This window comes from Lentzea sp. NPDC058450 (assembly GCF_042721395.1).
GTDB lineage: Bacteria > Actinomycetota > Actinomycetes > Mycobacteriales > Pseudonocardiaceae > Lentzea.
The window spans coordinates 1-55,493 of the sequence record NZ_JBHXLO010000035.1 but is presented as its reverse complement, the minus strand read 5'-3'; the positions used below and the strand labels follow the sequence as shown (position 1 = coordinate 55,493).

Annotated in this window: 57 protein-coding genes, 1 tRNA gene and 2 pseudogenes (1 of these 60 running past the window's edge); 21 read left to right on the top strand and 39 right to left on the bottom strand. The window is 69.7% G+C overall.

Annotation, left to right across the window (positions count from 1 at the left end; all coding sequences use genetic code 11):
* Positions 1-87 carry the 3' end of an acyl-CoA thioesterase gene (locus tag ACFWNN_RS37665; protein ID WP_382444735.1) on the top strand. Its footprint begins 339 nt before the window's first position, so 87 of the gene's 426 nt are visible here — the last part of the coding sequence; its start codon lies off the left edge, out of view; the stop codon is at positions 85-87.
* Here ACFWNN_RS37665 and ACFWNN_RS37660 read toward each other — a convergent pair.
* From ACFWNN_RS37660 to ACFWNN_RS37645, 4 genes are read right to left on the bottom strand one after another with little or no spacing between them, the layout of a single operon-like run.
* On the bottom strand, positions 71-1,024 hold the full coding sequence (locus ACFWNN_RS37660; protein ID WP_382444734.1) for a glycine betaine ABC transporter substrate-binding protein: 954 nt from the start codon (positions 1,022-1,024) through the stop codon (positions 71-73). The genes ACFWNN_RS37665 and ACFWNN_RS37660 overlap by 17 nt on opposite strands.
* Positions 1,021-1,755 (bottom strand): ABC transporter permease, encoded by a 735-nt coding sequence (locus ACFWNN_RS37655; protein ID WP_382444733.1) that lies wholly within the window; start codon positions 1,753-1,755, stop codon positions 1,021-1,023. The genes ACFWNN_RS37660 and ACFWNN_RS37655 overlap by 4 nt, the downstream gene beginning before the upstream one ends.
* A complete protein-coding gene (locus ACFWNN_RS37650) occupies positions 1,752-2,867 on the bottom strand; it encodes an ABC transporter ATP-binding protein (protein ID WP_382444732.1) in 1,116 nt (371 codons plus the stop codon). Before ACFWNN_RS37650 ends, ACFWNN_RS37655 begins: the two co-directional genes overlap by 4 nt.
* Complete coding sequence (locus ACFWNN_RS37645) at positions 2,860-3,507, bottom strand: ABC transporter permease (RefSeq protein ID WP_382444788.1); 648 nt, start codon at positions 3,505-3,507, stop codon at positions 2,860-2,862. The genes ACFWNN_RS37650 and ACFWNN_RS37645 overlap by 8 nt, the downstream gene beginning before the upstream one ends.
* Before the next feature lie 253 nt (positions 3,508-3,760).
* Here ACFWNN_RS37645 and ACFWNN_RS37640 point away from each other — a divergent pair, with 253 nt between their 5' ends.
* The 6 genes from ACFWNN_RS37640 to ACFWNN_RS37615 are packed head-to-tail and all read left to right on the top strand — an operon-like array spanning position 3,761 to position 11,030.
* On the top strand, positions 3,761-7,621 hold the full coding sequence (locus ACFWNN_RS37640; protein WP_382444731.1) for an amino acid adenylation domain-containing protein: 3,861 nt from the start codon (positions 3,761-3,763) through the stop codon (positions 7,619-7,621).
* Between the two features lie 10 nt (positions 7,622-7,631).
* Entirely contained in the window at positions 7,632-7,856 is a 225-nt protein-coding gene (gene pptA / locus ACFWNN_RS37635) for a tautomerase PptA (protein WP_382444730.1), read from the top strand.
* A 7-nt stretch (positions 7,857-7,863) separates the two neighbouring features.
* A complete protein-coding gene (locus tag ACFWNN_RS37630; RefSeq protein ID WP_382444729.1) occupies positions 7,864-8,784 on the top strand; it encodes a pseudouridine-5'-phosphate glycosidase in 921 nt (306 codons plus the stop codon).
* Positions 8,781-9,446, top strand: a complete 666-nt coding sequence (locus ACFWNN_RS37625; protein ID WP_382444728.1) for an HAD family hydrolase — start codon at positions 8,781-8,783, stop codon at positions 9,444-9,446. Before ACFWNN_RS37630 ends, ACFWNN_RS37625 begins: the two co-directional genes overlap by 4 nt.
* Positions 9,443-10,108 (top strand): uracil phosphoribosyltransferase, encoded by a 666-nt coding sequence (upp, locus tag ACFWNN_RS37620; protein WP_382444727.1) that lies wholly within the window; start codon positions 9,443-9,445, stop codon positions 10,106-10,108. The genes ACFWNN_RS37625 and upp overlap by 4 nt, the downstream gene beginning before the upstream one ends.
* A gap of 13 nt (positions 10,109-10,121) precedes the next feature.
* On the top strand, positions 10,122-11,030 hold the full coding sequence (locus ACFWNN_RS37615) for an EamA family transporter (RefSeq protein ID WP_382444726.1): 909 nt from the start codon (positions 10,122-10,124) through the stop codon (positions 11,028-11,030).
* Here the strand turns inward: ACFWNN_RS37615 and ACFWNN_RS37610 are convergent.
* From ACFWNN_RS37610 to ACFWNN_RS37600, 3 genes and pseudogenes are all read right to left on the bottom strand, one after another.
* Positions 11,012-11,584 (bottom strand): dihydrofolate reductase family protein, encoded by a 573-nt coding sequence (locus ACFWNN_RS37610; RefSeq protein WP_382444725.1) that lies wholly within the window; start codon positions 11,582-11,584, stop codon positions 11,012-11,014. The genes ACFWNN_RS37615 and ACFWNN_RS37610 overlap by 19 nt on opposite strands.
* A 184-nt stretch (positions 11,585-11,768) precedes the next feature.
* Complete coding sequence (locus tag ACFWNN_RS37605; protein WP_382444787.1) at positions 11,769-12,473, bottom strand: response regulator transcription factor; 705 nt, start codon at positions 12,471-12,473, stop codon at positions 11,769-11,771.
* A 1,539-nt stretch (positions 12,474-14,012) separates the two neighbouring features.
* A pseudogene (locus ACFWNN_RS37600) lies at positions 14,013-14,498 on the bottom strand (ATP-binding protein); the annotation flags it as partial.
* 91 nt (positions 14,499-14,589) lie between these two features.
* Between ACFWNN_RS37600 and ACFWNN_RS37595 the strand changes: the two are divergent.
* The gene (locus ACFWNN_RS37595) at positions 14,590-14,808 is read left to right on the top strand and encodes a hypothetical protein (RefSeq protein WP_382444724.1); all 219 of its coding nucleotides are present in this window, start codon (positions 14,590-14,592) and stop codon (positions 14,806-14,808) included.
* 29 nt (positions 14,809-14,837) lie between these two features.
* Here ACFWNN_RS37595 and ACFWNN_RS37590 read toward each other — a convergent pair whose 3' ends face one another.
* Entirely contained in the window at positions 14,838-15,578 is a 741-nt protein-coding gene (locus tag ACFWNN_RS37590) for a hypothetical protein (RefSeq protein ID WP_382444723.1), read from the bottom strand.
* A 54-nt stretch (positions 15,579-15,632) separates the two neighbouring features.
* On the opposite strand from ACFWNN_RS37590, the gene ACFWNN_RS37585 reads away from it, so the two are divergent.
* Positions 15,633-16,346 (top strand): leucine-rich repeat domain-containing protein, encoded by a 714-nt coding sequence (locus tag ACFWNN_RS37585; protein WP_382444722.1) that lies wholly within the window; start codon positions 15,633-15,635, stop codon positions 16,344-16,346.
* On the opposite strand, the gene ACFWNN_RS37580 is transcribed toward ACFWNN_RS37585, so the two are convergent.
* Positions 16,243-17,877: a BTAD domain-containing putative transcriptional regulator gene (locus ACFWNN_RS37580; protein WP_382444721.1), complete on the bottom strand. Its 1,635-nt coding sequence runs from the start codon at positions 17,875-17,877 to the stop codon at positions 16,243-16,245. The two genes, ACFWNN_RS37585 and ACFWNN_RS37580, sit on opposite strands and share 104 nt — an antisense overlap.
* Before the next feature lie 125 nt (positions 17,878-18,002).
* On the opposite strand from ACFWNN_RS37580, the gene ACFWNN_RS37575 reads away from it, so the two are divergent.
* Together ACFWNN_RS37575 and ACFWNN_RS37570 are read left to right on the top strand one after the other, a co-directional pair.
* Positions 18,003-18,524, top strand: coding sequence for an RICIN domain-containing protein (locus tag ACFWNN_RS37575; RefSeq protein WP_382444720.1), 522 nt, complete (start codon positions 18,003-18,005; stop codon positions 18,522-18,524).
* A 132-nt stretch (positions 18,525-18,656) separates the two neighbouring features.
* On the top strand, positions 18,657-19,295 hold the full coding sequence (locus ACFWNN_RS37570) for a DNA alkylation repair protein (protein ID WP_382444786.1): 639 nt from the start codon (positions 18,657-18,659) through the stop codon (positions 19,293-19,295).
* Here the strand turns inward: ACFWNN_RS37570 and ACFWNN_RS37565 are convergent.
* From ACFWNN_RS37565 to ACFWNN_RS37540, 6 genes are all read right to left on the bottom strand, one after another.
* Positions 19,292-19,894 carry a response regulator gene (locus ACFWNN_RS37565; protein WP_382444719.1) on the bottom strand — a complete coding sequence of 201 codons (603 nt, stop codon included), beginning with the start codon at positions 19,892-19,894 and terminating at the stop codon, positions 19,292-19,294. The two genes, ACFWNN_RS37570 and ACFWNN_RS37565, sit on opposite strands and share 4 nt — an antisense overlap.
* Entirely contained in the window at positions 19,891-20,955 is a 1,065-nt protein-coding gene (locus ACFWNN_RS37560; protein WP_382444718.1) for a sensor histidine kinase, read from the bottom strand. The genes ACFWNN_RS37565 and ACFWNN_RS37560 overlap by 4 nt, the downstream gene beginning before the upstream one ends.
* A complete protein-coding gene (locus tag ACFWNN_RS37555; RefSeq protein WP_382444717.1) occupies positions 20,952-21,689 on the bottom strand; it encodes an ABC transporter permease in 738 nt (245 codons plus the stop codon). The genes ACFWNN_RS37560 and ACFWNN_RS37555 overlap by 4 nt, the downstream gene beginning before the upstream one ends.
* The gene (locus ACFWNN_RS37550; protein ID WP_382444716.1) at positions 21,686-22,576 is read right to left on the bottom strand and encodes an ABC transporter ATP-binding protein; all 891 of its coding nucleotides are present in this window, start codon (positions 22,574-22,576) and stop codon (positions 21,686-21,688) included. Before ACFWNN_RS37550 ends, ACFWNN_RS37555 begins: the two co-directional genes overlap by 4 nt.
* Before the next feature lie 70 nt (positions 22,577-22,646).
* On the bottom strand, positions 22,647-23,489 hold the full coding sequence (locus tag ACFWNN_RS37545) for an NYN domain-containing protein (protein WP_382444715.1): 843 nt from the start codon (positions 23,487-23,489) through the stop codon (positions 22,647-22,649).
* Positions 23,490-23,501: 12 nt separating this feature from the next.
* Positions 23,502-23,798, bottom strand: a complete 297-nt coding sequence (locus tag ACFWNN_RS37540; RefSeq protein WP_382444714.1) for a hypothetical protein — start codon at positions 23,796-23,798, stop codon at positions 23,502-23,504.
* A gap of 185 nt (positions 23,799-23,983) precedes the next feature.
* Between ACFWNN_RS37540 and ACFWNN_RS37535 the strand changes: the two genes are divergently transcribed.
* Both ACFWNN_RS37535 and ACFWNN_RS37530 read left to right on the top strand, forming a co-directional pair.
* Positions 23,984-25,192: a PucR family transcriptional regulator gene (locus tag ACFWNN_RS37535; RefSeq protein ID WP_382444713.1), complete on the top strand. Its 1,209-nt coding sequence runs from the start codon at positions 23,984-23,986 to the stop codon at positions 25,190-25,192.
* A gap of 38 nt (positions 25,193-25,230) precedes the next feature.
* The gene (locus ACFWNN_RS37530) at positions 25,231-25,974 is read left to right on the top strand and encodes a class I SAM-dependent DNA methyltransferase (RefSeq protein WP_382444712.1); all 744 of its coding nucleotides are present in this window, start codon (positions 25,231-25,233) and stop codon (positions 25,972-25,974) included.
* Between the two features lie 67 nt (positions 25,975-26,041).
* Here ACFWNN_RS37530 and ACFWNN_RS37525 read toward each other — a convergent pair whose 3' ends face one another.
* From ACFWNN_RS37525 to ACFWNN_RS37470, 12 genes and pseudogenes are all read right to left on the bottom strand, one after another.
* Positions 26,042-26,905, bottom strand: a complete 864-nt coding sequence (locus tag ACFWNN_RS37525) for a peptidase inhibitor family I36 protein (protein ID WP_382444711.1) — start codon at positions 26,903-26,905, stop codon at positions 26,042-26,044.
* 67 nt (positions 26,906-26,972) lie between these two features.
* On the bottom strand, positions 26,973-27,668 hold the full coding sequence (locus ACFWNN_RS37520; protein ID WP_382444710.1) for an excalibur calcium-binding domain-containing protein: 696 nt from the start codon (positions 27,666-27,668) through the stop codon (positions 26,973-26,975).
* 32 nt (positions 27,669-27,700) lie between these two features.
* Entirely contained in the window at positions 27,701-28,321 is a 621-nt protein-coding gene (locus ACFWNN_RS37515; RefSeq protein ID WP_382444709.1) for a response regulator, read from the bottom strand.
* Positions 28,318-29,400 carry a sensor histidine kinase gene (locus tag ACFWNN_RS37510; RefSeq protein WP_382444708.1) on the bottom strand — a complete coding sequence of 361 codons (1,083 nt, stop codon included), beginning with the start codon at positions 29,398-29,400 and terminating at the stop codon, positions 28,318-28,320. The genes ACFWNN_RS37515 and ACFWNN_RS37510 overlap by 4 nt, the downstream gene beginning before the upstream one ends.
* Before the next feature lie 5 nt (positions 29,401-29,405).
* Positions 29,406-29,966 carry a hypothetical protein gene (locus ACFWNN_RS37505; protein WP_382444707.1) on the bottom strand — a complete coding sequence of 187 codons (561 nt, stop codon included), beginning with the start codon at positions 29,964-29,966 and terminating at the stop codon, positions 29,406-29,408.
* Positions 29,967-30,041: 75 nt separating this feature from the next.
* The gene (locus tag ACFWNN_RS37500; protein ID WP_382444785.1) at positions 30,042-30,272 is read right to left on the bottom strand and encodes an aminotransferase class I/II-fold pyridoxal phosphate-dependent enzyme; all 231 of its coding nucleotides are present in this window, start codon (positions 30,270-30,272) and stop codon (positions 30,042-30,044) included.
* A gap of 40 nt (positions 30,273-30,312) precedes the next feature.
* A pseudogene (locus tag ACFWNN_RS37495) lies at positions 30,313-31,149 on the bottom strand (pyridoxal phosphate-dependent aminotransferase); the annotation flags it as partial.
* Between the two features lie 44 nt (positions 31,150-31,193).
* Positions 31,194-32,402 (bottom strand): MDR family MFS transporter, encoded by a 1,209-nt coding sequence (locus ACFWNN_RS37490; protein ID WP_382444706.1) that lies wholly within the window; start codon positions 32,400-32,402, stop codon positions 31,194-31,196.
* A complete protein-coding gene (locus ACFWNN_RS37485) occupies positions 32,386-32,823 on the bottom strand; it encodes a DUF2000 family protein (protein WP_382444705.1) in 438 nt (145 codons plus the stop codon). Before ACFWNN_RS37485 ends, ACFWNN_RS37490 begins: the two co-directional genes overlap by 17 nt.
* Entirely contained in the window at positions 32,820-33,398 is a 579-nt protein-coding gene (locus tag ACFWNN_RS37480; protein ID WP_382444704.1) for a hypothetical protein, read from the bottom strand. The genes ACFWNN_RS37485 and ACFWNN_RS37480 overlap by 4 nt, the downstream gene beginning before the upstream one ends.
* 14 nt (positions 33,399-33,412) lie before the next feature.
* Positions 33,413-34,693, bottom strand: coding sequence for an ATP-grasp domain-containing protein (locus ACFWNN_RS37475; protein WP_382444703.1), 1,281 nt, complete (start codon positions 34,691-34,693; stop codon positions 33,413-33,415).
* A 173-nt stretch (positions 34,694-34,866) separates the two neighbouring features.
* A complete protein-coding gene (locus ACFWNN_RS37470) occupies positions 34,867-35,841 on the bottom strand; it encodes a helix-turn-helix transcriptional regulator (RefSeq protein ID WP_382444702.1) in 975 nt (324 codons plus the stop codon).
* A gap of 64 nt (positions 35,842-35,905) precedes the next feature.
* Here ACFWNN_RS37470 and ACFWNN_RS37465 point away from each other — a divergent pair, with 64 nt between their 5' ends.
* Both ACFWNN_RS37465 and ACFWNN_RS37460 read left to right on the top strand, forming a co-directional pair.
* The gene (locus ACFWNN_RS37465; protein WP_382444701.1) at positions 35,906-36,799 is read left to right on the top strand and encodes an alpha/beta fold hydrolase; all 894 of its coding nucleotides are present in this window, start codon (positions 35,906-35,908) and stop codon (positions 36,797-36,799) included.
* A 365-nt stretch (positions 36,800-37,164) separates the two neighbouring features.
* Positions 37,165-37,425 carry a hypothetical protein gene (locus ACFWNN_RS37460; RefSeq protein ID WP_382444700.1) on the top strand — a complete coding sequence of 87 codons (261 nt, stop codon included), beginning with the start codon at positions 37,165-37,167 and terminating at the stop codon, positions 37,423-37,425.
* A gap of 207 nt (positions 37,426-37,632) precedes the next feature.
* Here ACFWNN_RS37460 and ACFWNN_RS37455 read toward each other — a convergent pair.
* Positions 37,633-37,705: transfer RNA gene (locus ACFWNN_RS37455), tRNA-Ala, on the bottom strand.
* Positions 37,706-37,828: 123 nt separating this feature from the next.
* Here ACFWNN_RS37455 and ACFWNN_RS37450 point away from each other — a divergent pair.
* Entirely contained in the window at positions 37,829-39,067 is a 1,239-nt protein-coding gene (locus ACFWNN_RS37450; RefSeq protein ID WP_382444699.1) for a phenylacetate--CoA ligase family protein, read from the top strand.
* On the opposite strand, the gene ACFWNN_RS37445 is transcribed toward ACFWNN_RS37450, so the two are convergent.
* The 4 genes from ACFWNN_RS37445 to ACFWNN_RS37430 are packed head-to-tail and all read right to left on the bottom strand — an operon-like array spanning position 39,060 to position 43,083.
* Positions 39,060-39,848: a DsbA family protein gene (locus ACFWNN_RS37445; RefSeq protein ID WP_382444698.1), complete on the bottom strand. Its 789-nt coding sequence runs from the start codon at positions 39,846-39,848 to the stop codon at positions 39,060-39,062. The two genes, ACFWNN_RS37450 and ACFWNN_RS37445, sit on opposite strands and share 8 nt — an antisense overlap.
* Positions 39,849-39,894: 46 nt before the next feature.
* Entirely contained in the window at positions 39,895-41,181 is a 1,287-nt protein-coding gene (locus ACFWNN_RS37440) for an MFS transporter (protein WP_382444697.1), read from the bottom strand.
* A gap of 50 nt (positions 41,182-41,231) precedes the next feature.
* Complete coding sequence (locus ACFWNN_RS37435) at positions 41,232-42,041, bottom strand: GNAT family N-acetyltransferase (RefSeq protein ID WP_382444696.1); 810 nt, start codon at positions 42,039-42,041, stop codon at positions 41,232-41,234.
* Complete coding sequence (locus ACFWNN_RS37430; protein ID WP_382444695.1) at positions 42,034-43,083, bottom strand: glycosyltransferase; 1,050 nt, start codon at positions 43,081-43,083, stop codon at positions 42,034-42,036. The genes ACFWNN_RS37435 and ACFWNN_RS37430 overlap by 8 nt, the downstream gene beginning before the upstream one ends.
* Before the next feature lie 26 nt (positions 43,084-43,109).
* Between ACFWNN_RS37430 and hrpB the strand changes: the two genes are divergently transcribed.
* Genes hrpB through ACFWNN_RS37415 form a run of 3 tightly spaced genes read left to right on the top strand, consistent with a single transcriptional unit; the run spans position 43,110 to position 47,101 of the window.
* The gene (hrpB, locus tag ACFWNN_RS37425; RefSeq protein WP_382444694.1) at positions 43,110-45,386 is read left to right on the top strand and encodes an ATP-dependent helicase HrpB; all 2,277 of its coding nucleotides are present in this window, start codon (positions 43,110-43,112) and stop codon (positions 45,384-45,386) included.
* Between the two features lie 33 nt (positions 45,387-45,419).
* Positions 45,420-46,502 (top strand): nucleotide disphospho-sugar-binding domain-containing protein, encoded by a 1,083-nt coding sequence (locus ACFWNN_RS37420; RefSeq protein ID WP_382444693.1) that lies wholly within the window; start codon positions 45,420-45,422, stop codon positions 46,500-46,502.
* On the top strand, positions 46,499-47,101 hold the full coding sequence (locus ACFWNN_RS37415) for a hypothetical protein (RefSeq protein WP_382444692.1): 603 nt from the start codon (positions 46,499-46,501) through the stop codon (positions 47,099-47,101). Before ACFWNN_RS37420 ends, ACFWNN_RS37415 begins: the two co-directional genes overlap by 4 nt.
* Here the strand turns inward: ACFWNN_RS37415 and menC are convergent.
* From menC to ACFWNN_RS37395, 4 genes are read right to left on the bottom strand one after another with little or no spacing between them, the layout of a single operon-like run.
* On the bottom strand, positions 47,086-48,189 hold the full coding sequence (gene menC, locus ACFWNN_RS37410) for an o-succinylbenzoate synthase (RefSeq protein WP_382444691.1): 1,104 nt from the start codon (positions 48,187-48,189) through the stop codon (positions 47,086-47,088). The genes ACFWNN_RS37415 and menC overlap by 16 nt on opposite strands.
* Positions 48,186-48,893, bottom strand: a complete 708-nt coding sequence (locus ACFWNN_RS37405) for a hypothetical protein (protein WP_382444690.1) — start codon at positions 48,891-48,893, stop codon at positions 48,186-48,188. The genes menC and ACFWNN_RS37405 overlap by 4 nt, the downstream gene beginning before the upstream one ends.
* Complete coding sequence (locus ACFWNN_RS37400; RefSeq protein ID WP_382444689.1) at positions 48,883-50,295, bottom strand: amino acid permease; 1,413 nt, start codon at positions 50,293-50,295, stop codon at positions 48,883-48,885. Before ACFWNN_RS37400 ends, ACFWNN_RS37405 begins: the two co-directional genes overlap by 11 nt.
* Positions 50,296-50,323: 28 nt before the next feature.
* The gene (locus tag ACFWNN_RS37395; RefSeq protein WP_382444688.1) at positions 50,324-51,250 is read right to left on the bottom strand and encodes a GlxA family transcriptional regulator; all 927 of its coding nucleotides are present in this window, start codon (positions 51,248-51,250) and stop codon (positions 50,324-50,326) included.
* 71 nt (positions 51,251-51,321) lie between these two features.
* On the opposite strand from ACFWNN_RS37395, the gene ACFWNN_RS37390 reads away from it, so the two are divergent.
* A complete protein-coding gene (locus tag ACFWNN_RS37390) occupies positions 51,322-52,245 on the top strand; it encodes a saccharopine dehydrogenase (RefSeq protein ID WP_382444687.1) in 924 nt (307 codons plus the stop codon).
* On the opposite strand, the gene ACFWNN_RS37385 is transcribed toward ACFWNN_RS37390, so the two are convergent.
* The 3 genes from ACFWNN_RS37385 to ACFWNN_RS37375 form a co-directional block, all read right to left on the bottom strand.
* Positions 52,220-52,858: an HD domain-containing protein gene (locus ACFWNN_RS37385; protein WP_382444686.1), complete on the bottom strand. Its 639-nt coding sequence runs from the start codon at positions 52,856-52,858 to the stop codon at positions 52,220-52,222. The two genes, ACFWNN_RS37390 and ACFWNN_RS37385, sit on opposite strands and share 26 nt — an antisense overlap.
* A 72-nt stretch (positions 52,859-52,930) precedes the next feature.
* On the bottom strand, positions 52,931-53,890 hold the full coding sequence (locus tag ACFWNN_RS37380) for a GlxA family transcriptional regulator (RefSeq protein WP_382444685.1): 960 nt from the start codon (positions 53,888-53,890) through the stop codon (positions 52,931-52,933).
* A gap of 62 nt (positions 53,891-53,952) precedes the next feature.
* Positions 53,953-54,324, bottom strand: a complete 372-nt coding sequence (locus tag ACFWNN_RS37375) for a hypothetical protein (RefSeq protein ID WP_382444684.1) — start codon at positions 54,322-54,324, stop codon at positions 53,953-53,955.
* Between the two features lie 266 nt (positions 54,325-54,590).
* Between ACFWNN_RS37375 and ACFWNN_RS37370 the strand changes: the two genes are divergently transcribed.
* A complete protein-coding gene (locus ACFWNN_RS37370) occupies positions 54,591-55,373 on the top strand; it encodes a helix-turn-helix domain-containing protein (RefSeq protein WP_382444683.1) in 783 nt (260 codons plus the stop codon).
* Positions 55,374-55,493 lie beyond the last annotated feature (120 nt).

Here is a 55,493-nt window from a genome sequence, read left to right as displayed (position 1 = left end):
TCCGCGGACGGGCACGGCACCATCGCGCTTCCGGAGGAGCTGGTGGCGGCGCTCGGCGAGGTGCGGCCGATCAGGCCGTCGAGATGAACCCCTTCGACACCATCCAGTCGCGGGCCACCTCGCCCGCGTCCTTGCCGTCCACGTCCACCTGACGGCACAGCTCGATCATCTGCTCGTTCGTCAGCGCGGCGCTGACCTCCTCCAGCGGCCCGCGGATCTGCGGGTACCGCTTCAGGAACTCGGCCCGCACCGTCGGCGCCACGTTGTACTGGGGGAACGCCTTCTTGTCGTCCTCCAGCACGCGGAGCTTCTGCGCGGCGATGCGGCCGTCGGTTGTGAACACCTCGCCGATCGGGCACGTGCCGCCCGCGATGGCCGAGTAGATCGTGCCGATGCCGAAGTTCTTCACCTCGGTGGTCGGGAAGCCGTAGACCCGTTGGGCGGCGGGGAAGCCGTCCTGGCGGCTGGTGAACTCGGTCTCCAGGCAGAACACCGCCTGGTCCGGGTTCTGGGTGAGGAACGCGGCCATGTCCGACGTGGTCTTCAGGCCGTGCTGCTCGCCGTAGGCCTCGGTGACGGCGAACGCGTACTGGTCGTTGAGCGGCGAGTAGGCGAGCCACTCGACGCCGAACTGCTCCAGGTCCGCCTTCTTCGTGGCCTCGTACTGGGCCTGCTCGCCGCCGGTGACCGGCAGTTCGTTGCCCTGGTAGTTGATCCAGCCGGTGCCGGTGTACTCCCAGGTGACGTCGACCTCGGCGTTGAGCAGGGCCTGCCGCGCGGTCTGCGAGCCCTTGAGGTCGGTGAGGTCGATGACGTCGGCGCCCGCGGCGGACAACGCCATCTCGGCCATGTAGCCGAGCAGGATGTTCTCGGTGAAGTCCTTGGACCCCACGGTGATCTCGACGCCGTGCAACGCCTGATCCGGTTTGATCGAGCCGGGCAACACCTTGTACGGCAACGCGCTGTTGACGTCCAGGCCGCAGCCGGACAGGACCAGCAACGCGACCAGCAGCAGCCTCTTCACCTGACCCCCTTGGGGCCGAACCAGTGCTCCATGACCGCGCCCGCCCAGTCGACCAGCAGCGCGAGTCCCGCCGCCAGTGCCGAGCCGGTGACCAGGACCTTCATCAGGTTCAGCTTGTAGCCGGTATCGATCAGCAACCCGAAACCGCCGGCGTTCACGAACAGCCCGAACGTGGCCGTGCCGACCGCCAGCACCAGCGACGTGCGCAGGCCGGCGAGGATCAACGGCGTGGCGAGCGGGAACTCCACGCGCCACAGCACACCGGAGGCCGACATGCCGATGCCGCGCCCGGCGTCCACAAGGGACGGATCGACCTGCTGGATGCCGACGATCGTGTTGCGCAGCACGGGAAGCAGCGAGTAGAACGCGAGCGGCAACGCGGCCACCCACAGCCCGCCGGACGCGCCGGTGACCAGGAACCACAGCACCAGCACGCCGAGCGCGGGCGCGGCCTGCCCGACGTTCGCGATCGCCAGCAGCACCGGCGCCAGCCAGCGCGCCCACGTCCGCGTGGCGAGGATGCCCGCCGGCACCGCCACGGCCACCACGATCAGCGTCACCACGACCGTCATCATCAGGTGGTCGTACAGCGCCGTGAACAACGACTTGGCGTTCAGCGTGCTCTTCTCGGTCGCGGTCAGCTCGCCGCTGAACACCCACACCAGCACGCCGCCGACGATCAGCAGCACCGCCAGCGGTTGCGCCCAGAACCGGATCCGCTCGGCCGTCATGCGTTCGACCTCAGCTGCTGCACGACCTCGGTCACCGTCGACAGGTCGACCGTGCCGACGTACTCGCCACGACCACCCGTGACGATCGCCCGGCCGCCTTCGTTGACGATGGCCTCCAGCGCGTCCCGCAACGTCGACTGCAACGACACCATGTCCTGCACCGGCTGCCCGACGCGTTCCAGCGACGTGGCGCGCCGCAGGTCGTTCACCCGCACCCACCGCACCGGCCGGTCGCGCCGGTCGAGCACCAGCACGAACTTCGCGTCCCCGGCCTCCACAGTGGACGGATCGGCGTCCACCCGGACCGTGACCGCCTGCCCCAGCTCGACGTCACGCACTCGCATGAGCGTCAACGCCTTGAGCGACGCCCCGGCGCCCACGAACCCGGCCACCGTGTCGTCCGCGGGGTTGGCCAGGATCGCGTCGGGCGTGTCGTACTGCAGGATCGTGGACCGGTCGCCGAGCACGGCGATCTTGTCGCCGAGCTTCACGGCCTCGTCGAAGTCGTGCGTCACGAACACGATCGTCTTGCGCAGCTCGTTCTGCAGTCGGAGGAGCTCGTCCTGCAGGTGGCCGCGGGTGATCGGGTCGACCGCACCGAACGGCTCGTCCATCAGCAACACCGGCGGATCGGCGGCCAGCGCCCGCGCGACCCCGACCCGTTGCTGCTGCCCGCCGGACAGCTGCCGGGGGAACCTGGACCCGAACTCGCCGGGATCGAGCCCGACGAGATCCATCATCTCCTCGACCCGCGCGGCCGTCCTCTTCTTGTCCCACCCCAGCAACCCGGGCACGATCCCGATGTTCTGCGCGACCGTGAAGTGGGGGAACAACCCGGCCTGCTGAATCGCGTACCCGACCCGCCTGCGCAGGTCATCAGGGTCGATCTGCAGCGCGTCCTCGCCACCGATGGTGATCTTCCCGGAAGTCGGCTCGATCAACCGGTTGATCATCCGCATGGTCGTCGTCTTGCCACACCCCGACGGCCCCACGAACACCACGATCTGCCCGGCGGGCACGACCATGGAGAAGTCGTCGACCGCCGCCGCCTTCTGCCCCGCGTACCGCTTGGTCACGTGGTCGAGCTCGATCTCAATGCCTTTTTCAGCCACGGACGCCCCTCGACACGGTGAAACGGTTGACCAACACGTAAACGCCGTCCAGCAACAGCGCCAGGATCACCACACCGACCGTGCCGGTGAGCGCCTGGTTCATTGAATTCGCGCTCCCGGCGTTGGCCAGTCCGGAGAACACCTCGGACCCCAGCCCGGGACCCTTCGCATAGGCCGCGATGACCGCGATCCCCATGAGCATCTGCGTGGCAACGCGCATTCCGGCCAGAATCGCGGGCCACGCCAACCGCAACTCGACTCTGGTGAGCACACCGAATCTGCTCATTCCGATACCTCTGGCGGCATCACTCACCGCAGGGTCCACTCCGGCCAGTCCGACGATCGTGTTGCGCACGATCGGCAACAGCGCGTACAGCACCAACGCCACCACCGTCGTGTCCGCGCCGAGCCCGAACACCGGAATCAACAACGCCAGCAACGCGAACGACGGCACCGTCAAAATCGTGCTCGCCAACGCCGTGGCCAGCGCGGATCCGGCCGGACTGCGATACACCGCGACGCCGATCAGCACACCGAGCACAGCCGCCAGCACGGTGCACTGCACAACGGCACTGACGTGCAAAAACGCCTGCAAAGACAGCCGATCCCATCGATCGACCACGTACTCCAGCACATTCATCCTCGTGGCCCCGCCCTCGAAGTTGGCGTCCACCCAACACCACTGTGGACAGTGGGGCAACCATTCGCCACCAAAGCATGTACCCGAATGGACGAGTTTCAAACCTGCCTCGAGCGACTTCTGGTACACCTCGTCGTCCGTTCAGCGGCTGGGTCACTCCACCGGGTTTCGAGCCAAAGCTCATACGTTCTTCAACAAACGAGAAACGTCCCGCACCCACCCACGCCTGCTGACCGCTTGGGGGATTTCTGAGATGTCGCACGAAGCTGAAGTGGACGGCGGGTGCCTTCCCGACCTGCTGCGCAAGCAGGTCGAGGAACACCCCGATCGCACGGCCGTGGTCTTCGGCGCGGAGAGCATCACCTACGGCGAGCTCTTCGAGCAGAGCTCCGCCCTCGCCACCCACCTCCGCAGACTGGGCATCACCGAGGACGACTGCGTGGGCATGTTCGTCGAGCCGTCACTCGACCTCGTCGTGGGCGCCTGGGGCATCCTGTGCGCCGGCGGTGCCTACCTCCCGCTGAGCCCGGAGTACCCGGAAGAGCGCCTCCGCTACATGATCGAGGACTCGCGCACCAAGGTCGTCGTCACGCAACGCGAACTCAAGCAGCGCCTGCAGGAGCTCGCGCCGCCCACGACGAGGATCGTCACCCTGGACGACTGCGACGAGGCGTTCGACGACGGCTTCTCCCCGTCCCACACCAGCCTCGCCTACATCATCTACACCTCGGGCAGCACGGGCCGTCCCAAGGGCGTGATGATCGAGCACCGCAGCATCGTCAACCAGATGCTGTGGCTGCACGACGCGCACGCCATCGACGGCACCAAGCGGGTGGTCCAGAAGACGCCGATGAGCTTCGACGCGGCCCAGTGGGAGATCCTCGCCCCGGCCGTCGGCAGCACCGTCGTCATGGGTCGCCCCGGCATCTACCGCGACCCCGAGATGCTGATCGAGACCATGCGCGAGCAGGGCGTCACCACGCTGCAGTGCGTGCCCACACTGCTCCAGGCGCTGATCGACACCGAGGAGTTCCACACCGTCACGAGCCTCAAGCAGGTCTTCAGCGGCGGGGAAGCGCTTTCCCGAACCCTCGCGCAGGCGTTCGTGCAGGACATGCCGAACGTCCGGCTCATCAACCTCTACGGCCCCACGGAAACGACGATCAACTCGTCCAGCCACGTGGTCGACCCGGCGGAGCTCGCCGAGGCCCCGAAGTCCATCTCCATCGGGCTTCCCGTCGCGAACACCACCTACCTGGTGCTCGACGAGAACCGCGACCTCGTCACGCCGGGCGAGATCGGTGAGCTGTACATCGGCGGCGTCCAGGTCGCCCGCGGCTACCTGCACCAGCCGGAGCTGACCGAGGAACGGTTCGTGGACGGCATGTTCCGCACCGGCGACCTCGTCACGCAGAACCTCGACGGCACCGTGCAGTTCGCCGGACGCGCGGACAGCCAGGTGAAGCTGCGCGGGTACCGGGTGGAGCTGGACGAGATCCGGCTGGCGATAGAGACGCACGACTGGGTGCGCAACGCCGCGGTGATCGTCAAGGAGGACGAGCGCACCGGGTTCCAGAACCTCATCGCGTGCGTCGAGCTGAACCCCAAGGAAGCCGCCCTGATGGACCAGGGCAACGCGGGCGCGCACCACCAGTCGAAGTCGAGCCGCCTGCAGGTGCGGGCGCAGCTGTCGAACCCCGGCGTGCGCGACGACCTCGGCGGACGGCAGAGCTTCGAGCTGCCCGGCGAGGAAGCCAGCTGCCTGCAACGCAAAGTCGTGTTCAGCCGCAAGTCCTACCGCTTCTACGAGGGCGGTCAGGTCACGGACGCGGACCTCGTGCGGCTGCTCGAACGCAAGCCGATCGGCGCGGGGTCGAAGGACCCGAAGAGCATCCACTTCGCCGAGCTGGGCGAGATCCTGCGGTACTTCGGCGCGCACTTCAGCGACCAGCGGCTGCTGCCCAAGTACGGCTACGCGTCACCGGGGTCGCTCTACGCCACGCAGCTGCACCTCGAACTGCACCACATCGCGGGGCTGCCAGCCGGGCTGTACTACTACCACCCGCTGCGCCACCAGCTCGTGCTGATCCAGGAGCTGCCGGAGAGCTTCGAGGCCAAGGCCAAGCTGCACTTCATCGGGCGCAAGGCCGCCATCGAGGCCGTGTACCTCAACAACATCCAGGAAGTGCTGGAGATCGAGACCGGTCACATGATCGGGCTCTTCGAGGAGGTCCTGCCCGGCTACGGCCTCGACGTCCAGGCCTCCGCGCACACCCCGGAGACCAAGGACCGGCTGGACGTCTCCGACGAGGACTACTACCTCGGCACGTTCGAGCTGTGCGCCTACACCGGCCTCCGCGAGGACGACGTCGACGTCTACGTCCAGACGCACCCCGGCCGCGTCACGAACCTGCCCGGCGGCCAGTACCGGTACGCCGACGGCGAGTTCGAGCGGGTGTCCGACGAACTGGTGCTGCGCAAGCACGTCATCGCCATCAACCAGGCCGTGTACGAGCGGGCGAGCTTCGGCGTCACCGCGGTCAGCCGGTCCACCGAGGACTGGCGCCGCTACGTCGACCTCGGCCGGACCATGCACCGGTTGTCCGCCAACGACGTCGACCTCGGCTTCATGTCGTCGGGTTACAGCTCCAAGTCGGAGAACGACCTGCCGTCGGCCAAGCGCATCAACGGCATCCTGAACGACCTCGGTCAGGAGTCCGGACCGTCGTACTTCTTCCTGGGCGGCAAGGTCTCCTACGACCAGCGCCGCAGCCCGGGCATGAAGGAGGACGTCGTCCACATGAAGGGCCCGGCCGAGCTGATCCGGGACGACCTGGTGAACTTCCTGCCGGACTACATGATCCCGAACAAGGTCGTGGTCCTCGACGCCCTGCCGCTCTCCGCGAACGGCAAGATCGACGTCAAGGCCCTGGAGGCGTCCGACAAGACGAACGTCGACGACCAGGACCGGCCGTTCGTCGCGCCGCGCACCCTCACCGAGCGCCGCATCAGCGAGATGTGGAAGAAGCTGATGAAGCGCGAGACCGTCTCGACGCACGACGACTTCTTCGAGACCGGCGGCAACTCGCTGATCGCGGTCGGCCTGGTCAACCGCATCAACAAGGACTTCGGCACGAGCCTGCCGCTCCAGGTGCTCTTCGAGTCGCCGACGATCGAGCAGCTCTCCCGCCGCGTCGACGGCCTGCACGAGGGCCCGATCTCCCGGCTGGTCCCGTTGCAGCCCAACGGGGACGACGTGCCGGTGTTCTGCTGGCCCGGTCTCGGCGGCTACCCGATGAACCTGCGCACGCTCGCCAGTCGTTCGGAGCGCCCGTTCTACGGCGTGCAGGCGCACGGCATCAACGAGGGCGAGACGCCGTACGGCACCATCCGCGAGATGGCCGCCGCCGACATCGAGGCGATCAAGAAGGTCCAGCCGGAGGGCCCGTACACGCTGTGGGGCTACTCCTTCGGCGCGCGGGTCGCGTTCGAGACGGCCTACCAGCTCGAACAGGCCGGCGAGCAGGTCGAGAACCTCTACCTGATCGCGCCGGGATCACCGAAGGTGCGGTCGGAGCGGGACAGCGACGAGGCCTCGTACGCCAACAGCGCGTTCGTCACGATCCTCTTCTCGGTGTTCGCCGGCAGCATCACCGACCCGCGTCTCCAGCAATGCCTGGAGATCGCGAAGGACGAGGACAGCTTCGCCGCGTTCATCAGCGCGGAGATGCGCGACCTCGACAGCGAGCTGGTGCGGCGGATCATCAAGATCGTCACCGAGACGTTCTCCTTCAAGTACACCTTCAGCGAGCTGGCCGAACGCACCATCACGGCGCCGCTCACCATCTTCAAGGCGCAGGGCGACGACTACTCGTTCATCGAGGGCAGCGAGGGCTTCTCGATCACCGAGCCGACCGTCGTGGAGCTGGAGGCCGACCACTACAGCCTGCTGCGCGAGCCCGACATCGACGAGCTGCTGGCGTCGATGCGGCAGCAGGCGATCGTGGAGCAGGAGGTCGCTCAGGTGCCGGTGCTGCTGTCGGACGCGCAGATGGCCGAGCTGATCGCGGCCGTCACGAAGGCCGTCACGCTCGCCATCGCCGGCCGGTCGTGAGGAGGACCCGATGCCACACGTCAGCATCAAGCACTTCCCTGCCGTGCTCAACGAGGAGCAGGCGTCCGAACTGGTCTCGGCCATCACCGAGGCGGTGACGAAGGCGTTCGGCTGCAAGGAGGACGTCGTGTCCATCGCCCTCGAACCGGTCGAGCCGGCGGCGTGGCAGGACCAGGTCTACGCGCCGGAGATCGTGGAACGGAAACACCTCCTGCACAAGACCCCGAGCTACTGAGGTGCCGATGAACATTCCCCTGGTCTACAGCGAGGAAGTGGCCGAGGCGATCACGTCCGGGCAGCCCGTGGTGGCGTTGGAGTCCAACGTCATCACGCACGGCCTGGACTACCCGGACAACGCCGAGACCGCGCGCAGGGTCGAGGACGCGGTCCGGGCGAGCGGCTCGGTGCCCGCCACCATCGGCATCGACAACGGCCGGATCCTCATCGGTCTCACCGAGAACGACATCGAGAGGTTCGCGACCGTCAAGGGGATCCCGAAGGTCAGCAGCCGCGACCTGCCGATCGTGCTGGCGCGGGGCGGGATGGGCGCGACCACCGTCGCGTCCTCGGTGATCGCCGCGGAGCTCGCGGGGCTGAAGTTCTTCTCCTCGGCGGGGATCGGCGGGGTGCACCGGGGCGCGGAACGCACGATGGACGTCTCGTCGGACCTCGTGCAGTTCACCCGCTCCAAGGTCGCGGTGGTGTGCGCGGGCGCCAAGAACATCCTCGACCTCGGCCTGACCATGGAGTTCCTGGAGACGCACTGCGTTCCGGTCGTGGCCTACCGGTCGGACGACTTCCCCGCGTTCTACTGCGTGTCCAGCGGTCTGCGCGCACCGCACCGGATCGACGACCCGAGCGTGCTGGCGAAGGCGATCGAGAACCACTGGGCGCTCGGCAGCCCCGGGTCGTTCCTGGTCACCACACCGACCAAGCAGGCGGACGCGATCGACGGCGCCGAGGTCGAGTCGGTGATCGCCGAGGCCGTCGCCCGCGCCGAGACCGAAGGCGTGTCGGGACAGGCGATCACGAAGTACCTGATGCGTGCCGTGGACCGCGCGACGGAGGGCCGTTCGGCGAAGGCCAACATGGCGGTGCTGATCAACACCGCCGAGGTCGCCGGAGAGCTCGCCTCCGCCCACGCGAAGGAGTTCTCCTCATGACCCGCCGATGCGCCATTTTCGACCTGGACGGCACGCTCGTCGACACGCCTCGCGGCATCGTCACGACGTTCGCCGCCGTGTTCGCCCAGCTCGATCTGCCCACAGTGGACTCGGGAGCCATTCGCGGCACGATCGGGCTCCCGTTGCCCGCCGCGTTCGCGAAGGTGCTCGGGACCTCCGAGGACGAGCCGGTCGTCGCTCAGTGCGTCGAGCTGTACCAGTCGACGTTCCGCCGGATCGTGCTGCCGATGGCGACGCAGCTGGTGTTCGCCGGCGTGTACGACGGGCTGAGGTCGTTGCAGGAAGAGGGTTTTCTGCTCGCCGTGGCGACCAGCAAGTTCATCGTGAACGCCGAGGCGCTGCTCACCGCGGCCGGTCTGCGCGACGAGTTCTCCGTCGTCGTCGGCGCCGACCAGGTGGCGAAACCCAAGCCCGACCCCGAGTCGGGCTTCGTCGTGCTGCGCGAGCTCGGTGTCGCACCGGGCAACGCGGTCATGGTCGGCGACACCACGCACGACGTCCTGATGGCGCACGGGGCCGGCATGGCGTCGATCGCCGTGTCGTACGGCGTGCACAGCGTCGACCAGCTGCTCAGCGCCAACCCCACCTGGCTCGTCGACTCGTTCCCCGGAGTCGTGGCCGCCGTCAAGGAGTGCTCGTGACCTCCATCGAGGCGTACCTGGAGAAGAACGTCCACGTGCTGCCGCAGACGAACCAGCTGCGCGCGTTGCACACGATCGTCCGCGACCGGGACGTCTCACGCGAGGACTTCGTCTTCTACACCGAGCGGATCAACCGGCTGCTCATCGAGGCGGGCCTCGACCTGCTGCCGTTCGAGCCGCACGACGTCACCACGCCGGTCGGCCAGACCTATCACGGGCTGAGGGCGGCGGAGAGGCTCGTCGGCGTCCCGATCATCCGCGCCGGCGAGAGCATGGAGGCCGGGCTGCGGGCGGTCGTGCGGGGCGCGCGGATCGGCAAGATCCTGATCCAGCGCGACAAGGAGACCAAGCTCCCGAAGCTCTACTACGCGAACCTGCCGGACGACATCGCGTCCCGGCAGGTGCTGCTGCTCGACCCGATGCTCGCCACCGGCGGCACGGCGAACGCGGCGATTCAAGTGCTGCTCGACCGGGGCGTGTTAGAAGAGAACATCGTCTTCGTCACCTTCATCACGGTGCCGGAAGGCATCGAGGCGGTGTGCTCGCGCTTCCCGCGCGTGCGGATCGTGACGTCGGCGATCGAGGAACGGCTCGACGAGAACGCCTACATGGTGCCCGGAATCGGCGACTTCGGCGATCGGTTCTTCGGCACGGACGACTGACGGGGGCACGATCATGAAGGGCAACCGGCTGCTGGCCGACTCGGCGATCACCGCACTGGCGCCGATGATCTGGGGCAGCACCTACATCGTGACCACCCAGCTCCTCCCACCCGACCGGCCGTTGCTCGCCTCGGTCGTCCGGGCGCTGCCGGCGGGGTTGATCCTGCTGCTGTTCGGCCGGGTCCTGCCCAAGGGCATCTGGTGGTGGCGCGCCCTCGTGCTGGGCACGCTCAACATCGGCGCGTTCTTCTTCCTGCTGTTCGTCGCCGCCTACAAGCTTCCCGGCGGGGTGGCCGCCCTGGTCGGCTCGGTCCAGCCGGTGATCATGCTGGGGCTTGCGGCGCTGGTACTCGGGGACAAGATCCGGCTCCCGCACGTGCTCGCGTGCATCGCCGCCACGGCCGGTGTCGCGTTGCTGGTCCTGAAAGCCACGGCCGCGCTGGACGTCGTGGGCGTGATCGCCGCGCTCGGCGGAGCGGTCAGCATGGCGTCCGGGATCGTGCTCACGAAGCGGTGGCAACGCCCGGCCGAGGTCAACGTCCTGCTGTTCACCGGCTGGCAGCTCACCGCCGGCGGGCTCGTGCTGCTGCCCGCGTTGTTCCTGCTCGAAGGCCTGCCGAGCACGATCACCGGCACCAACGTCCTCGGCTTCGGCTATCTGATCGTGCTCGGGTCGCTCTTCGGGTACTCGGTCTGGTTCCGCGGCACCGACCGCGTGCCGGCGATCGCGTTGTCGTTCCTCGGGTTCTGCAGCCCGCTCATCGCGACGGTCCTCGGCCTCGTGTTCCTCGGTCAGACGCTGTCGTTCCTGCAGCTCGTGGGCGCGGCGATCCTCATCGGCGCGATCCTGCTGGTGCAGCTCACGCCGACGAAGAAGCCGCTGGTCGAACCGGTGCGCGAGCTTCAGCGCACGACGTCGTAGACGAACTTCTGGATGCCGTTGCCGTAGGTCTCGCTCTCGACGACCTTCAGCTGCTGCTTGTCCTTGTCGGTCTCGCTGAACAGGCGCTTGCCGGCGCCGAGCAGGACCGGGAACACCAGCAGGTGGTAGCGGTCGATCAGGCCCGCGTCGGACAGGTTGCGGTTGAGCGTCGCGCTGCCGTGGAGGGAGATCGGGCCGCCCTCGGTCTGCTTCAGCGCGGCCACGTCGTCGAGCGAGCGCAGGATCGTGATGTCGCCCCAGTTGTCGACCAGCTGGTCCTCCTTGAGGGTGCTGGAGACGACGAACTTCGGCATCACGTTGTACTTCGGGAAGTAGTCGAGCGTCGGCCACACCGGGGCGAAGCCCTCGTAGCTGACCCGGCCCATCATCATCGCGGTGGCCTCGTCCTGCTCACGGCCCTTGAGCTCGTAGGCGGCCTCGTCGAACTCGATGTCCTTGAACGTCCAGCCGGAGCTGCGGTGACCGGGCTCGCCACCGGGCGCCTCGACGACGCCGTCGAGGGACATGAAGGCGGTGGCGATCAGGGTGCGCATGGCGGTTCTCCTCGATGTTCGCGCTTGCTGTCATCAGTGCGTCGAACGGGAGACTACGTAAATCGACATGGCTCTCGAAGATTTTTTCCGGCCTGCGTGTCGGCGGCGCTGAACACCCCACCGAGTCCAGCGCCGCCGCCCGGTCGGAGAGTCTTCCCGCTGGTGGGCGCGCTGACATGGGGGCTCAGCCCCCAATTAACGGACGGGCGTGCGCGATCAGGTCGGCCCGGCTCTGGCAGCCGGTCCGCGCCTTCAGGCTTCCCACGTGCCGTTCGACCGTCCTCGGGGAGAGGAACAGCCGTTCGGCGATCTCGGCGTTCCCGAACCTCTCCACGACCAGGCGCAACACCTCGTACTCGCGGACGGTGACGCCTGCCTTGCGGAGTTCGGCGGGCACGGTCTCGTGGTCGCGGCGGCGGCGCTGCTGAGGTGCGCCGGCCTCGCGCAGGACGGCCCGGCAGGCGGCGGCGACGGCGGGCACCTGCTCGGCGTGGAAGTGCTCCTCGGCCTCGCGCAGCCACTCCAGCGGCGCGCCCCAGCCGTCCTTGAGCGCGCACGGGCCCACGAGTCGCAGGCCTAGGTAGCGCGGCAGGCCGAGGCCTCGGCTGAGTTCAAGCGCCTCTGCTGCTGCGGCGTTGGCCTGGGCCGTGTTGCCCTCACGGCCGTGCAGAATCGCGTCGCTCCACGCGAAGTAGGTGCGGTGCAGCTGGACCTGCGACAGGTGCGACTCGGCCAGCCGTTCGTGCTCCGGCCGGCCCGCGAGGCCGTGCGCGACCCTCGTGAGCAGCCGCGGGCCCTGGTAGAAGGTGCCGCGGAGGATGCGCGGCTCGCCGACGGCGTTCTCGATCTCGTCGAACTCGGCCAGCGCCCGGTCGTGCTGCTCCTCCATCAACGCGCACACCGCCGTGCTGTACGACCAGATCTCCTCGGAACCACCGCCGTGGTCGCGCAGCTGTGCCAACGCCCGGTCGGTCGCCTTGCGGTCGCCGTGCATGGCCGCGATGCCGGCCTCGATCGCGACGGCGAGCGCTTTGAGCGCGTGCAGGCCCAGTTTCGCGGCGGCCTCGTGGGCGCTGCTGCCGTACCGCGCGGACTCCTCGTACTCGCCGCGCACCAGGTAGGTCGCGCCGAGGTGCAGGTCGGCGGCTATCAGGATCACGATCGCGCCGGTGTCCTGGGCGGCCTGCCGGGCGGCCAGGAGGCTGTCGACGCCGGTGGTCAGGTACTTGTCGGTGATCCCCAGCTCCAGCAACGCCCGCAGCCGCCACGCCGCGAGCCCGTGCTGCTCGGCCGTGCTCAGCCACCGCTGGATGTGCTGGCGGGCCTCGGCCAGGTCCTGCCCCCTCGTGCAGCGGGTGAGCACTTCGAGGGCTTCGCAGACGATCTCCGGGGTGCCGGTCGCGGCGGCGCGTTCGGCCAGCGCGCGGACCTTCGGCAGCAGGTCGAGCTGGTTGAGACCGAGCAGCAGGGTCGCCTTGACGACGTCGATCTCCGCGCAGGTCTCCTTGGCGGTCGCGAGCAGGTCCAGGCCGCGTTCCCACTGGCCCGCGACGGCGGCGACCCTGGCCTGGGCGAGCGTGACGGCCGCCCTGCGTTCCGGCTCGGCCCTCGCGGCGGTGAGGGCCTGCTGGAGACGTTCGCCGAGCGCGAAGGCCCGTGCGCCGTTGTCCGCCGGGACGACCACGGCGGCCAGCGGCAGGACGGCGGCCAGCGCGTCGAGCAGGTCCGCCGTCAGATCGGGGTCGGTGGTGAGGGCCTGGCCGCGTTCGAGCAGCTCGACGGCGGTGCCGTACCGGCCGAGCGCGGCGGCGTGCTGCGCCGCTCTGGCCAGGGTGCGGACGGCCTTCGCCGGTTCGCCGCCCTGCTCCCACAGTTCGGCGACGAGCTCCAGTTCGGTGGGACGCAACGACTCGGTGGTGTGCGCGGCTCTTCTGGCGAGGGTGGCGCGGGCGGTCGGCGTCATCCGGCCCGTGATGGCGTCGGCGGTCAGCGCGTGCCGGAACTGGTTGCCGTGCACGAGCTGCGCGCGTTCGGCGGCGTGCAGCGGGGCCGAGCCCGTGAGGGCCGTGACGACGTCGAGCGGGAACGTCCGGCCGAAGATCGCGGCGGCTTCGAGCACCGCGACCGCGTCCGGTCCGAGGGCGTCGACCCGCTGCAACGTGGCCGCGGCGACCGTCGGCGGCACCGCGTCGAGGTCGCCGTTGATCAGCTCCTCCACCACGAACGGCACGCCGTCGGAGACCTTGACGAGCTGCCGGAGCACGGCTTCCGGCGCGGGTGCGCCGAGGCAGTGGCGGGCGAGCTCGGCGACCTCGTCGTCGTTCAGTCCGGTGAGCCGCAACGTTTTCGCCGTGCGTCTCGCGGTCGCGGCGTCCACGACTCGTTGCGCGCCATCGGGATGCGGGCGCAGGGTCGCGACGATCAGCACCGGTGCGCCGGCGAGGTTGTCGAGCAGGTAGTCGACGACGGCCAGCGTCTCCCCGTCGGCCTCGTGCAGATCTTCCAGCAGCAGCACCGTCTTCTCGGCCACGAGCAGCCGGAGAACCGCCTCGGCCCTGACCACGGTCGGGTCCGGCACCGCCGGCGGCGCGTCCGGGGTCATCCGCAGCAACACGGGCAGGTACGCGCCGAGCTGCCGTTCGTCCGGCGCGACCGCGCGGAACGCCGACAGCACCGCCTCGCACAACGCCCGCAACGGCACCGCCCTGCTGGCCCGGCCCCTGAGCACGCGGAACCCGCTCCGGGTGGCGTGCGCCGCGGTCTCGGCGGCCAGTCGCGACTTGCCGATGCCCGGCTCCCCCACCAGGAACACCGCACCGCCGTCGTGCTGCCCGGCGCGGGTCAGGGCGGCCCGCAGTGCTGAGGTCTCCTCGTCTCGACCGACCAGCACCGGGGACTGCATGGCGCCCGAGGGTACTAGCCCTCGCGGTGGTCAGGAATCGAGAAGCGCGGGTGCGCCGACGCTCTTACCGTTGTCCTCACCAGACGAGAGGGAGGGCAGTGACATGGCCGGTAGCAAGGGGATTCGCCAGTTCCACCGCGTGGTGAGCATGGTCTTCATGGCCACCGTGGTGTTCACCGCGGTCGCGCTCACCGTGAACGCCGAGGCGATCTGGGTGTCGTACGTGCCGTTGCTGCCGCTGTTCGTGCTGATGGGGACCGGTGTCTACATGTGGTTCCTGCCGCAGCTCGCCCGCCGCCGGGCACGCCGGGCCACCGCCTGACGTTCCGGGCATCCCCGCAGGTCGTGCCTTCAGCTCTCCAGCCGGTCCCGCAGGTGGTCGAGGGTGGTGTTGAGCGCCACCCCGTACACCGCGATCCGGCACGCCAGCCGCCACAGCGTCGCGTCCGTCGGCGCCACGGCGAGGCCGACCACGAGCTCCCGCACGAGCCGCCGGGTCTGCGCGACCAGCACCCCGACGCTCTCGGTGATCTCGCCGAACGCCGCCGACACCGAGCTCAGCCCGCGCAGGGCCTCGATGTTGTGGCTCATCAGCCGCACGTGCTCGTCGGCGCCGGTCCACCCCGGCACGTCGAGCTCGAGGAACTCCTCCAGCTCGTCGGCCATCTCCTGCTGCTCGACCGCGATGTTGTACCAGGTCAGAGCATGTGCGGCGACCACGTCCGGCAGGCCGGTGAGGTCGTCCAGCACGTCCCGCAGCGGCGCGATCCGCTCCAGCGCGGCGGTGGTGGCCACCTCGACCGGCGCGACCAGCGACGGGACCGCCGCCGTCAGGACCGGGTCCGGGGCGGGCGCGCGCACGCCGTAGAGGTCGTACAGCCCGGCCACGATCAGGCGGAGGTTCTCCTCGACGTACGCGACGAGCTCGTCCTGCCGGGCGTGCTTCTCCAGGACGGGGTGGATGATCCACCGGCACAGCCGTCCGTAGACGGTCTCGTCGCCGACCACGACGGCGCTGGCCTCGTGCACGGCCGCGAACCGCAGGCGCACGGCCTCGACCCGGCCGGCGTGGCGGACGATCTGGCCGGTCACGCGCCTCCCTCGGTTCGCCGGAAACCGCAGGCTAGCAGCGTTAGGCTCGAGTCCATGGGGGACAACGAGAACACGCCGCACCTGATCCCGAACAGGTTCGCCTACGACGACGGGTTCGGCAGGACGCCCTGCAATTGCTTCGTGCCGCCGAACCGGCGCCGGCTGAAGTTCCACGACGACGTGCAGGACGTCGAGGCGCCCGGCTGGCTGCGGATGCTGGAACTGGTCGACGAGGCGGCCGCGGACGGCAGGCCCGAGTTCGCGCCGCTGCGGGACATGAGCCCGGAGGAACGCCGCCAGGTCGTCACGTTGCCGCCGACGATCGCGAAGCTGACGGCGGTCACCCGGTTCGTGCTCTACGGGTCGAACCTCGTGCGCATCCCGCCGGAGATCGGCGCGATGACGAGCCTGGAGGTGTTCGACCCGTACACCTCCTACCGGCTGCACTGGTTCCCGTACGAGATCACCCGCTGCGGCCGGTTGCGCGACAGCACGGTCAGCACGCGCGCCCTCTACGGCAACTTCAAGCACCGGCCGCCGTTCCCGCCGACCAGCGACGAGCTCGGCGAGGTGCGCGCGTGCAGCGTCTGCACGAACCCGATCACGCACCTCCACCAGGTCTGGATCACCCTCGGCGTCGGAACGGACCACCTGCCGTTGCTGGTCAACGCCTGCTCCGCCGAGTGCGTGGCCGCGCTCCCAACACCACCCGACGGCTACCCGCCCGCACCGCACAGAGGCGGTCCGGCCGTCCAGCCCGGACACTGACCAGCTCCGCGGCATAGGCCCGCAGCAACCCGTGCAGCACGTACCGGCCGGGGCGGCGTTCGATCAGCAGGTGCGCGCGGGCCAGTTCCGCGAGCAACGGCCTGACGTGCGGCGTCCCAGCGAGCGCTGCCGCGGTCTCCACGGACACGTCCTGTTCCAGCGCGAGCAGGCGGAACAACCGCACCGCCTCCGCGCTCAGTCCGTCGCAGGACTCGGCGAACGCCGCACGGAGGTCCGCGCCGCCGTCGAACCCGTCGAGCCCTTCCGCCAGTTCCACGGCTACCTCGCGCGGGTCGAACCCGCACGCCAGCCGCGCGGCCACGACGGTCAGCGCGAGCGGCAGGCCCGCGCACCGCGTGACGATCTCGTCCACGGCCTCGTCGTCGAGCCGCCCGAGACGCTCGGTGAGCAACGCCCGCGAGTCCTCTGTGGACAGCAGGTCCACGATGACGGGCCGCGCGCCGTCGGCCGCGACCAGCCCGCTCAGGCGGTCCCGGCTAGTCACCAGCACCAGTGACCGGGGGAACCGCCGCAGCAGCGGCCGGACCTGGTCGGCGTCCCGCGCGTGGTCGAGCACGACGAGCATCCGTTCCCCGGCCCCGATCGCGCCAGGAGAGCGCAGGTCGACGTGCAGCTGCCCGCCGGGAAACCGGTCGGCGACCCGATGGGCCCAGTGCAACGCCAGCGCCGACTTGCCCACCCCGGCCGTGCCGGTGAGCGCGACGAGCAGGTGTCCACCCGCCACTGCGGCGTCGAGCGCGGCGAGCTCCCGTTCCCTCCCCACGAACGACGGTGCGGCGGGCAGCCGTGCGGGCGCGGGCAGGTCCGCGGTGAGAATCCGCTGGTGCAGCGACCGGAGCTCGGGCCCGGGATCGGCGCCGAGCTCGTCGGCGAGCCGCACCCGGATGCCGTCGTACCGCCGCAACGCGTCGGCCTGCCGCCCACCCCGGTACAACGCCAGCATCAACTGCCCCGCCACCCGTTCGTCGAGTGGAAACGCCGCCGCCGACGCTTCCAGTTCAACGAGCAGCTCGGCGTGCTTCCCCTGTGCCAGCAACAGATCGTTGCGGTCGAGCACCGCCGCGAACCGACGCGCCTCGGCCGCCACCCGCACGTCCGCCAGCCACGCGGTGTCCACAGTGGAGAACGGCTCGCCCCGCCACAGGCCCAGGGCCTCGTCGAGCAGGCTCAACGCGTCGGCGGACGACCGCGCCTGCCGCACCAGCGCGTCGAACCGGTGCAGGTCCACCGACATCGGGTCGGCGGTCAGCACGTATCCCCCTTGCCGTCCCACGATCCGCACGCCGTCGGTGAGCACCTGTCTCAGCCGCGACACGTATCCGGCGACGGCGTTGCGCGCCCGGTGCGGTGCCCGCGTTCCCCAGACGCGCTCCACCAGCACGTCGACGGGCACCAACCGGCCGGCCTCCACCAGCAGCACCGCCAGCACGCTGCGCTGCCGGGCGTGACCGGCGTCCACCGGTCTGCCTCCGACCCGGACCTCGACGTCGCCGAGCAGTCCGAACTCCACGCCACACTCCCCCTGACCAGCTGATCACATGATTTCCGAAGCCCTGCCGAACACCGGGAGGAAATGCTCGTTCGCGACAGATCGGGCGCAGGGATCCGATCGTCAGCAGACCTTCGGAGGGCACAATGTCCAGGACGCTTCTTCGCCGTGTGAGCGCCGCGATCGCGCTGACCGCCGCCGCCGTGGCGTTCGCCGGCACGGGGACCTCGTCCGCGGCCGTCACGTACGACCTGATCCGCAACTCCAACAGCGCCAAGTGTCTCGACGTCGCCGACGGCAGCCGCGACAACAAGGCCGCGATCGCCCAGTACACCTGCAACGCGTCGAAGACCCACCAGCTGTGGACGATCGAGCAGGTCGGCGACGGCAGCGGTGCCGTGCGGATCAAGGCGGCGCACAGCGGCAAGTGCATCGACATCTGGGACTCGAGCCAGGACCCGACCGCCGACGCCACGCAGTACACCTGCAGCGCCACCAAGTACAACCAGCAGTTCCTGGTCGAGACCACGGCGACCGGCACCATGAAGCTCCGTGCGCGTCACAGCGGCCTCTGCCTCGAGATCTCCGGTCGCGACTTCAACAACAAGTCGAAGCTGCACCAGAACACGTGCATCACCCACCGCGCCCAGGAGTTCACCATCGGCTGACCACTCCTCCGCAGCGGCTTGTGCCTCCGGCAAGAGGCACAAGCCGCCTTTTCGGTGTTCGGCTCGTAGGCTGTCGGGCACTGGTGGCGAACGGGAGGTCGAACGGTGGCAGGCGAGACGGTGACCGCGCTGATGGCCGAACTGGCCGCGCTCGACGACCCGAAGATGCGCGCGGTCAACGAGAAGCACGGCGACGACCACGGCGTGAACCTCACCAAGCTCCGCGCCATCGCCAAGCGGCTCAAGACCCAGCAGGACCTCGCCGTCGAACTCTGGGCCACCGGCGACACGGCCGCGCGGCTGCTGGCGTTGCTGATCAACCGCCCCAAGGCGTTCTCGCAGGACGAGCTGGACGCGATGCTGCGCGAGGCCGTGCGTCCCAAGGTGCACGACTGGCTCGTCAACTACGTGGTCAAGAAGTCCCCGCACACCGAGGCGTTGCGCGTGCTGTGGTTCGCCGACGACGATCCGGTGGTCGCGAGCGCGGGCTGGGCGCTGACGGTCGACCGGGTGGCGAAGCAGCCGGAGGGACTCGACCTCGACGGACTGCTCGACCGGATCGAGAAGGACATGAAGGACGCGCCGCAGCGGTTGCAGTGGGCGATGAACCACTGCCTGGCGCAGATCGGGATCGAGCACCCGGCGTTGCGGGCGCGGGCGGTGGAGATCGGCGAACGCCTCGAGGTGCTGAAGGACTACCCGACGCCACCGGGGTGCACGTCGCCGTTCGCGCCGATCTGGATCGACGAGATGGTGAAACGCAAGGCTTAAAGCCAGCCGCGTTCCCGGGCCGTGTTGGCCGCCTCCGAACGGTTGCGCGCCCCCAGCTTGGCCATCGCCGTCGACAGGTAGTTCCGCACGGTCCCCTCGGCGAGGTTGAGCCGGGCCGCGATGTCCGCGTTGCTCGCCCCGGTCGTCACCTCCTGCAACAGCTCGCGTTCCCGCGGCGTCAACGGGTCCGCGCTGTCCCACGCGGCCATCGCGAGCTCCGGCGCCACGACCCGTTCGCCCGCGTGGACCCGCCGCAACGCCGACACCAGCTCGGCGATCGGCGCGTCCTTCAGCACGTACCCCGCCACCCCGGCGTCCATCGCCCGCCGCAGGTACCCGCTGCGCGCGAACGTCGTGATGATCAGAACCCGCGTCCGGTCTCCTCGTGCGGCAAGTTCCACGGCCACGTCGAGGCCGGTGCGCCGGGGCATCTCGATGTCGGTCAGCAGCACGTCCGGCCGGTGTTCCGCCACGGCGGCGAGGGCCTCGTCACCGTCCCCCGCCGTCGCGACGACCGCGACGTCCGGCTGCAGGTCCAGCAACTGTGCGAACGCTCCGCGCACCATCGCCTGGTCCTCCGCCAGCACGACCCTGATCACGTGGCCACCTTCAGCGGGACGGCGATGGTGACGGTGGTGCCGGCCGAGGCGGTGCGCGCCACCAGGCCGCCGAGTGCGGCGATCCGTTCGCGCATGCCCGTCAGGCCGTTGCCCTCCGGCGCGTGGCCGCCGACGCCGTCGTCGGCCACCACCAGCCGCAGTTCGCCGTCGCGGGCCTCGATGCCGATGTGGCACGTCCGGGCGCGGGCGTGCCGGGCCACGTTCGTGACGGCCTCCCGCAACGCCAGCGCGAGCTCGTGCTCGGTCGAGCCGACGATCACCAGGTCCGGGTCGCGGCGCACGACGACCTCCACGCCCAGGCTCGCCAGCGCGGTCCGCGCGGCCTCCAGCTCGGTGTCGAGCGACGCGGTGCGCCACCCGCTGACGGCGTCGCGGATCTCGCCCAGCGCCGCCCGCGCGGTCCGTTCGATCTCGGCCGCCTCGTCCTGCGCCCTGCCGGGATCCGCCGCCACGAGCTGGGCCCGCACGATGATCGCGGTCAGCGTGTGGCCGAGCAGGTCGTGCAGGTCGCGGGCGATGCGTTCGCGTTCGGCGAGGGTGGCGAGGTGCTCGATCCGGGCGCTGCGGATGCGCAGGTCCGACCGCTCGCGTTCGCGTTCCGACCAGTCGACCTGCACGACGCCGATCAGCCACAGGAAGATCAGCGACGGCAGCAGGCCCCAGATCCGGTACGGCAGCTCGACCGTCGACACCACGCCGAACAGGCAGATCAACGCCGTCAGCACGACGAACCACCGCATCGCCACCCGCCGCGACTCCGCGAGGCCCGCGAACACCCCCGCGTAGACGAACAGCACGGCGGCGCCGGTGTTGAACGGCGTGACCAGCGCGCCGAGCACCACCGTCGGCACCAGGCACCGCCAGCGGATCAGCTCAGGGCGGTGCCACGCCAGCACGTACATCGGGACGAAGGCCACGACCACGACGGCGACGAGCGCCCAGTCCACCCAGTCCGTGGCCGGGTCGAAGATCGGTGCCCACAGCAGGTTCCCCAGGTAGATCAGGTGCACCCAGCGCGAGAATCCCACGACGTTTCTCATGACCGGGCATGACGATACGACACGCCCGCGGCCACCGCAGCCACCGCGGTGAAAGCCAGCAGCACCAGCACGTGCGTGAGCACCGGAACGCCGTTGAGCTGCGCACGGGCCAGTTCGGACAGGTGGTAGTTCGGCAGGAACACCGCGATGTCGCGGAAGAACGACGGCATGATGTCGAGCGGCATCCACAGTCCGGACACGACGGACGTCGGGATCATGATCGCGTTCAGGATGGCCGCCCCCGCGCCCGCCTTGACCTGGAACCCGATCGCGAGACTCACCAGCGCGAACGGCAGCGAGCCCACCACCAGCACGACGCCCAGCCACAGCAACGAGAGCGCCGGCGCGTTCAACGCCCCGGTCAGCGCCGCCGTCGCCGTCATCGCGACCAGAACCCCGGCCGCGTAAGGCAACGCCGCCACCACTTTCGCCGCCAGCGTCACGCCGATCGGCACCGACGACACCTGCTTCGCCCGCAGCCAGCCGCGTTCCCGGTCGGCCGCGACGCCGAGACCGGGGTTCATCAGCACCACCGAGATCACGCCGAACGTGCCGAACGTGGCGATCATCTGCGTGCCCGCCGACAGCCCGCCGTTGCTGAACTTCCCGAACAACGACACGAAGAGCGCGAAGAACGCCACCGGCATGACCACCGAGAAGAACAGGGCGGCGGGTTCGCGGACGATACCCCTCAGCTCGTCCGCGACCTCCACCCCGAAGACCTGCCTGGTCATGCCGCGCCCCTCTCGATCAGTCCCGCCACCGCTTCCTCCAGACCGGCACCCTCGACCCGCAGGTCGCTGAGTCCGGGGTCCTCCACGAGCAGCACCCGCAGCAGCGCTTCCGGCGTGCGGGTGCCGAGGTGCACGTGCTCGCCCTCGGTGCGCAGCGACACGACACCCGGCAACGCTTGGAGCTGCTCCAAGCCCAGCCCCGTCCGGGCGATGACCGTGCGGTCGGGCAGCCGGGCGACCAGCTCGTCGGGCGTGCCGTGCGCCACCACCCGGCCGCGGTCGAGCACGACGACGCGATCCGCGACGGCCGACGACTCCTCGATGAGGTGCGTGGTGAGCAGCACGCCGACACCGCGCTCACGCCGTTCGGCGAGGATCTGCCAGAACCGCTTGCGCGCCGGCACGTCGAGCCCCGCCGTCGGTTCGTCCAGGACCAGCAGCCTCGGGTCGCCGACCAGCGCCATCGCGAGCTGCAGCCGTTGCTTCTGCCCGCCCGACAGCTTCACCGCACGCCGTCCGGCGAGGTCGGTGAGGTCGAGCTCGGCCATCACCGGACCGGCCGCCGACCGGGGCTTGCCCGCGCGCACCGCGGCCCCCGTGACCAGTTCGGACACCTTCAACGTGGTCGGGAACCCCAGCGACTGCTGCACCACCCCGAGCTGCCGCCGCGTCGCCGCGACCCGCGGGTCCCGTCCTCCGACGCGCACCGACTCGCCGTGGTGCGGCAGCAGTCCGACGATCTGGTTCACCAGCGTCGTCTTGCCCGCGCCGTTCGGCCCGAGCAACGCCACGCACTCCCCCGCGCCGACGTCGAGATCGACACCGTCCAACGCTTTCGTGGCGCCGTAGCTGTGTCGCGCCCCTCTGACTTCGAGCACCGTTTCCATGCCTCAAAGCCTGGTCGGAGCGGCCTCCGCGCAGTAGTGAGGCAGCGTCACGACGTCCGGATGACAAATGTCATTCGGGACGGACGGCCTGGGCCCTCGGGTACTTGCGGCCGGGCATCGGGGCGGGCGAGCCGGTGAACGACACGGGCGTGCCGGCGAGCAGCAACGTCAGGCCGTTCGGCAGCTCGTCGCGCGAGACGAACCACGAGCTGCCGCGGCTGTCCGTGATGAACCCGTGCGCCTGCCCGGTCTTCCAGCTGGCGACCGTCCCCTTGCGCCGGCCGCGCGGTGCCCCGACCGGCGACGCGACGGCCTGCGACGACCGCACGAACGCCCGCCTGAGCGGGTAGCCGGCCTCGTCACCGGGCGCGAACAGCGAGTCGAAGCCGGGCGTGAACGGGGTCGCGGCCCGCAGCGGCGCGGCCGTGCGCGGAGTCCACGCGGGAGGCTTCTGGATCGTCTGGATGTCGACCACCGGCACGATCACGTGCACGCCGCGTTCGGTGAGGCGCTGGGCCAGCGGCGCGAAGTCCGAGTCGCCGGTCAGCAGGACGACCCACTGCAGCGGCACGGTCATCGCCCGGTCCCACGCCTCCAGCGCGAGCAGGACGTCGACGCCCTTCTCCTTGCCGTTGTGCAACGGCAGGTCGTGCCGCGTGATGCCGGCGGCGGCCAGCGCCCGGTCGAACGACTCCGCCGGGGTGTCGATGCGGCCGCGGACGTAGTGCGCCTCGGCGACCACGCACTCGTCCAGCGGACGACCCGTCTCCTGGTGGACGTACCACCGCAACGCGTCGTGCAGGCCGTCGAGGGAGACACGCGCACCCCTGGGGTGCGCGGTGGCGTAGAAATCGCTCAGGTAGGCGAACCACGTGCCGTCGTAGAACACTCCGATCCGGACGGTCTCACCCACCGGTCGAGATTACTACTTCCTCTCGAAGGTGGAGTGACCAGGCGCGACCGGGAGCTCCAGCAGCTGGTTCGCGACGTCCAGGAACTCACCGCCGCACTGCCACATCGCCAGGTCGGGGTCCACGACGAACGGATCGGTGGGGTTCGCGTTCTGCTCGGCCACGCGGTAGGCCAGTGCCTCGGACTCCGAGTACGCGAGCACCGTCTCGTTGGTGCCTCGCCACACCCGTCTGAACATCACGGCGTTGACGCAGGTGAAGTGATCACGCACGACCGTCCGCTTGAACCCGCGACGCAGCAACAACTTCATGCATTCCTCGACGCTGCTCACAGTCGTCGATCCTGCCTGCGCGCAGCCGTGCACCCCACCGTGTATCACTCGATAGGGTCAAAACTTTCGGGCACGTGCACAACGGAGGCGTCCCTCTTTCGTGCAGAGAACCAGACCGGAACGGGCTATCGCCTACACCCATCGGATGCGCAAGCCTCTGGCGGGTGGTCGACATCCCCGCCCCGAAGCCGGACGCCCCGCTCTACGACCGTGCCGCGACGCAGATCCCGCGCATCGCCGAGAAGGTGCTGGAGGCGTTCTTCGCGCGTTCCGCGACCTACCGGCAGCTGCCGCACCAGCTGGTGGACCGCGAGATCACCGAGGCCGTGACCAGGCACCTGCAGGTGTTCCTGCGCTCGTTGCGGGAACAGCGGCCACCCGCGCCGGAGGAGCTGGACATGCAGATCGCCACCGCCGTGCGGCGCGCTCAGCAGGGCGTTCCGCTCGACATCGTGCTCAGCACGTACCACGTGGCGGCGACCGTGGGCTGGGAGGCGATGGCCGCCGTGGCCGAGCCGGACGAGATCCCCGATCTGTTGGCCACCGTGCCCGCGCTGCTGCGGTACCTGAGCGTCGCGGTGCCCGCCGTCGCCGGGTCGTACCTCGGTGAGCAGCAGGCCCTGCACGCCGAACGCCGGGAAGCCGGCCGTGCGCTGGTCGCCGCGTTGCTGACCGGCCGGGAGGCCGAGCCGCTCGCCGAACGGATCGGGCTGGAGCTGTCCGCGCACCACGTCGTCGTCGCCGTACGGGTCGACGCGCCTTCCGTTGCCGATGGCGCCGACGCACGGTTGGCCGTTCATGGGCTCGTGCGACGCCTGCGGGCCGAACTGCCCAAGCACGCCCTCTCGGCGTTGGATCAAGACGGCGGCACCGTGCTCCTACCTACTACGGCCGACGCCGTGGACCTGGAGATGGACGCGGCCGCCGACCTGGTCCGCACCCTCCTCACCGCCGCGGGCACCGCCCTGACCGGCGGCATCGCGGCGGCGGAGAGCCGTGAGGAGATCCCGGCGGCGGCCCGGCAGGCGGCGGACATCGCCGAGCTGGCTCAACGGCTGGGTCGCGCGCCCGGCGCGTACGTGCTGGACGACGTGCTGCTGGAGTACCAGCTCTGCCGCCCCGGCCCAGGCCGCAAACGCTTGGCGCGCGTGATGGACAGCCTGTCCGAACACCCCGACCTGCTGCACACGCTGCGGGTGTTCATCAACAGCGACCACAACCGCCACCGCACGGCCGACGAGCTGCACCTGCACCGCAACACGCTGAACTACCGGCTGCGCCGCGTCGCCGAGCTCACCGGCTACAACCCGGCCGACCCCACCGACATCAGGCTGCTCTCGGCGTCGTTGATCGTGCACGACCTGCGCGCCTGAAAAGGCTTCGACAGCGCTCCTGGGACTCGGCACAGTGGATGCCCGTGACGAGCAGCGAACTGTGGAGCCGTGCGACCGCCGACCGCTACGACGCCGAGGAGACCGAAGCGTTCTCGACCGCCGTGCTCGGGCCGACGGTCGCCTTCCTCGCCGAGCTCGCCGGAGACGGCCGGGCGCTGGAGTTCGCCATCGGCACCGGACGGGTGGGCATCGCACTCCGGGAGAGCGGCGTGCCGGTGGCGGGCATCGAACTGTCCGAGCACATGGCCGCGGTGCTGCGGCGCAAGATCGACGAGGACGCGCTCCCGGTGGTCATCGGGGACATGGCGACCACCGTCGTTCCCGGCGAGTTCACCCTGGTCTACCTCGTCTACAACACCATCACGAACCTGCTCACCCAGGACGAGCAGGTCGAGTGCTTCCGCAACGCCGCGCGGCATCTGGAGCCCGGTGGCCGGTTCGTCATCGAACTGGGCGTGCCGCCGCTGCGGTTCCTGCCGCCGGGCCAGGTCGCGGTGCCGTTCGACGTCTCGGAGCACCACCTCGGCTTCGACACCTTCGACCTGGTAGAGCAGGTTCTGGTGTCGCACCACTTCACCCGCGACGGCGACGGTCAGTACCGCCGCTCCAACTCCCGGCACCGGTACGCCTGGCCGGCGGAGCTCGACCTGATGGCGCGGATCGCCGGGCTCGAGCTGGAACGTCGCGTCGAGAACTGGGACGGGGCTCCGTTCACCCAGGACTCCGCGAAGCACGTCTCGGTGTGGCGCAAGCCGGTCTGAGGTCCACCTGAAACGGTTATAAGGCGAGCGCACCGGAGTGCGCTCGCCTAGAGGGCCGTCAGGGATGTCAGTCGCCGTGCGGGTTCTGGACCGAGACGTGGACGTGGTCGTAGTGACCGGCCGTCACGCCACCGACGTTGTAGTTGCGCCAGCCCTCGGACGCGCGGGCGACGCTCCAGATCTTGCCCTGCCAGATGACGTACCGGACGTCGAGCTTCGAGGCGTGCTTCTGCAGCCAGTAGGCGAGCTTCCAGCCCTGCGCCTTCTGCGCCTCGGTCGGGTAGGTGCCGATCGCGTTGGAGATCGTGCAGTCGAGCGCGTTGCCCGTGTTGTGGTTGCTCGTCGACGACTCGTAGCTGCGGTAGTCGCCCACCCAGCACTGCTTCTCACCGGTCTTCGAGGCGATCTGGTCGTCGATGAACTGCGTGCGCTTCGTCGCCTGCGGCGCGCGGGCCGTGGCCGACGGGTGCGGGTTCGTCTCGGGCGTGGGGTAGGTGCCCGGCGACGGGTCGGGGTCGTTGCCGGCGTCACCGATGCGGTGCGAGGCGTTCTCGTTCTTGAGCTCCGCCTTCAGGTTGCCCTTCGCACCGGCGGCGAACGTCTGCTTCGCGCCGCCGTAGTTGCTGTTGTAGAACACGGTGACGGCCTTGGTGGTCTTGTTCCAGACCGACGCGGCGTTGTTCTTGACGCAGACGCCCTGGCCGTTGCCCGCGCTCTTGAACTCGTAGCAGCTCGGCTGCGCGTCGCCGTAGTCCGCGACCGAGTCGGCGAAGTCCGACACCGATCCGGCCTGGTCGCTGTTGTAGAACAGGCAGAACTCGCCCGTCTCGCAGGACCCGTTCCGGTCCGTCGCCGCGTTCGCGACGCCCGCCCCGAACGACGCGCTCACCAGCGCGCCCATCAACGCCACAAAAGTCATTTTCTTCAGCACGGAACCGAGGATTGCGAGGCGCGCTGACATCCCGCTGACACCGGCAGCCACCGATCTGTCAGGGCGGCTATTCGCAGGCCACGCCGTCTCCGTCGCGGTCGAGCGCGGCACGGTAACCCGCCTGACCTCGGTGAAGCGGTGCGGCACCGGCCGCCTTGGCCGCAGCGCAGTTCGCGTAGTACGCGGGCGCGGGCGCCGGTGGTGCGGGCGCGGGTTCCGGCTGCGGCACGACGGGCTGTGGCGCGGGCGGTGCCACGACCGGCGCCGCCTTCACGTCGAGCCCGCCGCACGACGGCCCCCAGAACCCGGTGGCCGCGGCCTTGGCCGTCGCCTGCGCGGTCTGGACGGCCGCCTCCGCCCCGTCCATCGCCCGTGCGACGCCCTGGCTCGCCGCGAGCACCGCGTAGTTCGTCCCGTCCAGCAGCACCAGGCTCGACGACGCCACCTGCACCGGCTTGCCCACCAGCGTCTTCGTCGCGAAGTCGGTGGCCGACGCCGCCCAGCATTCGCCCGGCTGAGCAAGTCCGGACACCAACACCTTGGTGCCGTTGGACAACATCACCGTCCGGCCGTCCACAACGGACTCCACCGTCACCGGCGGCGGGGTGGTCGTCGTCGTGGTGGTGGTCGTGGTCGTCGTGGCGGACGACGAGGAGACGCCGACGGCAAGCGGGGCAGGTTCCGCAGTGCCACAAGCGGACACCACGAGCACGACCCCGGCCGCGAGCGCGGCTCCCTTCGACAGCTGCGTGAAAACGGTCATGGCCGCGACATCGCAACCTCGGCAACACGTTGTTACACAAGTCCATTCGACTGCGCATAAAGCGCCGCCTGGGTGCGATCGCGGAGCCCGAGCCGGCCGAGGATGCGCGAGATGTGGTTCTTCACCGTGCCTTCGGACAGGTGCAGCCGGTCGGCGATCTCCCGGTTCGTCGCACCGGACGCGACGAGCCGCAGCACCTCGACCTCCCGCACGGTCAACGGCTCGCGGTCGCCGGTCCGGTCCAGAGCCGCCGCCAGCCGGGCCGCCGCGGCCGGGTCGAACTGGGCCACGCCGGCGGCGGCGAGCTTCACCGCGGCCGCGAGTTCCTGCGAGGGCAGGTCCTTCAGCAGGTAGCCGGTGGCGCCCGCGCGCAACGAGCGCACCACGTAGTCCTCGTCGTCGAACGTCGTCAGCATGACCACGCGGCACGACGGCGCGCGGCGGCGGATCAGCGCCACCGCCTCGACGCCGTCCACGCCGGGCATCCGCACGTCCATCAGCACCACGTCCGGGGCCAGGACCACCGCCTGTTCCACGGCCTCGTGCCCGTCGGCGGCGGTGCCCACGACCTCGATGCCGGGTTGGAGCCCGAGCAACGACGCGATGCCCTCGCGGATCAGCCGCTGGTCGTCGACGACCAGCACGCGCGTCACGCCGGCCCCGGGATCGTCACGGTCAGCACCGTTCCGGCCGGTGAGCTGGCCAGGTCGACGCGCCCGCCCGCGAGCGCCACCCGTTCCCTCATCCCGAGCAACCCGAACCCCTCCGCCGCCGCGCCCATGCCCCGTCCATCATCGGCCACGGTCAGCTCGGCGCGCTCGGCGTCCAGCTCCACCGCGACCCGGATCTGCGACGCGGCGGCGTGCCGGCGGGCGTTGGTGATGCCCTCCTGCGCCGCCCGGTACAGGGCGTGCAACGCGCTCGCGCCGAAGGAGTCCGGCGAACCGCTGACCGTCAGCGTCACGTCGCCGGCCGCCAGTTCCTCCAGAGCGGACGGCAGCGAGAACGACCGCAGCGACCTGACCGACTCGCGCACCTCGGCCAACGCCCGCCGCGCCGACCGCGAGGCGTCCAGCACGGCGGCGGCGGACGTCTCCGGCGAACGGTCGTGGAACGCGGTGGCCTTCTCCAGCTGCACCACGATCGCGGTCAGGTGGTGGCCGAGGTCGTCGTGCAGGTCCCGCGCGACCCGCGCCCGTTCCGCCGCCGCCGACAGCTCGGCGATCGTCCGCTGCGACTCCTGCAGGCGGACACGCCCGTCCCGTTCCCGCACGGCCACCGCCGCCATCGTCAGCGTGAGCACCAGCCCGACCACGAACATCACCAGGTCGGACGTCTGCTCGAGGTGCGCGTACCAGTCCGGCGTGCTCACCACCGCGACGGCCAGACACGCCGACGCCAACGCGATCGCCACCGGCAGCCCGAACGCGAAGTAGGCCGTGAAAGGCACCAGCAGCAACAACAACCGCGCCAGCCCGGAACCGTCCACAAAGGCCAGTCCGACGTACAGCCCCGTCCGCAGCGCCAGCAACCCCGCCGCCACCCGCTGAGGCGTGCGCACCGGATACGACCGGAACTCGGCGACGTCCACGGCCACCAGCAGCGAGATCCCGCCGACCAGCCACGGCAGCCGGGTGTCGCCGAGCCCGGACGCCCAGGCGTACACCCCCGCGACCAGCACGGCGGCGCACAGCACCGGCGACACCCAGAACGCCGGCCGCGAAGTGTTCATGCCGCTCAGGCTAGTGCCGGACGGGCGGACCAGACCGTCAGCGACAGCCACACCAGCACCGCCGCGCACGCCACGTGCACCAGCGCGGACACCGGCGTGTCCGGCAGCACCGCGAACACCGCCAGCAGCACGAACCCGATCCCGTACCCCCACGAGGGCACCACCGGGAACACCCGCGCCCGCACCAGCGACACCCCGAACAGCACGCTCCCGAGCACGAACACCAACGACCCGGCCTTCAACACCACAGCCGTCACCGGCGCCACCGGCCCGCTCGAAAAGAAGATCACCAGGTTCAACGCGAACGCCACCCCGGTGAACACCCCGAGCCCCAGCATGTTCGCGGCGAACGCGAACGCCCCGAACCGTCCCGACGCGTGCGCCTGATGCCCGTGCAACGCGAGCACGGCCGGTGCCCCGAAGGCCGTGCCCAACCCGATCACCGCACTGGTGAACGCCGTCTCGCCGGTGAAGGCCTCGACGGCCCCCGGCACCCCGATCGACAGGGCGAGCACGATCCCGCACACAGCCCCGAACCTCGGCAAGAAGATCCTGTTGTCCGTCACGCCACCGAAACTACGAAGGCACCTCAGGTGCCCAGAAGTCCCGACCGGCCAAGACGAACGGCAGAGGTCATGCCGTCAGGGGTGCCGTTCGGCACGTGCCTCCAGGAACGCCGCGAGGCGCTGCACACCCTCGGTCAGGTGCTCCGGCGACGCCGCCAGCGACAGTCGCACGTACCCCTCCCCCGACAGCCCGAACGCGGTCCCCGGCGCCACCGCCACCCGGTGCTCGGCCAGCAACCCGAGCGCGAAGTCCCGCGCCGCACCGGGACTGGAGTTGCGGATGTCGACCCAGCCGTAGAACGGCACCGGCCGGCGTCGGCATGACCAGCCCCGCCGACTTCGCCAGCTGCGTCACGAGATCACGGCGTTCGCGGTAGCACGCCAGCATGTGCGCGACGCAGTCCTGCGGCCCGCTCAGCGCGGCGAACGCGGCGTGCTGCGTCGGCGCGTTGACGCACGCGACGATCGTCTCCTGCACCTTGGTGATCGTCGCGGCCACCGTGCGCGGCACGACGAGGTACCCGATCCGCCAGCCCGTCATCGCGTACGTCTTGGAGAAGCTGTAGACGGCGATCGTGCGTTCCGGCGCGAACAACGCCGGACTGGTGCACGGCGCGTCGAACACGATCTCGTCGTAGCACTCGTCGGAGATCAGCCAGAGGTCGTGCCGCCGCGCGAACTCCGCCAGCGCCTCGATCCGCTCCCGGTCGGCGACCGTGCCGATCGGGTTGGACGGCGAGTTGACCACCAGCACCTTGGTGCGCGGCGTGACGAGACGTTCCAACGTGTCCAGGTCGGGCTGGAACCCGCCGGCCGCCGCCAGCGGGTAGTGCACGGCGGAAAGCCCTTGGAGCTGGGCCATCATCACGTAGTTGGGCCACGCCGGATCCGGCAGCAGCACCTCGTCGCCGGGTGCCGCCAACGCGGCCAGCGCGGCGTAGATGCCCTGCGTGGCGCCCTGGCTGACGAATACCTGACCAGGCTCGACCTCGAAGCCGTTGCGCCGCAACACCTTCTCGGCCAGCGCCTCGCGCAGGAACGGCAGCCCGGTGTTCGGCACGTAGTGCGTGGCACCGTCCGAGGCCGCTCGCAGCCCGGCCTCGACGACGTGCGGCGGCGTCGCGAAGTCGGGGTCGCCGATCTCCAGCCGGATCACGTCGGGGCGCCCGAACGCCAGGTCCATCACCTCGCGGATGCCGGAGGCGGGCAGGGACGACGCCAGCGGGTTCACCCGGCGGCTCCTTCCTGGGTGCGGCGGCGGATCGCGGGACCGAGCAGGAGCTGGCCGCAGGCCGCGGCCAGGCACAGACCGAGACAGGTGAGCCACAGCACCGGCGCGCCGTGGACCAGCAGCTGCGTACCGCCCAACGGCGCGGCGAACGCGGCGACGCCCCAGGCCGTGCCGTAGACGCCGTTGTAGCGTCCGCGCAGGTGAGCGGGCGCGAGATCGGCCACCAGGGCGACCCCGACCGAGTGGATGATGATCTCGCCCAGCGTCCAGACGACCACGCACACCGCGTACGCCCAGGTCGTGGACGCGAAAGTCATCGCGCCGTACCCGAGGCCGAGCACGGTGATGCCCGCCGCGAGCGTCCGCGACCGGTCGAGACCGCCGAGCCGATGGCCGATGAACGGCTGCATCACGACGATCGCGATGCCGTTGATCGCCATCACGATGCCGTACGAGGCCGTCGACAGCCCGTCTGCGTTCATCGCCAACGGAAGCGTGGCGAGGCACTGCAGGAACGCGAACCCCGCGATCAGCGTGATCACGAAGACCGCGAGCATCGCCCGGTCCCGCAGCACTTCGGCGAAACTGCCGGGCTCGGCGTCCTCGGCCACGACCCGCGACCCGGTCTCCGGGATCGCGCGCCACACCAGCAGTCCGAAGAGGACACAGGCGGCGGCGTTGGCCCAGAACAACGTGCTGAACCCTGCCTTGGCCATCGTGCCGCCGAGCACCATGGCGACCGAGAAGCCCAGGTTCACCGCCCACAGCAGCAACCCGAACGCGCGGGTGCGTTCCGCGGCCGGCACGAGGTCGGCGACGATCGCCTGGGAGGCCGGGCGGAACGCGTCGATCGCGAGGCCCAGCACCGCCGAGCACACCACGATCGCGGTGAGGCTCTCGGCGTACCCGAGGGCGAGCATCGTCGCGCCGGTGACCAGCATACCGCCGGTCAGCGTGGCGCGACGGCCGATCCGGTCGGCCAGGATCCCGCCGATGAGCTGCGAGAACATCTGGCCGACGCCCACCACGGCGAGCACCACGCCCGCCGTGGTGACCGGCAGTCCCCTGCCGCTGGTCAGGTAGAGCGACAGGAACGGCAGCACCATCGTGCCGAGCCTGTTGACCAGGGTGCCGGTCCAGAGGAACCAGAACGCCCTGGGCAGCCCGCCCAGTCTGGTGTGGACGAACTCAGCTGTTGCCGTCACCGCTCGATCCCTTGAAGGAACTGAAGGACTTGGTCAGCGCGCGCACGGTCTCGTCCGGCCCGACGAGCCCGACGGCGATGACGTCGAGCTCCTCCGTGCCGGACTTCCCGACCAGCTCGACGTAGGAGTCGAAGCTGTTGCTCAGTCCCCTGCCCGCGCTGCTGAACACCGCGTTCGGCACACCCGCCTCGGTGGCGGCGCCGATCAGCTTCGTGACCTGGCCCGGCCGTCCGGTGAGGATCACCGTGTTGAACCGGATGCCCGCGTGCCGCACACCATCGGCATCGACGACGCCCTTGCCCTCGAACAGGTCCGGCTCCAGGAGCGCGAGCTGGCCCGTCAGGATCGCGGCGGCGTTGGCCACGGCGGCGGGGTCGAGCGTCTTGTGCACCACGATGGCGGCACGGAGCAGGTCGGTCACACTTGATCCTTTCGGCGGAACACCACGAACCCCATCGGCGTGCCCGCGGACAACACCTTGACGGTGCGCAAACCGTAGTGGTCAGCCGAGGTCTGGTTCGTCACGGCGCCCGCCGGTCCGTCGTGCTCCACGGCTTCGCGGCAGGCCGCGCTGTTCGACGAGGAGTGCACGGCCCTGGCCACGCCGAGCGTCTCGACGAGCGTGCGCGTGGCCGGGTGGTGGTAGACGACGTCGAGGTCCTGCTCCGGCGTCCCCTCCGGCACGGCGAACACCATGTCCGGCAACGTTCCCAGGAACGTCTCGACCGCGTGCAGCACCGGGTCGAAGAAGAACGTGCGGATCTCGGGGTACGCGGAAGGCACGAGCAGCACGTCGTGCCGTCCCTCCCGCACCCCGTCGGCGGCCAGTTCGAAGGCCGGATACCCGACCACCGATCTGGCGCGGCCGCGAGCCCACTGACGGCCGATCGTCACGCTGCAGGTCAGGCCGGCGGCGTCGTCGGCCAGGGTGGCCACGGAGCCGAACGGCGGTTCGAAGGCGAGTTCCTCGTGGAAGGCGGCAAGTCCTTGAGTCACCTGAAGCGGTCCCCTCAAACAGAATCGGTCAGTTCGTAGAAGCCCGCGCCGTCCAGGTACCTCGTCGTGCCCAGATCGCGCATGACGATCTCGTCCACCTCGTGCATGAAGGTGACGATGATCGGATAGGTCGTGTCGTCCACCGTGCGGCGCAGGTGCTGCCCCGGTTTCGTGAGCTCCCACATCTCGTGGAAGCTCTCCAGCGCCTTGATCTGCTCGATCGCGCGGTAGCTCTTCAGGGTGCCCTCGACCGGTGAGATCAGTGCGGCCCAGGAGTAGTAGCGCTGGATCTCGTAGTCCTCGTCGACCCGCTGCGCGAACCGGTCGGGGCGCAGGCACGCGTCCACCAGCCAGTCGAACTGCGACTCCCCGATCGCGAGCCGCGCGTAGTGCGGCAGGTCGCCGCCGGACAGCCGCGCGCCGACCTCGATCAGGCACGGCCCCTGCGGCGTGAGCTTGAGCTCGACGTGCGCCGCCCCGTGCCGGATGCCGACGGCGTCGAGCACGGCGAACGCGTACTCGACCAGCGCGTCGTGGTGCGGTCCGCGGCGCGGCACCAGGTAGCAGGCGCCGGACAGGTCCGTGATGCCGTTGACCGAGAACCGCTGGCTCTTCCAGATGTCGCAGACGTGGTGGCGTCCGTCGAGGCTCACCGTGTTGACGATGAACTCGGCCCCGACCAGGTACTCCTGCGCGACCACGACGTCGTTGTCCTCGGAGAACAGGTTCTGCCGGCCGGTGATCGCCCGCAGCGCCGCTGTGGCCTGCTCGGGCGTGTCGCAGAACGAGACCCCGTCGCCCCCGGCACTCCGCACGGGCTTGACGACGATCCGTCCGCCCAGGTTCCGGTGCCACTCAGCGAGTTCCTCCGCGTCACCGGTGCGGATCTGCTTCGCCGCCTGGAGCCCCGCGGCCCGGACGGTCTCGACCATGGTCGCCTTGTCCCTGCGCGCCAGGCTGAGAGCGGTTCCATTGCCGGGCACGCCGAGCGCCTCCGCGAGCACGTCGGTGAACGCCACCCCGTACTCGCCGCCCGCGACCACCGCGACCGGGTCGTACCGGCGCAGCACGTCGACGGTCTTCTCCAGGTCGCCGTCGTGCACCACGTTCTCGACGTAGTTCTCCAGCGTCGGCGAGGACGACCGGTACACACCAGGCGCTTCGGGCGCGCTCTGCACCCGGACGCACCGCGCACCGGCGGCGATGAACGCGGGAGCGATGTGCCGTGCGGTCTGCGGCACGCCGTGGTCAGCCGTCTCGTAGGTGTCCACGAGCACGACGAAGTCGTCGTCCAAAGTTGTTGCCCCCACTGGCAATCAGAAGGCGCCGGCCTCCCCAGGCAGCGCCAGCCGCGAAACTACCCGCGCACCGCTCGCGGAGTGATGTCACCGGGGTTAATTGCCGATCGAACCACCCGATCAGCCTAAAGTGCCCACCATGTGGGCAGATCGTTGTCCACAGAGGACGGTCAACCGCGCAATTCCGTCACAGCGGACACCCCGTACCGCGCGACCAGCGCGGCACCGATCGAGGCCAGGTGCTCCAGCACCCCAGCCGGTCCGATCACCTCGACCCAGTCGACCAGCCCGGCGAGCTCACCGGCCAGCGCGTAGTCGCTGTAGCCCCGGATCACGACCTCGACGCGCCCTTCCTCCGCGGCCCCACCCACCTCCAACCGATCGCCAACAACCATCCGCAGCAGACCGGTCGCGTGCGGCACGCACACCGCCCGCACCTCCACGGGCGTGCGCCTGCGGTCCACCTCGTCGGCGATCTCCCGCCAGCTCGCGGCGAGATCGAAGCCCTCAGGCCGTTCCACCGGCTCGCCCGTCGGTTCCGCGAACGACACCCGGTCGATCCGGAACGTCCGCAACCCGTCCGCGGTCTGACCGACCAGGTACCACCACGCCCCTTTGGCGACGATGCCCAGCGGATGCACGACCCGGACGCTCTCAGCCCCGGCCCGGTCGACGTACCCGAGCCGCACCTGCACACCCCGGATCACCGCGTCCTGCACGTCGTCGAGGAACGGGTGAGGCCGTTGCTCGACCCGACTGGCACCCCACCGCCCCGGATCCACGACCAACGACGACGACGCCACCTCGGCCTGCTCCCGAAACGGCTCGGGCAAGGCCTGCACGAGCTTGCGCAGCGCCGCCTTGACGGCCGGCGTGGCAGCCGAAGCCTGCCCGGCCACCAGGAACAAGGCCCGAGCCTCCCCGGCGGTCAACCCGGACAGGTCAGTCCGCGCCCCGCCCACGAGCCGCCACCCACCACCCCGCCCCTGCACGGAGTACACGGGCACCCCGGCCATCCCCAGGGCGTCCAGGTACCGCCGAGCAGTCCGCTCGGACACCTCCAACTCCTCAGCGACCTCCGCAGCGGTCACCTGCCCACGCCGTTGCAGCAGGAGCAGCACAGCCACCAGCCGATCAGTTCCCACGTCACTGAGATTCGCACGAAAACCGGTCACGAGCTGACCGGTTTGACTGGCCAAGATCCGTGCCATGACCTTCCCCGAACCGACCATGGTCCCCGTCAACGGCGTGGAACTCGAAGTCTTCGAAGCCGGCACCGGAAAGCCCGTGATCCTCTGCCACGGCTGGCCGGAACACGCCCACTCGTGGCGCCACCAGATCCCCGCCCTGGTCGAGGCAGGCCACCACGTCATCGCCCCGAACCAGCGCGGCTACGGCAACTCGTCCCGCCCGCCCGAGGTGACGGCCTACGACATCAAGCACCTGACCGGCGACCTCGTCGCACTCCTCGACCACTACGGCTACGACGACGCCACCTTCATCGGCCACGACTGGGGCGCGTACGTCGTCTGGAGCCTGGCCGTCCTGCACCCGGCGAGGGTCAACAAGGTGATCAACCTCAGCCTGCCCTACCTCGACCGCACGGCAATGCCGTCCATCGACTTCATGGAAAGCGTGCTCGGCAGCGACTACTACTTCGTCCACTTCAACCGCCGCCCCGGCGTGGCCGACGCCCTGTTCGACGCGAACACCGCCCGCTTCCTCGGCAACCTCTACCGGGAGCTGGCTTCCACCACCCCGCTGGTCGACCTCGCCACCGCGGAATCCGTGCCCGGCGAACCCGTGTTGAACGACGAAGAACTGGCCGTCCTCGTCGCCGCCTTCGAATCGTCCGGCTTCACCGGCGGCATCAACTGGTACCGCAACTTCGACCGCAACCTGGACCTGCTGGCCGCCGTGGACCCGATCGTGCGGCAGCCCGCGCTCATGATCTACGGCGACCGCGACACCATCCCTCCGTCACCGACCCTGAAGGACTTCGTGCCCGGCGTGGACGTGCTCAGCCTGGACGCCGGCCACTGGATCCAGCAGGAGCGCCCGGAGGAGACGACCCAGGCGATCCTGAAGTGGCTCGCCGACTAGAACCGGCACCACTTCTGCGCATTCCCTGAAAACGAAACAGGCGCAGACCGTGCGGCCTGCGCCTGTTTCACGATTTCGTGCATGCACTTCCTCGGCGGAGCCGAGAGAACCCTGGCCTTCACCACCATGCCGCCACTTTGCTCCACAAGAGACTCCGAGCAGCGCGGGCACAGCTTCAGGGAAATTCCAGGTGATATGGCAGACGCCCTCCTGCTGATGAGGGACCTGTTCACCGTTCTGCCGAGCAGCTCACCAACCACCCGAACAACCAGCCATAAGTCGCCGGGGACACTCGATGTAACAGTCGGCGCACCAGAGACGACTGCCCTACCGGGAAGTGCATTCCTTTTGGAGGGCGAACTCGAATGGTCGACGCGAACATAAGCGCATCTCTCCCCAAGTCACTCGTCAAGCGACTCGTCAACGTTGATCGCGGACGAGAAATGAACCTCTACTGCCCGCATTGCGAAGAAATCAGAAAGTCGACGACGGTGAGCTGGGCGCACGGCGACAAGGACGTCGTTTCCTTCATCATCAACAACATCAACAACTACAACCCCCTTCTGAACATGCTCGCCGGCAACCCGGCGGTCTGCCACAGCTGCAAGCGCATGTTCACCTACTGACGCCCGAACTCCCGCCAGAGCTGTTCGACCGGGACACTCCGCGAAGCACCGGATGCCACTGGGGCGAGCTTGCTCGGCTCACCAAGCCCCCCACGCCGTCGACGAGAAGGGCGTGACGATCAGAGGCAACCGCCCAAGTCGCTGAGAACAGCAAGAAGCCCGTTTGATCGAGCACTTCTGCTCGATCAAACGGGCTCTCATTTCAAGTGGAGCTGAGGGGACTCGAACCCCTGACCCTCACACTGCCAGTGTGATGCGCTACCAGCTGCGCCACAGCCCCTTGAAGGTCCACGTTCCCGGCGGGTTTCCCCGTCGTTCTCGTGTGGCAATACCGTACATCACCTGTGCCACAAGATAAAAATCGGGGGTACCCAAAGCGCATTCGGCCTGGTAGGACCGGGTGATGACCGCCGGAGCACCGTTCGACCCCAAGATCGGGAGCATGGCCCCCGAGGCCCTGCGCGAGCTGCAGGAACAGCGGCTGCAAGCCATGATCGACCTCCTGCTCACCACCGACAACCTTCAGGCGAGAAGACTGAGGGAGATCGGCGTGACGCGCGGCACAGATGTGCGGCTCGACGAGATCGATCGCCTGCCCACGATCAGCAAGCAGGACCTGTGGGACCACTACCCGTTCGGGCTTCGCGTCGCGCCACAAGAAGACATCGTCTGCGTGCACGGGTCGTCGGGCACGGGTGGCCGGCCGACCCTCATCCCCTACACGGCCAACGACGTGGAGATCTGGTCCGAGGTGATGGCCAGGGCGCTGCACGGGGCCGGGGCCACCAGGACCTCGGTCGTCCACAACGCGTACGGCTACGGGCTCTTCACGGGCGGGCTCGGGGTGCACCACGGCGGGCTCAAGCTCGGAGCGACGGTCGTTCCCATGTCCGGCGGCATGACGGAGCGGCAGGTGCGGCTCATCGAGGACCTGCGGCCGGACGTGTTGTGCTGCACGCCGTCGTACGCGCTGCGGCTGGCGGAGGACCTGGAGCAGGACAACTCCATCGAGGTCGGCATCTTCGGCGCCGAGCCGTGGACGGACGAGATGCGCCAGGAGATCCAGCAACGGCTGGGCATCAGGGCGTTGGACATCTACGGGCTGTCGGAGATCATCGGGCCTGGGGTGGCGTGCGAGTCGCTGGACTCGGAAGGGCTCCTGAACATCGCGGAGGACCACTTCTACCCCGAAACGCAAGACGGCGAGCTGATCTTCACCACGCTCACGAAGACCGGCATGCCGCTGCTGCGGTACCGGACCGGGGACGTGGCGACACTGCACGAACCGAAGAACAGCCCCTTCCGGCGGATGAGCAAGCTCAAGGGGCGCAAGGACGACATGCTGGTCATCCGGGGCGTGAACGTGTTCCCCACGGAGATCGAGGCGGTGGTGCTGGAGCTGGCGAGCCCGCACTACCTGATCGTCGAGGACCGGCGGACGACGACGGCGCGGCTGCACGTGGCGGTGGAGTCCACTGAGGACGTCCGAACCGGACTGGAGAACAAGCTCAAGGAGCGCCTGGGGATCACGTGCCTGGTGCACGTGCTCGAACCCGGCAAGCTGCCGCGCACCGAGGTGGGCAAAGCACAGCGCCTGGCCCGGTGGACCCAGGGCCAGGCGCCGATCGACGGTCTCACTTAGTCAGGTCGGACAGCCAGTTCTTGTTGTCCAGGTCGACGAGCTTGCCGCCGGAGGCGACGCTGGGGGTGCCGCGGAAGCGGCCCGTCTCGGCGTCGCGCAGGGCGGGGTCGTTGCTGGTCTTGGACATCAGCTCGTCCAGCTGCGACTTGTAGGTCTGCGAACGCACGCAGGACTCGAAGCCCGCCGCGGTGACGCCCACGTCCTTGCCCAGCTTGATGAGCTGGTCCTGGGTGTAGCCGGCCTCGCCCTCCTCGGGCTGCTTGGCGAACAGGGCGGCGTGGAACGCGTTGAACTTGCCGTCGTCGGCGACGCACAGGGCGGCGTTGGCCGACTCCGTCGAGTAGCCCTCGGGGCTCGACATGCGGTTCAGCATCGGCAGGATGTTGTAGCGGATCTTGACCTTGCCGTCCTCGACCGCCTTCTTGATGTCGGTGCCGTAGGTCTTCTCGAACGTGCCGCAGATCGGGCACAGGAAGTCCTCGTACACGTCGACCGTCACGGTGGCGGTGTCCTTGCCGACGAGGACGGTGTTGCCCTCGCGGACGGCGGGCGCCGAGATCGTGTGGTCGGCCGGTGCCAGCGGGATGGCCTCCGTGCCGGTCGTCGACGGCTTCATCTGCTGGAAGACGACGTACCCGATCACGGCGACGGCCAGCACCGCGACCACGGCGATGCCGGCGATGACCTTCGTCCGGTCCGAACCGCCACCCGTGCCGCGCGCCGCAGCCACCGCCATCGCGGCCTGCTTCTTCTTCCGCGCACTGCGCTCTGCTCCACCCACGGCGACGAGGGTAGCGACACAAACTAAAAGAAAGCTGAGCGCGCAATCACGCTTCCGGGTGACGCGGCTTGCCACCGACCCGTTCGCCGGTCGGGACCTCGGCACTCTCGTCCAGCGCACCGCACTCCGGCGCCACCGCGGCGGCCGTGTGCTCCTCCTCATGTGTGGGCAGGGTCTCGGGCGCGGCGAACCAGAACAGCACGGACAGCAGCAGCGCGGCACCGGTGATGGCGAACGAGGCCTCGAAGCCGAACGAGTCGGCGAGCAGGCCCGCGCACATCGGCCCGATGATCGCGCCCAGGTCCGTCACCATCTGGAACCCGGCGAGCACCGGCCCGCCCTTGCCGCGCGCCCCGATGACGTCCGCCACCACGGCGTTCTGCGGCGGGTTCAGCAACCCGGCGCCGGCGCCCGCGACCAGCGAGGCCGCCATGAACGTCCACAGGTCGCCGCTGAAGCCCATCCAGACCGTCGCGAGGCCGCTGATGACCAGCCCGGCGATGGCGACGGGCTTGCGGCCGCGGGTGTCGGCGATCTTGCCGGACAGGAACAGCATCGCCGCGTTGCCGGCCGCGAACACCGACATCGAGATGCCCGCGACGGCCGCGCTGTGCTCCAGCGCCTCGATCACGAACACCGGCACGAGCGAGATCCGCACGCCGAACACGGCCCAGCCGTTGGCGAACCCGGACGCCAGCGCCGCGCGGTACGCACCGTGCCGAGCGGCCTCCCGCACGGTCATCGGCGTCTCGGTGTTGGTGCGGTCGATCTCCACCAGCGTCGAACGGCGCAGGAAGAACCAGACCACGAACGCCGCGAGGCACAGCAGCAGGCCGTACGACACGAACGGCACCCACAGCCCGAACGGCACGAGCCCGGCGCCGACGATCGGCCCCGCGATGTTGCCGATCAGGAACCCGGCCGCCCACATCCCCGAGGCCCGCCCGCGCATCGGCGCCGGCGTGATCCGGATCAGCAGCCCCAGCGCCGCGACCGTGAACATCGTCGACCCGACCCCGGCCAGCGCCCGCCACGAGAGCATCTCGGCGTAGCTGGACGAGAACCCGCACATCGCCGTGCCGACGGCGACGATGAGGATGCCGACGATGTACACCCGAGGCTCGCCGAACCGGTTGACCAGCTTGCCGCTCACCGGCGCGAACGCCAGCCGAACGAACGCGAACGCGCTGATCAGGGCCGCAACAGCCGTGTGACCGACACCGAACGATGACGCGTACACCGGCAGAACGGGTGCCACGATCCCGAATCCCACGGCGATGATGAAGCTCGCCGCGACCAGAACCCACACCTCGACCGGTAACCGCTCCCGCACAAAGCCTCCCTTAGCCCTGCTAAGGATATGTCACGCGGCAACTAAGTAACTCAGTCGAGCAGCTCATCAACCCTGCGTACATATGCGGTCACGGGATACGCCGCAACGAACCCGCACGCCTCGGCGAACCGCTCCCCTGGCCCCTCGTCCACCTGCGACGCGACCAACATCGCCCCAGCCGAACGCAACGCCGACACCGCGGACACCACCAACGACCGCCCCACGCCCCGACGCCGCCGCGCCGGACGCACCACGCACTGCTCGACCAGGCCCACACCGCGTTCGGCGAACCCCGACGCGAATCCGCCGATCCGGTCGCCGTCGTCCACCACCAGGAGCAAACACCGCGGGTCGTCCAATCGATGCCCGAGCCAGCGCCCCAATCGTTCACGGTTGCCGACCAACTCGTCCGACAGCAGCTCCACGATCCCCAGCAGATCCGCGTCGACAGCCCGCCTGACCTCGCCGGACACCGAAGCCTCACCCCGGTGCACGACCGTCAGCAGCTCCTCGACGGCGTACCAGCCGGAGTCGTCGGCGATGCCCTCGATCTCGTCGACGGTCGTCGGCGACGCGTACACGACGGCCTCGGCGCGCCCCACGTCCGCGAACGTCTGCTCCAGCTGCAACAGCGTCGACGCGACCTCGACCGACGTGCCGTCCAGCGCGCAGCCGAAGTTGCCGGACGGCAGCGGGTTCTCGCGGTTGATCACCACGGCCGCGCTGCCGACCTTGCCGATCTTGCCGTACCGAACCGCACCGGACGCGAGCCGCGCGCCCTCCACCAGGATCGCGAGCGACCGCGACTGGTACGGGTCGAGCAGTTCCGGGTCGTCGGGGTCGCGCAACGGGTCAACCAACGCGGCGGTCCTTCCACTGGGCACCTGGACGCAACGCGCAGTCCAACAGGAACACGCCAATCGTCGCCCATGCGAACGGCGCGAGCACCGCCGAGGCCTCCGGCTGCCCGATCCGCCGCACGAACTCGCGGTGCGACACGGCCTGCGCGCACCACGCGAGCCACGACCACGGCGAACGCCACCGCAGCACCGGGACCAGCCCGTACGCGAGGTGCAGCAGCCCGGCGGCGACCAGCAGCGGACGCCCCCACGGCCCGAACATCTCCCGGAACGCCGGCTGGATGCTCTTGCGCAACGACCGCCAGCAGTCGCCGAACGTGTCGATGCCCGAGGTCGTCAGCAGCATCGAGGCGTCGACGAACCTCGTCACCCCGCCGGAGTCCCTGATCAACGTCGCCAGCCCGACGTCGTCCGCGTGCGTCCCGGCCAGCGCCCGCCAGCCACCGGCGGCCTCGAACACCGAACGCCGCACGAGGATGCAGTGACCGACCGCCAACGCCGTCGGCCCGCGCCCGTCCGGCGGCGACCCCTCGAACACCAGCGCGTTGAACGCGGGCAGCAGGAACCACCAGGCCGGACCGACGCCACGCCCGGACGACGACACGAGGTCGGCGCCCAACGCGTGAGCCGACGCCACCAGCCGTCCCACCAGGTCAGGCGCACACGTCACGTCGGCGTCCACGAACAAGAACCACTCTTCGTCCTGAGCGGCCCCCACACCGAGATGCATCGCGTGCGTCTTCCCGGCCCACCCCTCGGCAGGCCCGGCAGACTCGATCACCTCAGCCCCGAGAGACCGCGCAACGTCAGCGGTGCCATCAGAAGAAGCGTCATCCACGACCACCACGCGCACACCGGGCCGGCCGACCAGCCCGGGCAGCAGCCGCGGCAACGTCGACGCCTCGTCGCGTGCCGGAACCACGGCCAGCACGGACGCCTCCCGGGACGCCGTCGACACCTCGGGCACGTGCTTCCACTGCGCGACCGTCCGCCCGGACCGCAGCACGGACGCGACCGCGGACACCACGCCGATCATCCCCATCGGACAACCCTGACACACTCACGGACGTGGACCTGCCTGATCTCCCGGTGAAATCCGTGATCCCCCAGCTCCTGGAGCAGCTCCAGGAGCGAGGAGCGGCCGTGCTGGTCGCGCCCCCGGGAACCGGCAAGACGACGCTGGTCCCGCTCGCCCTCGACGGCAAGGTCGTCGTCGCCGAACCGCGCCGGATCGCCGCACGGGCCGCCGCCGCGCGGATGGCGAGCCTGCTGGGCGAACCCGTCGGCCACACCGTGGGCTACTCGGTCAGGGGCGACCGCAAGACCAGCAGGCACACCCGCATCGAGGTCGTCACGAGCGGCCTGCTCGTCCGCCGGCTCCAGCACGACCAGGAGCTCAGGGGCGTGGGCACGGTCCTGCTCGACGAGTGCCACGAACGCCACCTCGACGCCGACCTGCTGCTCGCCCTGCTCCTCGACGCCAAGGCAGGCCTGCGCCCCGACCTCAAGCTCCTCGCGACGTCCGCAACGGTTGCCGCGCAAAGACTCTCGGACCTGCTCAACGCTCCGGTCCTGACCTCCGAGTCGCGCATGTTCCCGACCGAGATCACCTACGTCGCCCCGGCGCGCAACGAGCACATCGAGAACACCGTCGCGCGCGCCATCCACAAAGCACTGTCCGAAGTGGATGGCGACGTACTGGCGTTCCTGCCGGGTGTCAAGGAGATCAACCGCACCGCCCGGCTGATCAACGCGGAGACGGTCATCCTGCACGGCCAGCTGAACGCGCAGACGCAGGACGCCGCGCTGAAGCGGGGCGACCACCAGCGGGTCGTGCTCGCCACCAGCATCGCCGAGTCGAGCCTCACCGTCCCCGGCGTGCGGGCGGTCGTCGACGCGGGCCTCGCCAGGGTCCCGCGCGTCGACCACCGGAGGGGCCTCGCCGGGCTGGCCACGATCCGCGTCTCCCAGGCCGTCGCCGACCAGCGCGCTGGACGTGCGGGCCGTGAGGCACCGGGCCGCGTCTACCGCTGCTGGCCCGAACACGAGCACAGCACGCTGCCCCGCTACCCGGAACCGGAGATCAAGACCGCCGACCTCACCCGCCTCGCGCTGGAGCTCGCCGTGTGGGGAACGCCTGACGGCAGCGCGCTGAACTGGTGGGACGCGCCGCCGGAGGGTGCGCTCAAGGCCGCGCAGGAGACGCTGAACGCCATCGGCGCGCTCGACCCGGACCGGCGCGACCGCATCGCGAACGTCGGCCTGCACCCCCGGCTCGGCCGCGCCCTGATCGACGGCAGCGCGCTCGCCGGCAACCGGACCGCCGCCGAGGTCGTGGCCCTGCTCGACGACAGCACGCACCACAACACGAGCTACCTGGCGGACGCGCTGAAGGCCCCCGGCAAGTGGCGCCAGGAGGTCAAGAAGCTCGAAAAGCTCGGCAGCAACCCTCATGGCAACGGCGACCCGGCGCTCGTCGTCGCCCTCGCCTACCCGGAACGCCTCGCGAAGCGCAGGTCCAAGAACAGCAACGTCTACCTGATGGCCAACGGCACGGCCGTCGAGCACACGGACTCGCACAACAAGTGGCTCGCCGTCGCGATCGCCGACCGCGAACCGGGCAGCAAGCACGGCCGCGTCCGGCTGGCCGCCCCCGCCGACGAGGACCTCGCCATCACGGCGGCGGAAGCCCTCGTGCACACCGAGGACGACATCCGCTGGACCGGCGACGTCGTCGCGAACGAGGTCCGCAAGCTCGGCGCGATCACCCTCGACGAACGCCCCCTCAACGACCTCGCCAAGTCGCAGCAGGCACTCCGGCTGGGCCTCGAAACCGAGGGACTCGGCCTGCTCAAGTGGCCGGACAGCGCCGTCAAGCTCCGCGAGCGGATGGCGTTCCTGCACCGCACCCGCGACTGGCCGTCGGTCGCGGACGAGGACCTGATCCGCAAGATCGACCTCGGCAAGGCCAAGAAGCGCTCGGACCTCGCCAAGATCGACACCACCGCGTTGCTGCGCGCCCTGCTGCCGTGGCCGGAGGCGGCGGACTTCGACAAGCTCGCGCCGGAACGGATCGGGCAGGGCAAGGTCGACTACACGCAGGACCAGCCCGTTCTCTCGGTCCGCATCCAGGACGCCATGAAATGGGCCGACACACCCGAGATCGCCGGAATTCCGGTGGTGGTGCACCTGCTCTCGCCGGCGGGCCGCCCGACGGCCGTGACCAGCGACCTCAGGTCGTTCTGGCGCAACGGCTACCTGCGGGTTCGCAGCGAGCTGAAGGGCCGTTATCCCAAGCACCACTGGCCGGAACGCCCCTGGGACAAGAGCAAGAAATCACTTTGAACCATTAGGAATCGAACAACGTTAATCTCTCTTATGGCGCACATCGCGATCTTCCTGATGCCCGAGCGAGGACACTTCCTGCCCGCGCTCGGCATGATCGCGGAACTCGTGCGCCGGGGCCATCGGGTGAGCTGTCCCGCCACCCCGCGGTTCGCCGCCGCCGTGACGGAGTGCGGCGCGACCGCGATCCCCTGCGAGTCCACGCTGCCCGACGACCTGCCCGGCTCGTTGCTCGACGCCGCCCGGCTCGCGCTGACCGAGGCGGAGTCGGCGCTGCCGCAGCTCGAGGACAGGTTCCGCGACGACCCACCGGACTTCGTCGTCTGGGACATCGCGGCCTGGTCCGGCGGCGTCATCGCGCACCGGCTGGAGGTGCCGAACGCGCTGCTGGAGGTGCTGCTGACCAGCAACGAGCACTGGTCGCTCGGCACCGAGGTGATCCCGCCGCGCACGTTCGACCCCGCCGCCGTCCGGTTCTTCACCCAGGTGCACGCCTTCATCGGCAGTTCGCTGCCCGAGTTCGTGGCAGGCGCGCGCCGCCGGATCGCCTTGTTCCCCAGGGAGTTCCAGCCGCACGGCCACACGTTCGGCGAGCACGTCGCGTTCGCCGGCCCGTGCCTCACCGAACGTGAGTTCCAGGGCGCCTGGGAACCTCCGGCCGACCGGCCCGTCGTGCTCGCCACGACCGGCACGCAGGTGTGCGCGGACGCGGCACGGGGAATGCCGTGGCACCTGGTGACCAAGGGCAAGGTGCTGAGTCCCGCGATGAACGTCGAGACGCACGACGAGGTGCCGCAGCTCGCGGTGCTCAAGCACGCCAGTGTGTTCGTGACGCGCGGCGGCATGGGAGGTGTGATGGAGGCGTTGCACCACGGCGTTCCCATGATCGTCGTGCCGCACATGACCGACCAGCGGCTCAACGGCCAGCGCGTCGAGGAGCTCGGACTCGGTGTGCTGCTCGACACCGTGACCGTCGAGGGGGTGCGCTCGTTGGTGAGTCAGCTGTCGTCGGACTCCGCGATCTCCGCTCGCGTGAAGGACATGCAGCGGATGATCCACCGGGCGGGCGGCAGCGCGGTCGCCGCGGACGTCGTCGAAGAGGAGCTGGCGCGGTGAGACGGATCTGGGACGACGCTGTCCGAACGCTCGGCGGGGCACCGGACGCGGGTGACCTGATGGAGCGCTACGCCGAACCGCACCGGACCTACCACAACACGTTCCACGTGGTGTCGGTCGTGCGTGACTCGTCGGCGCTGGCGGACGCGTTCGCGTTCACGGTGGAAGAGCGCGCGATCCTCGCTCTCGCCGCCTGTGCGCACGACGTGATCTACGACAGCAAGCCCGGCGAGGACGAACGCGCGTCGGCCGCGTGGGCCCGCGAACGCCTAACGGGCCTGGAAGAACCGCACATCGCGCGCGTCGAGTCGTTGGTGCTGGCCACGATCATGCACTCGTCGGACGACCCGCTGGCGCACCTGCTGCTCGACGCCGACCTCGCGATCCTCGGCTCGGAGCCGGACCACTACGAGCGGTACAGCGCGGCCGTGCGGCAGGAGTACGCGCAGTACGACGACGAGACGTGGCGCGCGGGGCGGGCGAAGGTGCTGAAGACGCTGCTCGACCGCGAGGTGCTGTTCGTGACCGAGCCCGCGCGGCAGCTGTGGGACGCCGCCGCGCGGACCAACCTGGCCCGTGAACTTCAGTCCCTCGCGTAGAGCACCTTCGTGGCAGTGGTGAAGCGCTGCACGGTCTCCGGGATCGGCTCGATCCCGATGCCCGGCCCCGTCGGCACGTGCATGAAGCCGTCCTGGAGCTCGAACGGCTCGGTGAGGTCCTCGGCGAAGTAGCGGCGGGACGCCGAGACGTCGCCGGGCAGCACGAACCCGGGCAACGCGGCGAGCGCGAGGTTCGGGCCGCGGCCGACGCCGGTCTCCAGCATCCCGCCGCACCACACCGGAATCCCGTGCGCGACGGCCACGTCGTGGATCCGGCGCGCCTCCAGGTAGCCGCCGACCCGCGCGGGCTTGACGTTGATCACCCGGCACGCGTCGAGCGCGATGGCCGTCGCCGCGTCCTTGGCCGAGGTGATCGACTCGTCCAGGCAGATCGGCGTGCGGATGCGCTGCGCCAGCAGGGAATGGCCGCGGATGTCGTCCTCTTCCAGCGGCTGTTCGATCAGCAGCAGGTCGAACTCGTCGAGCCGGCGCAGGTGTTCGGCGTCGGCCAGCGCGTACGCGGTGTTGGCGTCGACCTGCAGCAGGACGTCGCCGAACCGTTCGCGCACGGCCCGCACCGGCTCGACGTCCCAGCCCGGTTCGATCTTGAGCTTGATCCGCGCGTAGCCCTCAGCCAGGTAGCCCTCGACGTCGTCCAGCAGCTCGGGGATCGAGTTCTTGATCCCGACCGACACGCCCGCGGGGACGCGGTCGGCCGTGGCACCGAGGTACGTCCCGATCGACATCCCGAACGACCGCAGCTCGGCGTCCAGGATCGCGGTCTCCAGCGCGGCCTTCGCCAGCTTGTGGCCCTTGATCGCGTGCGTCCTGGGCGCGACCTCGGCGGACGTGATCTCCGGCGTCACCCGCGGCACGAGGTGCTGGTCCAGCACGAGTTCCGCGGCGCCGACGAACTCCGAGCAGTACAGCGGTTCGGGGTCGGCCGCGAACTCCGACCAGCCCTCCGCCGCGTCCGTGACGACCCGCAGCAGGAACGTGTCCTTGGTCGTCATCGTGCCGAACGACGTGCGGAACGGCGTCACCAGCGGAATCGCGACGTGCAGCAGGTCGATCCGGTCGATCCTCACGGCCGCTCCAACTCGTACCAGCCCTCGCGGGACATCGACGTGGCCACGTAGCCCTGCGCGAACGCGTCCACGAACACCCCGCGCACCGCCTCGCGCCACTGCCTGGCCAGCTCGGGCGAATCCTTGCGCACCTGCACGACGTCCCGCGGCACGCGGCACCAGATCCGGTCGCCGTCGGTGCGCGCCAACGGTTCCCCGTCCGGCGCCTCCCGCGTGACCTCGCCGGACGGCACCGACTCGTGCGGCTCGCGCGCGCCGGTGAGGTCCCACTTCACGGTCAGCCGGTCGCTCTCGTCGCCGTCGTTCACGCCGTCGCGCATCGGCCCGTAGAAGTCCACCGTGTACTCGGTGACCACCGCACCGAGCTTGACCAGGTTGAACCGGGCGTTGCGCGCCACCAGCGGGTCGTACGTCCAGCGCATCGACTTCGCCCCGAGCCCGGCGGCCCAGTCCTTCTGCGCGAGCTTCAACGGGTGACCGACGCCGGGCCGCGCGGACGCAATCATCGAGTACACCGATCCGTCCGGGCAGAAGAGGCCGGTCGTGGCGCCGATCAGCTCGTCGCCGTCGAACGCCCCGATCGTCGCGCCACCCGCGTGCCGGATGCAGTGCAGCGTCTCCGACGACAGGACGTCCTCGGTCGCGTCCCAGACCTCGGCGTAGTACGCGCTGACGCGAGCGATGCCACCGACGTCAGTGATCACCTGGAACCGCAAGGCGTGCCTTCCTGACGCTGTAAGCGAAGTAGATGACGAACCCGAGGGCCATCCAGGCGAGGAACGCGATCCACGTGTCCAGCCCGAGGCTGAACATCATGTAGACGCAGAACCCCAGGCCCACCAACGGTGTCACGGGCGACAACGGCACGCGGAACGTGCGCTTCCGCTCCGGTTCGGTGCGACGCAGGATGATCACCGCGATGTTGACCAGCGCGAACGCGAACAACGTGCCGATGCTCGTCGCGTCGGCGAGCGACCCCAGCGGCACGAGCGCGGCCAGCACCGCGATGAACAGGCCGACGATCACCGTGTTCGCGAACGGCACGCCGGTGCGCGGGCTGAGCCTGGCGAAGATCGACGGCACCAGCCCGTCCCGCGACATCGCGTACAGGATGCGCGTCTGTCCATAAAGCACGGTCAGCACGACACTCGTGGTCGCCACGACAGCACCGATCGACAGCAGGATCGGCCAGATCGCGCCGTCGACGTTGTCCGTCAGCACCCGGCTGAGCGCGGCCTCCGTGCCCTCGAACGTCTGCCACGGCATCGCGCCCACCGCCGCCAACGCCACCGCGCAGTACAGCGCGGTGATCACGACCAGCGAGATGATGATCGCCCGCGGCAGGTCGCGCTGCGGGTTCTTGGCCTCCTCACCGGCGGTCGAAGCGGCGTCGAACCCGATGTAGGAGAAGAACAACGTGGCCGCGCCCGCGCTCATGCCCGCGAGCCCCAGCGGGAACAGCGGCTGCAGGTTGCCGGCCTTCAACGCCGTGAACGCGACCGCGCAGAACATCAGCAGCGCGCCGACCTTCACCCACACCAGGATCGTGTTGGTGCGCGCACTGCCCTTGGCGCCGCCGAGCAGCACGACCATCGCGATCACGACCACCACCACGGCGGGGATGTTGATGATCCCGCCGGCGCCCGGCGGCTGGCTCAGCACGTCCGGGATCCGCAGCCCCGTCACGAGGTGCAGCAGCTCGTTGACGTACTGCCCCCACCCGACCGCGACGGCCGCCACCGACACCCCGTACTCCAGCACGAGACACCAGCCGCAGACCCACGCGACGATCTCGCCGAGCGTCGCGTACGTGTACGAGTAGGACGAGCCGGACGCGGGGATCAGGCCCGCGAGCTCGGCGTACGACAGCGCGGAGAACAACGCGGTGATGCCGGCCAGCACGAACGACAGCACGATGGCGGGCCCGGCGAGCGGCACCGCCTCCCCCAGCACGACGAAGATGCCGGTGCCGAGCGTGGCCCCGATGCTGATCATCGTGAGGTGCCCGACACCCATGGTGCGCTTGAGTTCGCTGCCGGGATGAGTCAGCTGGTCGATCGGCTTGCGCCGCAACACGCGCGCCCCGATGCGCTGTTCGTTGCTCATCAGGACAACATAAACCCCTGATATGTAGCTATCTGCCACCAACGGGGCGGAACGTGCGGCGGTACGTGTCCGGCGGCACACCGACGGTCCGGTGGAAGTGCCGCCGCAACGTCGTGGCCGTTCCCATCCCGGACGCCTCGGCGATCTGGTCGACGCTGTCGTCCGTCATCTCCAGCAGCTCCTGCGCGCGCCGGATCCGTTGCGTGTGCAGCCACTGCAACGGCGTGGTGCCCGTCACCGCCCGGAAGAGCCGGGCGAGGTGCCGCGAGCTCATGTTGGCCTGCCGCGCCAGGTCCTCGACGGTGATCGTCTGGTCGAACCGCTTCGACACCCAGTCGAACAGCTCGGTCAGCGGATGGCCCTCGCCCGACGGCACCGGCGCCAGCACGAACTGCGCCTGCCCGCCGTCCCGGTGCGGCGGCACGACGAGCCTGCGCGCCGCCGTGTTGGCGGTGGCGGTGCCGAAGTCGCTGCGGATCACGTGCAGGCTCAGGTCGATCGCCGCCGCCTTGCCCGCGCTCGTCAGCACCTGACCGTTGTCGACGTACAGCACGTCGGGGTCGACCTCGACCCGCGGATACCGCCGGGCCAGCTCGTCGGTGTGCCCCCAGTGCGTGGTGGCCCGCAGCCCGTCCAGCAACCCGGCCTCGGCCAGCACGAACGCCCCCGTGCACAACGACACGATCCGCGCGCCCTGGTCGTGCGCGGCCTTCACGGCCTCGACGAGATCGAGGTCGAGCGGCTGCTCCACGTCCTCGATGGCAGGCACCACGACGGTGTCCGCGTTCTTGAGCCCGCCGAGCGGAAGGTCGGGTTCGAGCGTGAAGCGCCCGACCCGCACCGGTGCGTTGCCGCAGATCCTGACCTCGTAGTCGAGCTGCGGCGCGGTGAAGATCTCGTACGTGGCGGTCAGCTCGAAGTGCAGCATCCCGCTGGTGACGGCGAACGCGAGCATGTCCGAAAGTGTACGCATCGTGTCGTTCCAGACACTAGCTCGTTGCTGCTTCCGCGGCTTGACTGGTCCACATGGGACACAAGATCGCCGTGTACGGCGCGTCCGGCACCACAGGCCGTTTCGTGCTGGCAGAACTGGAGAAGCGCGGCCACACCGCGCTGCCCTTCGGCCGTGCGCAAGCCACCGCCGACGACCCGGCCGCCCTGGACCGAGCGCTGACGGGCGCCGCCGCCGTGATCAACACGGCGGGCCCGTTCGCGATCACCGCCGCGCCGCTGCTGTCCGCCGCCGAACGCGCGGGTGTGCCGTACGTCGACGTGGCGGCCGAGATCGAGGCGAACGCGGACACGTTCGCCCGCGGCGCCTCGATCCCGGCGGTGCCCGCGATGGCCTTCTTCGGCGGCCTGGCCGACCTGCTCGTCACCGCCGCGATAGGCACGTGGACGTCCGCCGACTCCGCCCACGTCGCGTACGGCCTGAGCGGCTGGCAACCCACCGCGGGCACGCTCGCCGCGGGCCAGGTCTCCCACGACCGGCGGGCCGGCCGGCGCGTCCGGTACGTCGACGGTGCCCTGAGCTACCACGACGCCGCCCCACCGACCCTGACCTGGGAGTTCCCCGGCGGCCCCCGCCAGGTGATCGGCGAGTTCTCGATGGCCGACGTGGTCACGATCCCCAGCCACCTGAACATCCCGTCCGTGACCGACTACATGTCGGTGAGCGCCGCCGAAGGGCTCCGGTCCGCCACCCCGCGCACCGAACCGGAGTCCTTCGTGGTCGACGTCCGCGTCCGGTCAGGTTCGGAGGAACGCCGCCTGACCGCCGCCGGCCGTGACATCTACGCCGTGAGCGCCCCTCTGGCCGTGGAGGCCGTGGAACGCCTGCTGTCCGGGCGTTTCCACGGCACCGGCGTCGCGTCGGCCGGCGCGATGTTCGACGCCCCCGACTTCCTCGCCGCCCTGTCCGATGTCATTCAGTCCAGGCACTGTTCGTGATGATGTCGACGAAGTCCTTGCGCCGGAACGACTTGTCGAAGTGCGCGAGCACGTCGTCGTTCATCGTCCCGTACGTCGTGTCCGGCCGATGGGCCATCCCGTCGTAGAAGGCCTTCAGAATCCGGTTCTTGAAGTCGGGCCGGGGATGCGCGGCCACCACCTCGGCCCGTTGCTGCTCGGTGAGCTCGTCCAGCCCGATGCCCAGCACGTCGGTCTTGACCCCCAGCGCCACCGCCACGACCTCCGGCGACAGGTGCATCGGCACCTCGGGCGTCGTGTGCAACGCGATGGCCAGCCACACGGTCCGAGCGTCCTCTTCGGACCGTCCGTGCTCCAGCAGGAACGTCCGAGCCGCCTCGGCCCCGTCGATCTCGAACCGGGCGTCCTTCGACGCGTACGACTCCGTGAGCCCCAGGTCGTGGAACAACCCGCCCACGTAAGCCAACTCGAGATCGACGTCCAACCCCCGTTGAGCCGCCTTCAACGCGCCCCACAGGAACACCCGCCGCGAGTGGTGGAACAACGTGTCGTCGGTGACCTCGCGAACGAGCTCGGTAGCCGCCCGCGCCAACTCCGTGTCAGGAACAACCACACCTGCGATGACCTCTGCCATGCCGCCCATGCTCGGCCCGCCGCGCCAGGCCTCCCACCGTCAATCCCGACGCACACCCCACAGATCCGGACCTCACCCGCGAGTGCTCCCGAACCGCGCCCGGTACTCACTCGGCGACGCCCCGAACCGTGCCACGAACACCCGCCGCATCGTCTCGGAACTGCCGAACCCGGCCAACTTGGCCGTCCGAGCCACCCCGTGCCCGGCGTCCAGCAGCGCCTTCGCGTGATCCAACCGAACCTGCTCCACGAACCGAGCAGGCGTCGTCTCCAACTCGCCGGCGAACAACCGAGCCAGATGCCGGGCACTGACCCCGACCCGAGCCGCCAACGCGGCGGCGCTGTGATCGAGCGCAGGCTGAGCCGACACCAGATCCACCACCTCGCGCAACAAGGGCGTGCCAGGCCGCCGGACCTCCAACGGCGCCGAGAACTGCGACTGCCCACCGGGCCGCTGCATGAACATCACCAGACTCCGCGCGACCGTCCGAGCCAGGTCGGCCCCGTAGTCCTGCTCGACCAACGCCAACGCCAGGTCCATCCCAGCCGACACCCCGGCCGAGGTGAACACCCCACCGTCCTCGACGAAGATCGCGTCCGGCACCACCTCAACCGCGGGATACCCCCGGGCCAGCCGAGGCGCCTGCTTCCAGTGCGTGGTGGCCCGCCGCCCGTCCAGCACCCCGGCAGCGGCCAACGCGAACGACCCGGTGCAGATCGACACCAGCCGCCGAGCCCGAGGCCACAACACCTGAACGGCCTCGACCAGTTCCGGCGGCACGCCCTGTCTCACGAGCACCTCGCCACCGGCAACAACAACGGTGTCCACCGCGCGAACGCCAGCCGCGTCACCATCAACGGGCAACCGAATCCCGACAGACGTCAGCACGGACTCACCGGACGGCGACACGTACTCGATCGAGTAGTCGGCGCCAGCCGCATTGGCCTCGGCGAACACCTCAGCGGGCCCGGTGACGTCCAGCATCTTCGTCCCGTCGAACACGACGAACACCACCGACCGGCCACCGCTCACCCGGCCAGCATGTCAGCCGGGCAACGCCGCGGCAGACCGGAAAGCCCACCGCGGCGCCCCACCTAGCAGGTGATGCTCGCGTGCCCGCCCACCGTCTGGTGCCCGGAGCTGGACGTGAGGATCGTCCGGTAGGTGCCGCTGACGCAGCCGGCAGGCGCCGACAACCACCCGTCACCCGACGCGAAGTTGTTCCCCGCGAACTGCCACCAGGGACCCGTCAGGTGCTTCTGCACGGTGAGCGTCCAGTTGACGCTGCCACCGCAGTCCCACTTCTCACCCCACCCGACCACGTTGCTGCCGGACTTCGCCGGCGGGTACGCCGCGTAGCGGCAGGCCATGGTCTCCACGCCCGCCGCCTCCGCGGAGGCGGGCGCCGCACCCAGCCCGACCGTTCCGAGCGCCACCAGACAACTGACAAAAGTGCTGACCTTCATCGACCGTCCTCCTGACTCGTCCCCCGCCCCGTCGGCGGGTTCGCCACCAACAGTCGAGCCGGACCGAGCCGGCACACCAGAGTCCCACCGTCTCCGGGACGGCCCGTCCCGTTGCGCAACAGCAGGAACACCACTGAGCAAAGTGGACACCGCGAGTGTCCCATTCCGTCCCGGATGTCCTTGGGACACAACGTCACCCGGTCGGCAGCTGCCTCTTCCCCACCTGGCTGCTACCCACACCGAACGACCTGAGCCACCCTGACAGGATGACGAATCCCCAGTCCCCTGACCGAAGACCCGACGACTCGGTCACCAGGTTCCTGGAAGACTTCGCCGCCACCGTCCAGCGCCACAACCTCTCCCTGCGCGCCGCCGAACAACGGGTCCCGTGGTCCAAGTCGACCATCTCCAGGGCCTTGAACGGCACGACGCTTCCCAAGCTGAACCTGGTGCTGGACGTCCTGAAAGCAGCCGGCCTCCCGCCAGAGGAACTGGAACCCTGGAAGACCCGCCACACCGAACTGGCAACGACCAAACCACCCGAGCCGCCGCAAGCACCCCCAGCCCCACCCCGCCGCCCGGCCCTGACCACAGCGGCCGCGGCCCTGACAGCGGCAACCCTGGCAACCGTGACCACCCTGCTGCTCACCCAGGACTCCACCGCGACACCGCAGCAGACCACCCAGCCGACAACGCGCCCCATGGCCCTGGAGGTCCAGAACAAGGTCGCTCTGGGCGCCACTGACCTGAGAGAGGACACGACCCCCGTCTACCTCTCCACGAAGACCGTGGGTTCCTGCGCCCGCAACAACTGCAAGCTGGAAGGAACCGAGGTGACCAGCGGCGCCCTGCTGGTGGCCACCTGCCACACCACCGGCGCGGAACTGGTCAACTACAACCTCGACGCCCCGGACTCGAAGTCAAACCCGAACGCAGCGCGCTCAACCCTCTGGTACCGAGTGAGAACCCCGAACGGCATCTCGGGCTACCTCTCCGAGGTCTACGTACTCCCCAGAGACAGAGGAGGCCTGGGCCTACCACCCTGCTGACCCGTGGGTACCGATGTCGCGAAGCGACGAGCCCACCGAGCCCAACGAGCCCACCGCCCCTGACAGGCCGACGAAGCCGAAGGCGAGGCGGCCGGGGGTCCGGGGGCTTGCCCCCGGCGT

Excerpts from the sequence above, each read along its gene's own strand:
- ACFWNN_RS37655 (WP_382444733.1), bottom strand. The coding sequence starts at position 1,755 with ATGACGGCCGAGCGGATCCGGTTCTGGGCGCAACCGCTGGCGGTGCTG.
- ACFWNN_RS37645 (WP_382444788.1), bottom strand. The coding sequence starts at position 3,507 with ATGAATGTGCTGGAGTACGTGGTCGATCGATGGGATCGGCTGTCTTTG.
- ACFWNN_RS37640 (WP_382444731.1), top strand. The coding sequence starts at position 3,761 with ATGTCGCACGAAGCTGAAGTGGACGGCGGGTGCCTTCCCGACCTGCTG.
- pptA (WP_382444730.1), top strand. The coding sequence starts at position 7,632 with ATGCCACACGTCAGCATCAAGCACTTCCCTGCCGTGCTCAACGAGGAG.
- ACFWNN_RS37630 (WP_382444729.1), top strand. The coding sequence starts at position 7,864 with ATGAACATTCCCCTGGTCTACAGCGAGGAAGTGGCCGAGGCGATCACG.
- ACFWNN_RS37625 (WP_382444728.1), top strand. The coding sequence starts at position 8,781 with ATGACCCGCCGATGCGCCATTTTCGACCTGGACGGCACGCTCGTCGAC.
- ACFWNN_RS37615 (WP_382444726.1), top strand. The coding sequence starts at position 10,122 with ATGAAGGGCAACCGGCTGCTGGCCGACTCGGCGATCACCGCACTGGCG.
- ACFWNN_RS37610 (WP_382444725.1), bottom strand. The coding sequence starts at position 11,584 with ATGCGCACCCTGATCGCCACCGCCTTCATGTCCCTCGACGGCGTCGTC.
- ACFWNN_RS37605 (WP_382444787.1), bottom strand. The coding sequence starts at position 12,473 with ATGGAGGAGCAGCACGACCGGGCGCTGGCCGAGTTCGACGAGATCGAG.
- ACFWNN_RS37595 (WP_382444724.1), top strand. The coding sequence starts at position 14,590 with ATGGCCGGTAGCAAGGGGATTCGCCAGTTCCACCGCGTGGTGAGCATG.
- ACFWNN_RS37585 (WP_382444722.1), top strand. The coding sequence starts at position 15,633 with ATGGGGGACAACGAGAACACGCCGCACCTGATCCCGAACAGGTTCGCC.
- ACFWNN_RS37575 (WP_382444720.1), top strand. The coding sequence starts at position 18,003 with ATGTCCAGGACGCTTCTTCGCCGTGTGAGCGCCGCGATCGCGCTGACC.
- ACFWNN_RS37570 (WP_382444786.1), top strand. The coding sequence starts at position 18,657 with ATGGCCGAACTGGCCGCGCTCGACGACCCGAAGATGCGCGCGGTCAAC.
- ACFWNN_RS37560 (WP_382444718.1), bottom strand. The coding sequence starts at position 20,955 with ATGAGAAACGTCGTGGGATTCTCGCGCTGGGTGCACCTGATCTACCTG.
- ACFWNN_RS37555 (WP_382444717.1), bottom strand. The coding sequence starts at position 21,689 with ATGACCAGGCAGGTCTTCGGGGTGGAGGTCGCGGACGAGCTGAGGGGT.
- ACFWNN_RS37550 (WP_382444716.1), bottom strand. The coding sequence starts at position 22,576 with ATGGAAACGGTGCTCGAAGTCAGAGGGGCGCGACACAGCTACGGCGCC.
- ACFWNN_RS37540 (WP_382444714.1), bottom strand. The coding sequence starts at position 23,798 with ATGAAGTTGTTGCTGCGTCGCGGGTTCAAGCGGACGGTCGTGCGTGAT.
- ACFWNN_RS37530 (WP_382444712.1), top strand. The coding sequence starts at position 25,231 with ATGCCCGTGACGAGCAGCGAACTGTGGAGCCGTGCGACCGCCGACCGC.
- ACFWNN_RS37520 (WP_382444710.1), bottom strand. The coding sequence starts at position 27,668 with ATGACCGTTTTCACGCAGCTGTCGAAGGGAGCCGCGCTCGCGGCCGGG.
- ACFWNN_RS37510 (WP_382444708.1), bottom strand. The coding sequence starts at position 29,400 with ATGAACACTTCGCGGCCGGCGTTCTGGGTGTCGCCGGTGCTGTGCGCC.
- ACFWNN_RS37465 (WP_382444701.1), top strand. The coding sequence starts at position 35,906 with ATGACCTTCCCCGAACCGACCATGGTCCCCGTCAACGGCGTGGAACTC.
- ACFWNN_RS37460 (WP_382444700.1), top strand. The coding sequence starts at position 37,165 with ATGGTCGACGCGAACATAAGCGCATCTCTCCCCAAGTCACTCGTCAAG.
- ACFWNN_RS37450 (WP_382444699.1), top strand. The coding sequence starts at position 37,829 with ATGACCGCCGGAGCACCGTTCGACCCCAAGATCGGGAGCATGGCCCCC.
- ACFWNN_RS37430 (WP_382444695.1), bottom strand. The coding sequence starts at position 43,083 with ATGGGGATGATCGGCGTGGTGTCCGCGGTCGCGTCCGTGCTGCGGTCC.
- ACFWNN_RS37420 (WP_382444693.1), top strand. The coding sequence starts at position 45,420 with ATGGCGCACATCGCGATCTTCCTGATGCCCGAGCGAGGACACTTCCTG.
- ACFWNN_RS37400 (WP_382444689.1), bottom strand. The coding sequence starts at position 50,295 with ATGAGCAACGAACAGCGCATCGGGGCGCGCGTGTTGCGGCGCAAGCCG.
- ACFWNN_RS37395 (WP_382444688.1), bottom strand. The coding sequence starts at position 51,250 with ATGCTCGCGTTCGCCGTCACCAGCGGGATGCTGCACTTCGAGCTGACC.
- ACFWNN_RS37390 (WP_382444687.1), top strand. The coding sequence starts at position 51,322 with ATGGGACACAAGATCGCCGTGTACGGCGCGTCCGGCACCACAGGCCGT.
- ACFWNN_RS37385 (WP_382444686.1), bottom strand. The coding sequence starts at position 52,858 with ATGGCAGAGGTCATCGCAGGTGTGGTTGTTCCTGACACGGAGTTGGCG.
- ACFWNN_RS37375 (WP_382444684.1), bottom strand. The coding sequence starts at position 54,324 with ATGAAGGTCAGCACTTTTGTCAGTTGTCTGGTGGCGCTCGGAACGGTC.
- ACFWNN_RS37370 (WP_382444683.1), top strand. The coding sequence starts at position 54,591 with ATGACGAATCCCCAGTCCCCTGACCGAAGACCCGACGACTCGGTCACC.